57 protein-coding genes and 4 pseudogenes (2 of these 61 cut by a window edge) are annotated in these 57671 nt (G+C 42.0%); 12 read left to right on the top strand and 49 right to left on the bottom strand.

Annotated features, from left to right (window positions below; translation table 11 throughout):
- The 6 genes from QNO02_RS16460 to QNO02_RS30305 form a co-directional block, all read right to left on the bottom strand.
- Positions 1–936: the 5' portion of a glycine C-acetyltransferase gene (locus tag QNO02_RS16460; RefSeq protein ID WP_289389354.1), read on the bottom strand. The gene continues 255 nt to the left of window position 1, outside the view; only the first 936 of its 1191 coding nucleotides appear in the window; its start codon is at positions 934–936; its stop codon lies beyond the left edge, outside the window.
- A gap of 904 nt (positions 937–1840) precedes the next feature.
- Positions 1841–2518, bottom strand: coding sequence for a hypothetical protein (locus tag QNO02_RS16455; RefSeq protein ID WP_289389353.1), 678 nt, complete (start codon positions 2516–2518; stop codon positions 1841–1843).
- Between the two features lie 1250 nt (positions 2519–3768).
- Positions 3769–4506, bottom strand: coding sequence for an NADPH-dependent F420 reductase (locus QNO02_RS16450; RefSeq protein WP_289389352.1), 738 nt, complete (start codon positions 4504–4506; stop codon positions 3769–3771).
- Between the two features lie 353 nt (positions 4507–4859).
- A complete protein-coding gene (locus QNO02_RS16445) occupies positions 4860–5909 on the bottom strand; it encodes an LLM class flavin-dependent oxidoreductase (protein WP_289389351.1) in 1050 nt (349 codons plus the stop codon).
- Positions 5910–5916: 7 nt separating this feature from the next.
- Positions 5917–6177, bottom strand: coding sequence for a hypothetical protein (locus QNO02_RS30310; RefSeq protein ID WP_353959068.1), 261 nt, complete (start codon positions 6175–6177; stop codon positions 5917–5919).
- Positions 6174–6494 carry an NAD(P)H-dependent oxidoreductase gene (locus tag QNO02_RS30305; protein ID WP_353959067.1) on the bottom strand — a complete coding sequence of 107 codons (321 nt, stop codon included), beginning with the start codon at positions 6492–6494 and terminating at the stop codon, positions 6174–6176. The genes QNO02_RS30310 and QNO02_RS30305 overlap by 4 nt, the downstream gene beginning before the upstream one ends.
- A gap of 116 nt (positions 6495–6610) precedes the next feature.
- Here QNO02_RS30305 and QNO02_RS16435 point away from each other — a divergent pair, with 116 nt between their 5' ends.
- Positions 6611–7153 carry a TetR/AcrR family transcriptional regulator gene (locus tag QNO02_RS16435; protein WP_289389350.1) on the top strand — a complete coding sequence of 181 codons (543 nt, stop codon included), beginning with the start codon at positions 6611–6613 and terminating at the stop codon, positions 7151–7153.
- A 923-nt stretch (positions 7154–8076) separates the two neighbouring features.
- Here QNO02_RS16435 and QNO02_RS16430 read toward each other — a convergent pair.
- Both QNO02_RS16430 and QNO02_RS30300 read right to left on the bottom strand, forming a co-directional pair.
- Positions 8077–8679: a GNAT family protein gene (locus QNO02_RS16430; protein ID WP_289389349.1), complete on the bottom strand. Its 603-nt coding sequence runs from the start codon at positions 8677–8679 to the stop codon at positions 8077–8079.
- Between the two features lie 689 nt (positions 8680–9368).
- Complete coding sequence (locus QNO02_RS30300; RefSeq protein WP_353959125.1) at positions 9369–9524, bottom strand: 4-hydroxyphenylacetate 3-hydroxylase C-terminal domain-containing protein; 156 nt, start codon at positions 9522–9524, stop codon at positions 9369–9371.
- Between the two features lie 72 nt (positions 9525–9596).
- On the opposite strand from QNO02_RS30300, the gene QNO02_RS16425 reads away from it, so the two are divergent.
- Positions 9597–9896: an AbrB/MazE/SpoVT family DNA-binding domain-containing protein gene (locus tag QNO02_RS16425; RefSeq protein ID WP_353959124.1), complete on the top strand. Its 300-nt coding sequence runs from the start codon at positions 9597–9599 to the stop codon at positions 9894–9896.
- Positions 9897–9987: 91 nt separating this feature from the next.
- On the opposite strand, the gene QNO02_RS16420 is transcribed toward QNO02_RS16425, so the two are convergent.
- From QNO02_RS16420 to QNO02_RS16410, 3 genes are all read right to left on the bottom strand, one after another.
- Positions 9988–10941 carry a hypothetical protein gene (locus QNO02_RS16420; RefSeq protein ID WP_289389347.1) on the bottom strand — a complete coding sequence of 318 codons (954 nt, stop codon included), beginning with the start codon at positions 10939–10941 and terminating at the stop codon, positions 9988–9990.
- A gap of 89 nt (positions 10942–11030) precedes the next feature.
- On the bottom strand, positions 11031–11678 hold the full coding sequence (locus QNO02_RS16415; protein ID WP_289389346.1) for a M78 family metallopeptidase domain-containing protein: 648 nt from the start codon (positions 11676–11678) through the stop codon (positions 11031–11033).
- 552 nt (positions 11679–12230) lie between these two features.
- Positions 12231–12884, bottom strand: a complete 654-nt coding sequence (locus QNO02_RS16410; RefSeq protein WP_289389345.1) for a sugar O-acetyltransferase — start codon at positions 12882–12884, stop codon at positions 12231–12233.
- A gap of 826 nt (positions 12885–13710) precedes the next feature.
- On the opposite strand from QNO02_RS16410, the gene QNO02_RS16405 reads away from it, so the two are divergent.
- The gene (locus QNO02_RS16405; RefSeq protein ID WP_289389344.1) at positions 13711–14586 is read left to right on the top strand and encodes a trypsin-like serine peptidase; all 876 of its coding nucleotides are present in this window, start codon (positions 13711–13713) and stop codon (positions 14584–14586) included.
- A 58-nt stretch (positions 14587–14644) separates the two neighbouring features.
- Here the strand turns inward: QNO02_RS16405 and QNO02_RS16400 are convergent, their stop codons facing one another.
- From QNO02_RS16400 to QNO02_RS16320, 17 genes are all read right to left on the bottom strand, one after another.
- On the bottom strand, positions 14645–15313 hold the full coding sequence (locus tag QNO02_RS16400) for an SOS response-associated peptidase (RefSeq protein WP_289389343.1): 669 nt from the start codon (positions 15311–15313) through the stop codon (positions 14645–14647).
- A 74-nt stretch (positions 15314–15387) separates the two neighbouring features.
- A complete protein-coding gene (locus QNO02_RS16395; protein WP_289389342.1) occupies positions 15388–16275 on the bottom strand; it encodes an ATP-dependent DNA ligase in 888 nt (295 codons plus the stop codon).
- A gap of 130 nt (positions 16276–16405) precedes the next feature.
- Complete coding sequence (locus QNO02_RS16390) at positions 16406–16966, bottom strand: hypothetical protein (RefSeq protein ID WP_289389341.1); 561 nt, start codon at positions 16964–16966, stop codon at positions 16406–16408.
- Between the two features lie 452 nt (positions 16967–17418).
- On the bottom strand, positions 17419–17742 hold the full coding sequence (locus QNO02_RS16385; protein ID WP_289389340.1) for an AbrB/MazE/SpoVT family DNA-binding domain-containing protein: 324 nt from the start codon (positions 17740–17742) through the stop codon (positions 17419–17421).
- Between the two features lie 652 nt (positions 17743–18394).
- Positions 18395–18595 (bottom strand): hypothetical protein, encoded by a 201-nt coding sequence (locus QNO02_RS16380; RefSeq protein ID WP_105408717.1) that lies wholly within the window; start codon positions 18593–18595, stop codon positions 18395–18397.
- Between the two features lie 9 nt (positions 18596–18604).
- Entirely contained in the window at positions 18605–19309 is a 705-nt protein-coding gene (locus QNO02_RS16375; protein ID WP_289389339.1) for a hypothetical protein, read from the bottom strand.
- Positions 19310–19976: 667 nt separating this feature from the next.
- Positions 19977–20570, bottom strand: coding sequence for a hypothetical protein (locus QNO02_RS16370; RefSeq protein WP_289389337.1), 594 nt, complete (start codon positions 20568–20570; stop codon positions 19977–19979).
- Positions 20571–21213: 643 nt separating this feature from the next.
- Positions 21214–21507 (bottom strand): hypothetical protein, encoded by a 294-nt coding sequence (locus tag QNO02_RS16365; protein ID WP_289389336.1) that lies wholly within the window; start codon positions 21505–21507, stop codon positions 21214–21216.
- Positions 21508–21636: 129 nt separating this feature from the next.
- Positions 21637–21876, bottom strand: a complete 240-nt coding sequence (locus QNO02_RS16360; RefSeq protein ID WP_105410444.1) for a hypothetical protein — start codon at positions 21874–21876, stop codon at positions 21637–21639.
- Positions 21877–21948: 72 nt separating this feature from the next.
- Complete coding sequence (locus QNO02_RS16355) at positions 21949–22908, bottom strand: hypothetical protein (protein ID WP_289389335.1); 960 nt, start codon at positions 22906–22908, stop codon at positions 21949–21951.
- Between the two features lie 113 nt (positions 22909–23021).
- A complete protein-coding gene (locus QNO02_RS16350) occupies positions 23022–23363 on the bottom strand; it encodes a hypothetical protein (RefSeq protein WP_105410446.1) in 342 nt (113 codons plus the stop codon).
- Between the two features lie 101 nt (positions 23364–23464).
- Positions 23465–24463: a hypothetical protein gene (locus tag QNO02_RS16345; RefSeq protein WP_289389334.1), complete on the bottom strand. Its 999-nt coding sequence runs from the start codon at positions 24461–24463 to the stop codon at positions 23465–23467.
- A gap of 55 nt (positions 24464–24518) precedes the next feature.
- Positions 24519–25256 carry a hypothetical protein gene (locus QNO02_RS16340; RefSeq protein WP_289389333.1) on the bottom strand — a complete coding sequence of 246 codons (738 nt, stop codon included), beginning with the start codon at positions 25254–25256 and terminating at the stop codon, positions 24519–24521.
- Positions 25257–25278: 22 nt separating this feature from the next.
- On the bottom strand, positions 25279–25584 hold the full coding sequence (locus QNO02_RS16335) for a hypothetical protein (RefSeq protein ID WP_289389332.1): 306 nt from the start codon (positions 25582–25584) through the stop codon (positions 25279–25281).
- Entirely contained in the window at positions 25574–25993 is a 420-nt protein-coding gene (locus QNO02_RS16330) for a hypothetical protein (RefSeq protein WP_289389331.1), read from the bottom strand. Before QNO02_RS16330 ends, QNO02_RS16335 begins: the two co-directional genes overlap by 11 nt.
- A gap of 52 nt (positions 25994–26045) precedes the next feature.
- Positions 26046–26567 carry a hypothetical protein gene (locus QNO02_RS16325; RefSeq protein WP_289389330.1) on the bottom strand — a complete coding sequence of 174 codons (522 nt, stop codon included), beginning with the start codon at positions 26565–26567 and terminating at the stop codon, positions 26046–26048.
- Between the two features lie 806 nt (positions 26568–27373).
- Entirely contained in the window at positions 27374–27496 is a 123-nt protein-coding gene (locus QNO02_RS16320) for a maltose acetyltransferase domain-containing protein (protein ID WP_289389329.1), read from the bottom strand.
- 568 nt (positions 27497–28064) lie between these two features.
- Here QNO02_RS16320 and QNO02_RS16315 point away from each other — a divergent pair.
- The gene (locus QNO02_RS16315) at positions 28065–29117 is read left to right on the top strand and encodes a MerR family transcriptional regulator (RefSeq protein WP_289389328.1); all 1053 of its coding nucleotides are present in this window, start codon (positions 28065–28067) and stop codon (positions 29115–29117) included.
- A 117-nt stretch (positions 29118–29234) separates the two neighbouring features.
- On the opposite strand, the gene QNO02_RS16310 is transcribed toward QNO02_RS16315, so the two are convergent.
- From QNO02_RS16310 to QNO02_RS16285, 6 genes and pseudogenes are all read right to left on the bottom strand, one after another.
- Positions 29235–30668, bottom strand: coding sequence for an alpha/beta hydrolase family protein (locus tag QNO02_RS16310; RefSeq protein WP_289389327.1), 1434 nt, complete (start codon positions 30666–30668; stop codon positions 29235–29237).
- Between the two features lie 217 nt (positions 30669–30885).
- Positions 30886–31235, bottom strand: a pseudogene (locus QNO02_RS16305) (alpha-N-arabinofuranosidase); the annotation flags it as partial.
- Positions 31236–31271: 36 nt separating this feature from the next.
- Positions 31272–31712, bottom strand: a complete 441-nt coding sequence (locus QNO02_RS16300; protein WP_433581115.1) for an acetyltransferase — start codon at positions 31710–31712, stop codon at positions 31272–31274.
- Between the two features lie 25 nt (positions 31713–31737).
- A pseudogene (locus tag QNO02_RS16295) lies at positions 31738–32114 on the bottom strand (DUF4180 domain-containing protein).
- Positions 32115–32127: 13 nt separating this feature from the next.
- Positions 32128–32550, bottom strand: coding sequence for a GNAT family N-acetyltransferase (locus tag QNO02_RS16290; RefSeq protein ID WP_289389326.1), 423 nt, complete (start codon positions 32548–32550; stop codon positions 32128–32130).
- 40 nt (positions 32551–32590) lie between these two features.
- A complete protein-coding gene (locus tag QNO02_RS16285) occupies positions 32591–33172 on the bottom strand; it encodes a TetR/AcrR family transcriptional regulator (RefSeq protein ID WP_289389325.1) in 582 nt (193 codons plus the stop codon).
- Positions 33173–33367: 195 nt separating this feature from the next.
- On the opposite strand from QNO02_RS16285, the gene lpdA reads away from it, so the two are divergent.
- The 4 genes from lpdA to QNO02_RS16265 all read left to right on the top strand — a co-directional run bounded on the left by lpdA (position 33368) and on the right by QNO02_RS16265 (position 37075).
- A complete protein-coding gene (gene lpdA / locus QNO02_RS16280; RefSeq protein ID WP_289389324.1) occupies positions 33368–34768 on the top strand; it encodes a dihydrolipoyl dehydrogenase in 1401 nt (466 codons plus the stop codon).
- A gap of 70 nt (positions 34769–34838) precedes the next feature.
- Entirely contained in the window at positions 34839–35261 is a 423-nt protein-coding gene (locus tag QNO02_RS16275) for an HlyD family secretion protein (protein ID WP_289389323.1), read from the top strand.
- Positions 35245–36393, top strand: a complete 1149-nt coding sequence (locus tag QNO02_RS16270; protein WP_289389322.1) for an ABC transporter permease — start codon at positions 35245–35247, stop codon at positions 36391–36393. The genes QNO02_RS16275 and QNO02_RS16270 overlap by 17 nt, the downstream gene beginning before the upstream one ends.
- Before the next feature lie 97 nt (positions 36394–36490).
- On the top strand, positions 36491–37075 hold the full coding sequence (locus QNO02_RS16265) for a GNAT family N-acetyltransferase (RefSeq protein WP_289389321.1): 585 nt from the start codon (positions 36491–36493) through the stop codon (positions 37073–37075).
- 198 nt (positions 37076–37273) lie between these two features.
- Here the strand turns inward: QNO02_RS16265 and QNO02_RS16260 are convergent, their stop codons facing one another.
- Positions 37274–37714: a DUF2178 domain-containing protein gene (locus QNO02_RS16260; RefSeq protein WP_289389320.1), complete on the bottom strand. Its 441-nt coding sequence runs from the start codon at positions 37712–37714 to the stop codon at positions 37274–37276.
- Complete coding sequence (locus QNO02_RS16255) at positions 37715–37921, bottom strand: helix-turn-helix transcriptional regulator (RefSeq protein WP_036613900.1); 207 nt, start codon at positions 37919–37921, stop codon at positions 37715–37717. It abuts the gene before it with no gap.
- Positions 37922–38118: 197 nt separating this feature from the next.
- Between QNO02_RS16255 and QNO02_RS16250 the strand changes: the two genes are divergently transcribed.
- Positions 38119–38358 (top strand): PhzF family phenazine biosynthesis protein, encoded by a 240-nt coding sequence (locus QNO02_RS16250; RefSeq protein ID WP_502921886.1) that lies wholly within the window; start codon positions 38119–38121, stop codon positions 38356–38358.
- 103 nt (positions 38359–38461) lie between these two features.
- Here QNO02_RS16250 and QNO02_RS16245 read toward each other — a convergent pair whose 3' ends face one another.
- From QNO02_RS16245 to QNO02_RS16210, 8 genes and pseudogenes are all read right to left on the bottom strand, one after another.
- Positions 38462–38686 carry a hypothetical protein gene (locus QNO02_RS16245; RefSeq protein ID WP_289389319.1) on the bottom strand — a complete coding sequence of 75 codons (225 nt, stop codon included), beginning with the start codon at positions 38684–38686 and terminating at the stop codon, positions 38462–38464.
- Between the two features lie 10 nt (positions 38687–38696).
- Positions 38697–38914, bottom strand: a pseudogene (locus QNO02_RS16240) (DsbA family protein); the annotation flags it as partial.
- Between the two features lie 37 nt (positions 38915–38951).
- Positions 38952–40928, bottom strand: coding sequence for a sigma-70 family RNA polymerase sigma factor (locus QNO02_RS16235; protein ID WP_289389318.1), 1977 nt, complete (start codon positions 40926–40928; stop codon positions 38952–38954).
- A 114-nt stretch (positions 40929–41042) separates the two neighbouring features.
- Positions 41043–41204, bottom strand: a pseudogene (locus QNO02_RS30400) (IS110 family transposase); the annotation flags it as partial.
- Positions 41205–41242: 38 nt separating this feature from the next.
- Positions 41243–41707 (bottom strand): hypothetical protein, encoded by a 465-nt coding sequence (locus tag QNO02_RS16225; protein WP_289389316.1) that lies wholly within the window; start codon positions 41705–41707, stop codon positions 41243–41245.
- Positions 41708–42315: 608 nt separating this feature from the next.
- Entirely contained in the window at positions 42316–42762 is a 447-nt protein-coding gene (locus QNO02_RS16220; RefSeq protein ID WP_353959066.1) for a GNAT family N-acetyltransferase, read from the bottom strand.
- 89 nt (positions 42763–42851) lie between these two features.
- A complete protein-coding gene (locus tag QNO02_RS16215; protein WP_353959123.1) occupies positions 42852–43775 on the bottom strand; it encodes a helix-turn-helix transcriptional regulator in 924 nt (307 codons plus the stop codon).
- 2 nt (positions 43776–43777) lie between these two features.
- Positions 43778–44119, bottom strand: a complete 342-nt coding sequence (locus QNO02_RS16210; protein ID WP_249913607.1) for a Cif family virulence factor — start codon at positions 44117–44119, stop codon at positions 43778–43780.
- Between the two features lie 265 nt (positions 44120–44384).
- Between QNO02_RS16210 and QNO02_RS16205 the strand changes: the two genes are divergently transcribed.
- Together QNO02_RS16205 and QNO02_RS16200 are read left to right on the top strand one after the other, a co-directional pair.
- Positions 44385–44666 carry a hypothetical protein gene (locus QNO02_RS16205; protein WP_289389314.1) on the top strand — a complete coding sequence of 94 codons (282 nt, stop codon included), beginning with the start codon at positions 44385–44387 and terminating at the stop codon, positions 44664–44666.
- A gap of 300 nt (positions 44667–44966) precedes the next feature.
- Positions 44967–45281 carry a nucleoside triphosphate pyrophosphohydrolase family protein gene (locus QNO02_RS16200; RefSeq protein WP_249913605.1) on the top strand — a complete coding sequence of 105 codons (315 nt, stop codon included), beginning with the start codon at positions 44967–44969 and terminating at the stop codon, positions 45279–45281.
- 170 nt (positions 45282–45451) lie between these two features.
- Here QNO02_RS16200 and QNO02_RS16195 read toward each other — a convergent pair whose 3' ends face one another.
- The 4 genes from QNO02_RS16195 to QNO02_RS16180 form a co-directional block, all read right to left on the bottom strand.
- Positions 45452–46384, bottom strand: a complete 933-nt coding sequence (locus tag QNO02_RS16195; RefSeq protein ID WP_289389312.1) for a bifunctional helix-turn-helix transcriptional regulator/GNAT family N-acetyltransferase — start codon at positions 46382–46384, stop codon at positions 45452–45454.
- Positions 46385–46802: 418 nt separating this feature from the next.
- Complete coding sequence (locus QNO02_RS16190) at positions 46803–47375, bottom strand: histidine phosphatase family protein (RefSeq protein ID WP_289389311.1); 573 nt, start codon at positions 47373–47375, stop codon at positions 46803–46805.
- A 433-nt stretch (positions 47376–47808) separates the two neighbouring features.
- The gene (locus QNO02_RS16185) at positions 47809–48645 is read right to left on the bottom strand and encodes an alpha/beta fold hydrolase (protein WP_289389310.1); all 837 of its coding nucleotides are present in this window, start codon (positions 48643–48645) and stop codon (positions 47809–47811) included.
- A 424-nt stretch (positions 48646–49069) separates the two neighbouring features.
- Complete coding sequence (locus QNO02_RS16180) at positions 49070–50065, bottom strand: glycoside hydrolase family 43 protein (protein ID WP_289389309.1); 996 nt, start codon at positions 50063–50065, stop codon at positions 49070–49072.
- 838 nt (positions 50066–50903) lie between these two features.
- On the opposite strand from QNO02_RS16180, the gene QNO02_RS16175 reads away from it, so the two are divergent.
- Positions 50904–52112, top strand: coding sequence for a sugar efflux transporter (locus QNO02_RS16175; RefSeq protein WP_289389308.1), 1209 nt, complete (start codon positions 50904–50906; stop codon positions 52110–52112).
- A 149-nt stretch (positions 52113–52261) separates the two neighbouring features.
- Here QNO02_RS16175 and QNO02_RS16170 read toward each other — a convergent pair whose 3' ends face one another.
- A protein-coding gene (locus QNO02_RS16170; protein WP_289389307.1) for a DUF5695 domain-containing protein crosses the window boundary here: on the bottom strand, positions 52262–57671 show its 3' portion. 1907 nt of this gene lie beyond the right edge of the window; the window shows 5410 of its 7317 coding nt (coding positions 1908–7317); the start codon falls outside the window, past its right edge; it ends in the stop codon at positions 52262–52264.

Genomic DNA, 57671 nt, shown 5'->3' with positions numbered 1-57671 from the left:
CAAGCCATTTTTCAAATCATTGCCGTTCTCCCACAGCTTCTCGATCAGCTCTTTGTCATTCATCAAAATGTCGACAGAAGCGCTGCAAGAAGCGATTGCAGCCGGAGGTAGCGATGTCGAGAACAGAAACGGACGGCTTCTCAGCTTCAACCATTCGATCAGTTGTTTTTTACCCGCCACATAACCGCCGACAACGCCAATCGCCTTGGAAAGAGTACCAATTTGAAAGTCAATGCGGTCGGACAATCCAAAATGCTTCACGGTTCCTGCACCTGCTCCGAGAACGCCCGAACCGTGGGCATCATCCACATAAGTAATCAGATCGAATTCTTCTGCTATTTTCACGATTTCAGGCAGCTTTGCTATATCACCATCCATGGAGAAAACCCCGTCGGTGATGACCATAATTTTATGGTACTGACCGGATTCCTTGGCATCTTTCGCCTGCTGTCTTAAATCATTCATATCCGAATGCTTAAAGCGAATCACCTTGGCTCTCGACAGGCGGCAGCCATCAATAATCGAAGCGTGGTTCAGCTCATCTGATAAAATCGCATCATGCTGGTCCATTACCGCGGATATAGCAGCCATATTGCAGTTAAATCCCGATTGATACACGATAACGGCTTCCGTTTTTTTGAAACGGGCCAGTTTTTCTTCAAGCTCAATATGAAGATCCATCGTACCATTAATTGTTCTCACAGCCCCTGCGCCTGCCCCGTATGTCTGCGACGCCTTAACTGAAGCATCAATCAGGCGGTAATCTGTTGCCAGTCCCAAATAGTTATTGGAAGACAAATTGATTAGGGACTTTCCGTCGATACTAATAACAGGACCATTTGCACCCTGCAGCGTATCGATGACGTTATATAGACCTTTAGTCTTTAGATCTTCGATGTTCGAACTTAAAAATTGGTCCAATGCTTGACTTGACATTCCATTCCCTCCTCGATATACGTATGTCCTCGTACAGGAGACATAGTATTCTTCAAAAAAACCCTGTTATAAAAGGAAATAAACTAATTTCAATGTATCATCATTTTTGTTTTCTGTACACATGTGGCGGACAAAAAAATATCCGCAAAAAAAACATAGCGATTGCTTCCCCCATTCTCGGAAGCAATCGCTACTAATCTTTGCTTATATCTTTTGCTGCTCGGTAGTTTGCGATACCATGCCGATTAGATACACGACTAATCGGTAATAGGAACAGGTTCTTGTCCAATACGGTAATCGGTACAAGTTCTTGTCTTCGGCTCGGGACACGAACTTGTACCGATAAAATTAAAAAGCCGCTAAAATAGCGACTTCAATGGGAATGTTCTTGTCCCTCGACAAGTTCCCTACCAAAAAATAAAAAACTTATCAGCTGATATCCGGTCCCAATTACAGGTTCCACAGAAAAACTGATTCCTTGTTTTTTTATTAAGCTATCGTTCCCGTTAGCTTAATGACTTGTGACACCTTTCACCGTGATGAATTCATTCAAATGCTAAGTAAATACATCATTATACAAACAAAAAAACCACTCCCGACATGAACTGCACCCCAATTGTTAGACACAACTACCAATTGGAGGTGCAGTTTTTTATGACTGAATCAGTTCAGAATTTCTCCCTGAATCGCTAGGCTTCTAATCGCCTTAAATCGTTCTACCTCTATGGTTTTGCCGAAATAATCGGCTGGATCAACGTCTTCCATCAGTCCCCATTCGACCATATCTGGCGTACGGGTCAGCAATTTCCGATGCGACTATCGAGAATCCTCTCTATCGCTGGATATTCCTCGAATCTTCTTTCGATGAAATGTTGAATAACCGCCCCGTAAAGGGGCGGTTTTCTTAAGCTTGCATAAATGCTTCTAACGGTTCCAGAATCGCGAACGTCTTCTTTGCATCCTTCTTCCGTTGCTCATCATAGAGTTTGGTCAACTCTTCGAATGATTTAGCTTTAATCTTGGTATAACTCGATTTGGTGTATCTGATTATGTACGTCTTTACCCCTTCCTCTTCACTCCACTCGTAAACGACATCATATTTGTCTCTCAAATTCTTTAAATGAAGTGACCGGCGCAACACTGCAAAGTGTTCTTCAATGGCTTCATCGCATTCCTCCATAATCTTCTCGTATGTGCAGCCAACTCGCATCAGAATCTCCGATGCCCGTTCATCGCCGTATCTCGCGAGAAATTCCTTCAACGAAACCAGCGCATATAGCAATATTTGTTCCTTGTCATTCGGATTCCTGTATTCATAACAGCCTACAACCAAATTGCGGTCGGTCATCTCCTCCTTACTGAATTGCATATTAAACAAATACTCGAGTATCTTTTGCTTCATAACGGTTTCCAACATCTGTTCTTTATCAATCCTGATGCCCGTTGTCACCCACGGAAACGGTAGTTGGCCGTTACCTTCACGCGGTATGCTACCCCTAAGATTCAAAATCGGCATATCCGTAGCAATTGCGTACGACCTGTTATATCCTTCGCCCGCGAATATTTCCTGTTCTTCTAGCATGTGTCCTGCCTCCTTTTAATACCAAGTTCCATTCGGCGACTATTGCATATCCATAAAACTACCACTTTTTTGTGCTGGTCTCTTATTAGTTCATCTGCGCTTTTCATTAACCCACGAAGATATTTCTGGGACATATTGTATCATATGAGAACAATAAGTCCATCTATTGGTTCCGTTATCCTGCCCGTTGGCTAATGCCGGCTGCCAGTCTACAACTTTATTTACACGGTCTAATACTTTATTTTTCAGTCTAACAATTTATTTTCACAGAACAGCTGAAGCCCAGGCGACCGGCACGCCGCTGCTCTCTTCAATCCGGACGAGATCCGCGCAACTTCATACATAGTGCCCAACGGTGCAGCTCACACACCCAGGACGTTCCTATTAAGCTAACCTGCCCGTTAGCTTAATGAAATAGTTGTAAACTTTAGTTAGATATTTACCTAATCGGTAATTGGACTATGTTCTTGTCCATTTCGGCAATCGGTACAAGTTCTTGTCCTTGGCTCGGGACACGAACTTGTACCGATAACAAAAAAAGTCGCTAAATTAGCGACTCCAATAGGACTATGTTCTTGTCCCCCGACATCAATCAATCGCGACTGCTTGCTAAGAGAACTTGTACCGATAAAATAAAAATCCGCTTAAATAGAGACTTTCAAAGTTCCTCAACAGCTCCTCCAGGAAGTGTCCAACGGCCTCTATCTCTATTTTGAACTATTATAGTGTTTGTTTGATCAGTTTTGATCAGTGATTACCGCATATGCTACATCGATTCTTTTCAAAATACTGATCTCCTTTCAAATAAATAAAAACGCTGTAACTGCAGGATCAAGTACAGCGCACGTCAACATGACAAATAAGCGTAAAAATGTGCTTCCCTACCATGGCATGTTTACTACAACTCGATAATGATGATCAACCAATACCACACTAACCCGCCTGTTAGCTAAATAGAAGCAGTAGATCATTGATCTAGCTGCTTCTTTGTATATTAAGCTATCGTTTTTCGTTAGCTAATGCATTAATGCTAAGAAATTATAGAAGATATCCCTCACGTTTTTTTGGTTAATAACGTTCTGCACCCTGCACCTAGTCCAGAACGTTATTAACATTTGAGCAGGTCTATATCAATAATTAAGTTCGAGTGATGAACCTGTTTACACAGTGGCAGAAATCCACTCTCTCACTCACTATTTCAATTAAATGCTATCTCAACAAGAAGCACGACTCCTGTTTCTGTATTCGTTTTATGCTTTTCGGGACAAAGCCATCGCATCAGCCTTCTGCTGCGCTTCCCTTTTATGTTTCTCAAAGATAGGCATTGCTTCTTCGAGGCTTTTTATTATCACTTGTGGTGGGATAGGTACTTCAGCTTCAGCAAGTAATTGTTTTAATTCTGGTAGCTTTGAAAAAATACAGTAGGCAGGCTGGAAGCTCTGTTGTCTCCAGCTTTCAGCAATTGAGCCTGCATCATAAGCGTCATAACCAAATTCCTCAACCAAGTTCATAATTAAAACCTTCGCTTCATGATCGTCACTACACACCGGAAGTGCAAACCGTTTTTCAGCACCTTTTGGACGAGCGTATTCGTCAAATTCACTCATCATAATGTTGTTGAATGCCTTTACTGTACGCGCTCCTGGAAAATGTTCAGACACCCACTGCGTGGTTGGTTTCCCGTCTAAAATTTCTTGAATATCCCCATCCCGTATGAGAGCATAATTGTTGGTGTCAATGAGAATCTTGCCTTTCAGTTTATCCGTAGCAAATGAAGGGACAACATTCATTGGGGTTGCGAGGATAATAATGTCCCCCCAAGCCATAACATCATTTACATGCATAGCCTGTGCACCTATTTGCGTGGCTGTCTCTGCCAAGGCTTCAGGACTGCGGGAACTCGAAACAGCAACTTCGTGACCAAGTTTGTTGAATAGTGGGCCTAATGTCTGCCCCACTTGACCTACGCCAATAAATCCAATTTTCATAATATTTTAATCCTCCGAATCTTTGTATTGTTTTTGTATTGCTAAACTAATGCTTTCTCACCTTTACCAAATAGAGACTGAAGTATGGCGCTCCGTTAACAAGTAATTGGTATGCAAAGGTGTGTCTAAAGCGATGCGGATAGACGTTAGCCTCAACCTCCCCGCGTCCTGCAAGCTGCGTTAAAGCCCACCTTAACGTTGGGATGGCCATTCTCTTTACTGGGTTTGTTTCGGTGGCGAATAGCGCCTTACAGGACCTTTTATTGGAATCCAGGGAAATCAGACAAATTGGTATTTAAATTTCTTATCTAATGAATTAGTAAGAATTGACTGAACTCATCTCATTCTTACTTCTAAAATTGTTCTTTTATCACATCAGCTAATAGCTTAAAAGAATGCATTTGTGCCTCTTGATAGTATATAAAACTATTTACCATAATTTCATCAATTTTTACTCGTTCTCTTAACTCTTTTAATTGTCTAGATACAGTGTCTTGACTACCAATTAATGACAATCCCGTCATTCTCTCTACAGCTTCACGTTCTCTGTTTACAATACCTTCTATTTCAAAAGCAATTGGTCCAAAATGAGGCACTTTAGTAGCCGTAATATAGTCTTTCCATACGTCTTCTTCATTTTTAGGTGGTAAAATCCCCTTTTGCTCATTTGTAACTAGACCTAAAACAGCTTGTGTTTGAGAAGTTGCTAATCGCTTCGCTTCTTCGTCCGTGTCAGCTACTATCGCATTCAGTGCTAAAATGACATAAGGTTCTTTTAATTCGCTGGATGGTTTAAATTCCTCACGATAAATACGAATCGACGCCTCCATTGCAGCTGGCGCAAAATGAGCCGCAAAGGCATATGGTAATCCTAATTTAGCTGCTAGATGGGCACTATCCGTACTTGAACCTAAAATATATTTTGGAACTTGTAATCCTGAAGCAGGATATGCTTGAACAACTGATGTCCCTTTAAAATAGCTATCTAATTCAGCGATCTCTTTTTCAAAATCAGGATTCAAATCTGTTGTCCGTCTTAATGCCCTAGCCGTATGAATATCAGTCCCTGGAGCTCTTCCAAGTCCTAAATCTAATCTTCCAGGATAAAGCGTTTCAATTGTCCCATATTGTTCCGCAACTAAATAGGGACTATGGTTAGGAAGCATAACGCCACCTGATCCAACTCGAATTTTCTCTGTTTGTGCTAGAGTGTGTTGAATCAACAGTTGTGTCGCACTACTTCCTATTGCTTTGCTATTATGATGTTCTGCAATCCAATATCGCTCATATCCATAACTCTCTGCTTTTTTTGCTAAGTTAATTAAATCTTGATAAGCTTCTCTATAAGTTTGACCTTCTCTAAGATAAGCTAAATCTAAAACAGAAAATTTAATTATATTCATGTCCTTTTTATCTATTTTGTTCATTATTATTCGCTAAAGTTTTTACCAACTCTACTACCTTTCTTGCTGTTTCACGAGCTTTTTCAGCATATTCACGAGAAATGTCTTCGTTGATACGAGTACCATAACTCACGCCGTAAAGAATTTCATACCCTGATAATTCCATACCAGTTGCTTCTACTATCCCTTTAATCGGTAATAATAAATCTGATTCAGAAACAGCGTTCTCCCCTTTATAGTAAGATTCAGGAGCTCCCGCAGTCATCAATAGTACCAGTTTTTCCCAACTAATGCTTTTCCTTTCGGTCCATGTGAGAAACCATTTAAAAAGACATCTTCAATCCATTTTTGTAATAATGCTGGCATGCCGTACCAAAAAATTGGATATTGAAACACTATAACGTCTGCTTCTACTAATTTAGCTTGTTCTTTTTCTACATCAAAAATGTAATTTGGAGACAGTACATCTAATCGATTGACTTCTGCTTCTGGCAACAATTTTATTAATGTCTCAAATGCGGCTCTATTTGCTACTGATTCTTTCTCAAAATCTGGATGCCCAGATACTAATAATATTTTATTCATTTATTTTTCCTCCTATGACACCTTGATAATGTCGATGTTATAGGGGATACTTTAATTATGAACCTTTACATTGTCAATGTTATAGTATTAACTTAGACATAAAGGAGGCTTTGTCAATGTATCAAGGAAATAACCCAACTGCTCTACAATCTCAACAGTTATTATTAGATACGTTCATTCAATTGTTAGAACAAAAAAAATTTAAAGATATTTCTATTAGTGAAATTTGTTGTAAGTCTGGCGTTTCAAGACAAACATTTTATAGTTTATTTAAAACAAAAGAAAATTTATTACTTCATCAACTTCAACTAACTTCTCGTGAGAAAAAGCCGAATAAACATGCATCAAAGATAACATTAATGGAAAGTTGTCAGTTATTTAGCGAATTTATCATTGAACGAGAAAAAGAAGTTTCACTGCTTATAGATAATGATTTAATGGATATATTAAAAATATTAATATTCCAAGAGACAGAAACGTGTAAGGATAGTTTTATAATATTATCTGATCAAGAAGCTGGTTTGGCATTAGATTTTATGGCTGCGGGATTAGCCCAATTAGCGAAATCTTATTTAACATATAGAAAAAAGCCAGTTCAAGATGAACTGACTCAATTAGCTTATAAAATTCTATCGGGTAGTATTTATAGAAATATTTAATCAATAAAAAAATCCTATCTAAGCAAAAAAGATTTCATGCTTAAATAGGCGATCCACCATCATTCAGGTGCACCCGTGTTTTAGCTCATATGTAGTTATAATATCCAGATGTGCCGTACATGCCTGTCCAGTGAATTCCATAAAGTGTTCAACCACCTTCGCTAGAAAGCCCACCAATTTCACTTTGCGCGGTGCTATGTCCGTCAAGTTTCGATGACCTTGCTGAATTCTGTACTTCAGCGCCGCCTGCACCGGAAACTCATGCAACCTCCGCAAAAATTTCGCCAGCGTCTCTGCCAATAAAGCCCGGCGTATGCGTGAGTTTTATGTATAAAGGAGTTGTTCTGTTAAACTGCCCTTTAGCTTAATGAATAAGTGGGCAGAGAGCTATTATTAGAAACATATCTAATCGGTAATCGGGCTATGTTCTTGTCCATTTCGGCAATCGGTAGAAGTTCTTGTCCTCAACGGCTAGTTCTAGTACCAATATTTCGCTTTTTTAATCCGATATCAGCCTCTGTTTATCTCATTATCGAGCGTTTGATCCATTAGAAATGTGAAAACTGTCCTGCATTAGGCTGCTTATCGAGGTATTAAATACATCGATTGTTACTTAGGTATTTATCTAATCGGCAATCGGATCAAGTTCTTGTGCATTCCGGCAATCGGTACAAGTTCTTGTCCTTGGCTCGGGACAAGAACTTGTACCGATAAAATAAAAAAGCCGCTAAAATAGCGACTTCAATGGGTATATGTTCTTGTCCCTCAACATTTAGCCTAGCTAGGTGATAGCTTTATGAATTGTTCTGTTAGATTATATTAGTGTGACACATTATTGATTAATTATACATCATCCCCAAAAAAAATTTAAGGCACATGTCCTTCCTTATATCCGAATTAAGTACATCGTGATCTTAGACTAATTAATTATCATCACATTTTGTGGGATCATTTAAATCAGTTGTTTCCAACTTCTGATCCTCACCAATGAACTCATCAATTGAAGTTACATTTTTAACTACCTTTTCTCCAAAAATATCGGATAATATTGAGTTCAAATCCTTATCTATAGTTCCACTATCAGTTTCGTTACGCGTTAACATTTCGTGATCAGGCGTCGTATCTAAATCGAGCTGACTGTCATAATATTCAGAATCACTCTCTTCATCATCGGAATGTATATTGTTTAATCTTATGATTCCTGCGGAAGAGGCAGCATTTAAAAAAGCAGCACCCTCTATAGTAGGATAATTTTCCGTGTTATCCTCGGGATATTGTATTTTTTCAAATAGTTTTACTCCAAGCTTTAACATTTCAGTACCTATACCGGCCCTCTGATAATCTGACTTAATATTCATACTATTTAATTTATAAAATTCATAACTAGTGTAATCATCATCAAAACTGATATGTTCATAATCAAATTCTCCGATGACTTCCTCATCATGTATTGCGATTAATCCTTTATCATTATCTTTAATTTCAATCTGCCTTCCCTTTTTGTCATTAAAAGTAATATGACTCACGGAAACTCCTCCTTTTATTATGTAGCTCTTCCTATTTAAATTAACTCAGTTATATACAGTATGATGCAGACTTTGGGCTAATCTTGTGTGTTAAAGATTAGTCATACTACCTTGGTCTGATCGATCCATAATATACAATAAAGCTGGTAACATCATGAAAAGCATCAAGACTCTCCATTGAAGTATTAGGCCTAACATTTCAAAATTCATAATTTCATGCTTACTGTACGCCAAAAAGAAGATCACTAAGATCAAAAGAATACAACCTGCTAGTAAAAAGAAACTAAGAGTGAAGACCAAACTACCTAGCAAAGAGTAATTTGTGAAAAAGTAGCCCAATCGGTTATGAAAAATTTTCGCCCTCTTACGATTAATCTTATTTACCCACCTCCCACTCACTGGTCAAATTATCAACTAAAATTGAGTAGATTGTACTTCATGGTTAACCCAAACTATGGTACCTCGTTTGTTCTCGTGATCAAGTTGACAGTCGAAACCGTGTTTTCTGTTGAAATATTCATTCCGAACTGTCAATGTGATCCCAGTCTACAGCTAACACAATTATATCATAAAAATCTGTTCATCTAATTTTCACGGACCCTAAAATAATAAACTTGCATCTCTTTTAAAGATTCAGGTGGACACTATAATATGATTAAGTTAGAAATTTCACGAATGGATCATGCTGGTTATTCTGTCTCGGAAGAAAGCATCACAAGGCTGCTGAAACTGATCTTATGGAGTATTCCCAACATCTCATGATAAAAAGAGGAGTAATGCATCGTAGCAGCAATCAGCGGCTTTGGGGCCGGAACATAATAGCCCTGTGAATCCGGTTCCGCCATCATTTCCGAGTCTAGGCAAAGAGATTTCAAACTCTCAAGCATGGTTAGAATAACATTTGTTCTTGTGTATAGATTACGTCTAACAAGAGTTATACGTTCCGGAGTCTTGATGAGATAGGGAGATTTGTTCTTCCGAAGCAGCTTCGTAAAGAGCTGCATTTAGGGGAGAAACAGATGCTTGAAGTATTCAGTGATGGTGAGAGGATCATCATTGAAAAATACGACAATCTGGAACCCTGTTTAGTTACTGTTCCATTACCAAAAGCTAATCACACCTTTGCATTTGGTAATGGAACAGTAACGTTAAGCCCTGAAGGACTGGAAAAACTAATTAAAGAATTAAGTGACTATAAAGAATCACACAAGGATTGAAGGAAGGCAGCCCCTTTCGTATGCCTATACCGATAAAGGAGGGATAACTCAAAAGAAGCGATCGTTGAATCAGCGATCGCTTCTTTTTGAATCAAAGTTGCAAACGGCAATCAACCGTCGTATTGCTCAGGTCGATGATGATGTTTTCCAGTTCGTTGTCGAACCAGATAACCTCTACGCGGATCTGAGCCCCGCCCTTTACTTTTAGAGAAGGAATCGACAGCTTGTATTCGGTCAGACTGGTATCGCTATAGGTGAAATCTTGTTCTGCCAGCGGGGTAGCGGGGTTTGCCATATCTCGAAGTGCAATCTTGCCCGGTCTTGCGCCGGAGCTGATGCTTTCGGTACAAAGTCTCGTCTTGAAGTAAATCTCCGTTTTTTCAGGAAAACGCGGCAAATTAAGGGCGAGGTAGGGATAGTTTGTCGTAGACGCCGTACGCCCCGCTTTTGGTTCATGAGCAAAGAGCAGGATAGGGTTATTTTCAGCACCTGACGGGGCGACCAACACGTGGAATAAGCAATGATAAATCAAGGAATTCTGTCGGCCCAAAAAACTGTACTTTCTCGATTGGGGATACCGATGCAGCCAAGTCCAGAGGTCTGACATAATGGTCTCGGCCTGGCCGACGTACATGAATCGAATCGTGGCTTTGGCCGTGATGTTCGAGCCTGAACCGAACCCGCCCGTCATACACGAACAGTCGATACGGTATTTGTTCACCCAATTGAGCTTGCGTAAGGCATCGCGCATGATATTAAACACCCAGGCATAGCTTTTTTGGACATCCTCCGAAAATCCGCCCATAAAGACGTCTAAGGCATGCATGAACTGTTCATAACGGATCACTCGCGAATCGTCTAGGTTGGTATACTGATAGGCATGGGTGCCTACCCCATGATGACTTTTTTCGTATTCAATCCCAATAATGATGTACCCTGGCGGTGCATCAAAATATTCTGAAGTATGTTGCACATCGCCATTCGCATTGCAGCTCACGTGTGCCTCGATTTTTTCCTCAAATATATCGCTAATGAATCCGCCCATAGGGAACCTCCAAAAATCGTTTTTTATGATAATCTCTTCCGTTACTAAGCAGACATTTTCCCTGACGATACCGCATAAAGCATCAAACATTATTGTATAATTGTACTGTTGAAAAATTGATCACATTGTTGAGGTGTTATATTGGTACCGCCTACATTTGGAAACATTAGATTATCAGGATTGGCATTATGTTCAGGCTGGTTAGGAAACGGATCGGGATCATCAGCAGAACCACCCCTATTACTAAAATTAAGTACATGTCCTAACTCATGTGCCAAGGTTGGAGGTTCGGCCAATCCACTTATTAGAATAATGTAATTGGAATCATCAAGTTGGCGTGTATGACCGATAACTTCAGTAGGTTCACCATTTCTTATAAAATTGTCTCCTTCTACGAAACAAACCAACACATTTATTTCTGGAAAATACCTTTTCATTGTGTCATAAACATCTATGGCATCTTGAGATAAATCAGGGCCTATATCTATATCTTCTGCTATTAGGCGAGTGTCAAGTGATGCATACGAATCTTCCCCATCCGAAAATGCCCAAACATTTCTAATCGTAAAACTTCTATTACAAGATAAAAATAGGGCTTCAGCATCTCTCATATGTTGAGTTATTCTTGTGTGACCAGTCCCACCAGTATCTGCATTTCTTGAGTACCACATTTGTGCATTAATATAATTGCCACTAGGTATTCTAGTTCTTGGGTGTCGATCATGTAAGTTATCCATTTTATATTCTCCTTGAATTTAATTACAGTATTTATATCTTGTTACAAAAAGCCATGAGTTATGCGTAAATAGCCCGTTCGCGCTCCTGGTGCATGCCTGGCTGCTCGATGCTTTCAGAGACGAATAAAAGAACGGCCGTGGCCGTCCTGGGTGTGAGCTGCGCCGGTGGGCGCTATGGTTGTTCAGAGAAAATAAAGTGTTAGACTGAAAAATAAAGAATTAGACTGGGAAAATAAAGTTGTAGACTGATTGACCGTATTCCGGAAGCGCCGGTTCGGCGCGATCGGCACGCCGGTGGCGCCAGCTGCGCGGCGAAGCTGCAGCTCACGCTCCTGGTTGTTCTTCTGGAAACGCCGGTTCGGCACGCTGGCAGCGGCCAGCTGCAAGTTACCTTACCAGTCTAATTCTTTTTTTCTAATAATGTTCGCTCTTATGACTCTTTGCAAGGCTTAGTCTAAAACTTATTTTTCAATATCTGACGATTTTCTAAGCCCTTAACCGCGTCAAATTAACTACCTTGGTCTAATACTTTATTTTCTCTGAACAATGGTGCTACGCTGTCCGGATGGGAGGGAGCGCTGCGGGGTGTAAGACTAACTCCTTTAGCTTGGCCGTTTCTTTGTTCTCGATCATTTTCATTACCACTGTATCGGCCTGGCTTGGATCAAGCTGCATAAGCTTTTCATAAAGCCCTTCTTTTTCGTATAAAAGTATCATTTGTTTCTTTTCGGCTTCAGCCAGATTTTCAGCCACAATGGAATTATTACCTATTGAAACACCTGGAAGAACTGCACAGTGCCCTCCAATCCAAACATTATTTCCTATCGTTATAGGAATACCGTAACCAGATTTATTTCGGTCCTTGGGGTTGACATTATGACCTGCCGTGTAAATGCCGACATTAGGTGCGATCATGCAATCATCACCGATATGAACCTCCGCCATATCCAATATGGTGCAATTGTACCCGGCATAGAAGTTACGACCAACATGAATGTTATAACCCAAATCACAATGAAAATTATGATCAATGCTAAAACCTTCACATACGCTGCCAAATAGTTCTCGAATCAATCGTTCTTTCTCTTGTCCATCTTCCGGATCGCAGTCATTATAAGCCTTCACAAGCTTTTGGGCCCGTATGCTTTTCTCTCGTAGTTCAACCGTTCCTCGTTCATAATAGACCTTTTCTTTATCTTCTTTCATTTTTTCCTCCAGGCAACATGGTTTTACTAATTATATACTAGCCAGTACCTAAGTTGAAACTAACCTGCCCGTTAGCTTTATGAAACCGATAAAGAATTTTATCAATATTGGTACCATATTCTTAACCTTTTCAACAATGAACTAGTTCTTTGCCTTTGGTCGAAAAAACCTAGTTCCTGAAACAAAAAAATCGTTATTCAAGTGAAGTCTTATATTCATATGCTTTTATCCCGCCACAATAGTTCCACTTAGAACTTTTTAGATAACTAGCTAATCCGAAATGACACAATGTTCTTGTCCTCATTTCGGGACAAGAACTTGGTTCCTTAAAACAAAAAAAACCGCTAAAATAGCGACTTTGGATGGAACAATGTTCTTGTCCCTCGACATCTCACTCACTCAGAGTTCGGCGCTTTTTGTTTGTATAATGTATATGGCCAGTCCAAGATGGCCTATTTGTCAATCATCCTTCGGCATTGGAACAATGTTCCTGTCCCTCGACAATATACGTGCTAAGATAATGAGCTTCGCTAGCAAAGTTGTAAATCTCGAATAATCCCGATCAAATGATCAGTTTGCTTGTAGGACCAAAAAAGAGCATAGCGGCAATTTGCCGCTATGCTCTTTTTTCACTCCCCCATTCCAGGAGTCGCCAGCCTCTCCCAGTGGGAGAACAACAATTCTTGTTACGGCCACACTCCTGAGCTTACATACTGGACAGAAGGCAGCTGGACATAAATCGACTTTCGCAGTCATTATTCAAATGCATGGATTTCTATATTGTGGGAACACTTACACTAAATTCGATTATGAAGGATGAAAACATGTGATTAGCTTATCAGAAGAGGAATATGTAAAAGTTTTAGCTTACTGGACACCAGAAAGAAAATTAAAAGCGATACCAATATCTCCACCTGCTTATAACAGCAGTGATTTCCAAGTTGAGGACAAGAACAGAGAAAATGATGACTGTTCAATTATCCCAAGCAATAATTCTAACATGAATTTTAATTTACAGATGCTTGGCACAGCATTTCCGGCTGATGTAGCGCAATTCCCATATCATGTTGGAGGAAAGTTTTTTTTTACAGCTACTTTACCAGATGGAACCAAAGAAGATCGTACTGGCTCGGCTCAATTTGTTGGACACTGTAGCATTATTTTAACTGCTGGTCATTGTGTAAGAAATTCTGAAGATGGTCAGTATTACACAAACCTCTTATTTAGCCGAGGATACGATAATGCTAGTGGAGATGATTACTCTATTACCAGGGTAGAAACCCCAGACAATTTCGTCGGGAGCACAGGTACTAGACGCCGATCATTTGATTATGCCTTTGCTTTTACACATAAACCGTTTAATGATTGGATTGGCCTACAGATTAATAATCCATCCAACAGTTTTCGTTCAATTGGCTATCCCTTTAATTATGAAGAGGGAAAAAAAATGTACGCCGTTGATGGAACGAAGGGAGATGTTCGAGGCAACGTTGTTGAAATGAAAGGAAATCCATTTGGACCTGGTGCTAGTGGTGGAGCATGGATAGCTAATTATTCAACTGAGCGAAACGGTTTAAGTAATTTAGTTGTTGGGTTGAATGGTGGGTATGCGCTGGATGGGTCAGATAACTGGTATAGTCCATTGTTTGTACGTGAAACAATAGATCTGTTTAATAAAATACAAAACAATGCACGTTGCTGAGTCATGCTCTTTTGTTTGGAACAAATTCGAGCCCGTTGGACTCTAGATAAGCATTTGCCTAAGAAACTTCTTGTATCAGAGCTATATTGTTGTTCCTCACATTACCAACTGAAGAATCAACTTTGTATGCGCGCATCTCTGACGCTGAGAAGGGTCTGAGAAGGCTTGTAACACTCTTATTGTCCGTTTCTCTATTTAACCACTCGGATTCATCCTGTGGCCTTATAATGGCCGGCATTCGATTGTGGATTTCGGCCATTAGGCTGTTTGGTTCCGTGGTGATAATGGTACACGTTGATAACTTGTTTCCGTCCGGATCCAACCAAGTGTCATACAGACCGGCGAGCGAGAAAATGGAGCCATCTCTCATTAGGATTCGCATTGGCTGCTTTCCGGATTCATCCTTCTTCCACTCATAAAAACCTGAACAGGGAATGATACATCTCTTGGTACTGACCAGCCGCCTAAATGCAGGTTTCTCGGTTAGCGTCTCAGCTCGTGCATTTATCATCTTAGATCCGATTTTGTCATCTTTAGCCCATGAAGGTACCAAGCCCCACCGGAGTGAGCCTAAGCGATTACCATCACTGGTTGCAATGATTGACGGAATAAACTGCATAGGGGCAGCGTTATAATTTGGACGATAGTCAAAACCTTTAGTGTCTGAAGCCAGGTATCGTTCCATTATGCTATCAATAGGATCAATAATTGTAAATCTGCCGCACATACGAATACACCTCACTATAAAATTCGTTATAGGTCCAGGTGGGGAATTGTTATTCTCCCAGACTCCGCACCTCGTTATGCTACAGTCAAATCAACTAGTTTCTCTATTATTGGTGATCTTAGTTTACCATCTTTGGTAAAGCACTGAAATCGAACTTGGCAACTTACAACTGGCTCAAGATAAATCCAATCCTTATTCTCATTTCTTACAAGCCTCTTGGCTTGAGAATGAAACTTAGACAGTATGTCTTTATGTGGTGGGAATTCAAGTATCCCTACGTGTTTGCCATTCAATTGTAGCCCCCAGCCAAATGCTCCTTTTCGAGTTGCTGATATCTGGCAAGTTACATATTGATATGCCTTTATTTTTGTAATTACATCTTTTGGTCTTGCATTTAAAAAATATGGTGCATCACTGTTGTATTGAACTATGCCCTCTAACCCCTGTTGTTTTACTCCTAAGAAGAGCTGGAGGCCGTCATCATATAAAGGTGTTATGGATATTGTCTCAGATGGGTTTAACACCGTCTGAAGAAGTTCACGCCTCTTATCAAATGTCATCGTCGTTACCGACTGGCCATCGACCCACAAAACGTCCCATATCGGAAAGTGAGCTTTTAATGTTTTACAGATTGATTTGACGGCGGTAGACTTTTTCGTGTGAAAACGGGTCATTGCATCGTCCCACCAGATCTTTGGTGGCTGATCTGTAGGCTGAGTAACATCAAAAGCGATGCATTCTCCATCCAGGATAGCTGTTTTAACTGATAATTTTATTTCTTGAAGCTCCGGGAAACGTTCAGTTACTTCAGTTCCATGTCTTGTATATGCACGTACAGTACCATTATCGTAATGAATTAATATCCTAAATCCGTCCCACTTCATGCTGGACTTCCAATCTTTTTTTATGTCACCAGGTACTAATGGCTGTAATAACATTAGTTTTAATGGTTTATTTAGCATAAGCAAAAACCTCCGCCCTAACCTTAGCATGCGGAGTATAAGTCTATCTATATGAGATTGTTGGGATGAATGAGAATTATGTACAGTCATATGTCATAATCTATTCCGGGAATATTTTTGGTTGATCAAATTACGTTAGCCGGTTTAATCGTTGATCGAATTCTTGTCGAAGGTGTGGTCGGGTATATTCCAAATAGGCACGCGCAGTTTGAATCACAAAGCTATGATATTTTGAATCAATTGCTGATCTGAGCCAATAGTCGAGAATCGCTTGATCATCTTTCTGGCCACTCCACCATTCGATCTTGATTTGCCCGGCTTTGTCCATCTCACGCAATTTATTCCGGACATCGGTATAGACTATGGGTGGTTCAATTGGGGTGACGGCGGTATCCGTGATAACTTCCTCAATCCAACGATTAGGTTCTGTGAAAAATGGACCGGCATCTAACTTATATATTGCTCCTGGTACATCACGATACCGGAATTCAAACGCTCCAAAGACTCTTTCAGTAAAAATGGGAATGCCATTCTTCCTATGTTGCCCCATAGTCCACCGTCGCCCTTCGCGACCTAAAAAGGCGTGAGCCATGTCAAAATCGACCGCTGCAAATACTCTGCCTTCATTGTTGTACCCGGGCTTAATAACCTTCAGATCCGTTTGCGGTGATGCATGATAGACGATTTTCATGTAATAATCATCCTCTCGTTATCTTGTTGTTACATGCTCCTGAGATGGGAATTTAAAGTCATCACGATGATAGGCTTCTTGGCAAAGTTATTCCACACATGTTAGACTTTGACTATCTTTGATCTATTAAATATGATGACATACCACATTTTGGTTGTCAAGGAAGATGTTTTAACCCATAAGTTTAAATAGATGCATATAAAACACAGCCTAAAAAACCTACTCTATATCTTCTTCAATAGCTCCTTTTACTTTGTTACGGCCTTCCTGATGTGGACATTTCCAATTAGGATCACACCAATAAAATAAAAAGCCCTACTCCTTCGTTTAGTTAGGAATGGAATACCACCGGTCTTTGCCCTTCTTGGCTCGGCTCCATGACATTTTCCAGCCGGAGGAGTTTTAGTGTTTCCTTGCTCAGCGTCCGTTTTGGTTTAATACTTATTTCTATTTCAGTGTTTACTTATTTTTTCCAACGTAGCGTCCACTTCAGGATTGGATGCCGCTCCCCCTTCAGTCGTTTCCGGAACCTGATCCAAACATGAACCGCAGATGAAATATTCTTTGAAATAGGACAGCCCTTCCTTGGAAGAGCAAAACATACATTCCTGGGTTCGAGATTTCCTCAATATCAGACGTTCATCATCTTCTTCTACAAAGTATTTAAAAGGATTGCCAAAATCAATCCCAAGTGTACGCCGCAATTCCATCGGTAATACAATACGCCCCAAGGCATCCACGTTACGTACCATTCCGGTATTTCTATCTTTCCTCATAACAACTCTCTCTTCCTTTTTCCTTATTACCCCATATGGATATTCCCCCTTTATTCGGCTCAGAGTCGTTTTTTCAATTGGCCACACTTTAAACATTCGGGTTTTGAAGAAAAAAAGGCAAGATGCAGGAGCTGGCCATGAGTCTAAAGTGTCTTAAAAACCGAACATTACAGTTCCCATCCTAAATGTCTATGTAATTCGCTTGGATCAAAAAGATTCCGATCTCGTCTTAACAGTTCTACAATAGCTGCTGCTTCCCCGGCTAACAGGGACTTATACTCGTCAAACGTCTCGCCGCCGCTCTCCCAAACCCTTGTCACAAAAACGGCTGGTCCACAAACACTTACAGGAGTAGATCCGAAAGCAAGGGTAAAGTTAACCGGCTTGCCGGTGAGGGCTGCTGAAAATTTGAGGTTAGGGCTGGACACAGCTCAATAGAAATAAACTCTATATATTATAAAACAGAAGATTCTATTTTCTGGCATGGGTGTTTGTAGGGAGAATGCATGTTGGAGGAGATATATTTCATTATTTTCTGAAGATAAGCAGAAAAAAACATCTCCTGGAGGAGATGCTTTTTTTCTTGAGTAGAAACATTTGTTAGGATTGCTACTGGGAATCATTCGTCCTAAAGTGAGGAAGTATAAATATATTACTCTCTTTTTTCAGCATCTAATCGCCGACGAAATACCAAAGCCGAGACAGCAAATACAATAAACGATGCTGCTGAAGCAGCGGTAACCATCTTCAACACATTGCCTATTGGAGAGTTAAACAACAGAGCAACTGAGATGATTAAAACAGCACCAGTTAAACCCATCCCCAAAACCGAGATCGCTAAAATCTTGTTCATCAAATCACCTCACAGGTAATTGAAACAAGCTACTGCCCCAGCGATAGCACCACCACCAAGAACTGCATATGCACCAATACATGCAGCACATATCGGAGCAGTCACTGGTGTCGGTACTGCACACGAACCCCCACACGCGACCGCAATAATATAAGCCGCCGTACCACCAATTCCAAGTACTGCTCCAAGACAACCTGCCACTGCGCCTACACTATTTGGTTGCACTCCAGAGTTAACTGGCTCTTCTGCAAGCATTTCTTCATCTGTGATATAAGGTCTGTCAGTGTCCACGGATTTAACAACTGATCCATTCAAATACGTCTCAACTCGGAAGTTTCCTGCCTCATTCTGGGTCACCAGCATTTCATTTGTCTGCAATACGGTATTATCCTCATCGAAGAATACTGTTACGTTACTAGGAAGGCTGTAATCCCCATTCAAAGGAACTGTAACAACCGTAACTCCACCGCCAACCGTGTACACACTCGATTTTTCCAAATCAAAAGCAGAGACAGGGGCGATATTCTCAATTTCACCTGCTTCTACTCCATGTAGCGTTGCATCGATCAATTCCTTGGCTTCATTACCTATAACTACAGCAAAATCTTGGCTGTTATCCGCTTGTGCTGTAACACTCAAATTTGGAGATAAACTTAAACAGAAAATAGACAAAATCATTAATACTGGCAAAAAGACCTTTTTCGCCTTTAACATAATAAAAAACCTCCTATTTTTTAATATTACGTCATAACATTTCCTCTTCAAGATTGATACCATCTGTATGCAATTGCTTAGATAGCAGTTCGATAGCATCTGCATGTTCAATGAGGGCTTTTTCTTTCTCGTTGTCCGACGTACCTGGGAGTGTATTGTAGAACTGAATGCTGCTAGGCCTAGATTTGGATTTCTTTTCCTGCCCCGAGTTGGTCTCCTGACACGTTGCCCATTAAGCTGAAGCTTAGGCCAAACGTACCCGCAATTAACCAAGTCTTCTTATATTTCAATAACATTCACGCTCCTTATAACCAGTTTTGAGGATTTCCCTCACATATATAGACACCCAAAAAGGAAAATAGTTTCCTTTTATTTGATTATTTTGTCACAGAATCCAAAAAAAAGTTAGAATAGGCACCTATATGGTACAGTAAGTGGAAGCATTGAAGTACGTGCGTCTGACGTGCCATTCGGCTAAAGTTCCTTTAATAATCCATTTAGTAAGGGTTACGTCTCAAAAAAGCAGACTTCCAAGATAATTATTGGGAGTCTGCTTGATGAGAATTAACCCTTATTTTTCCATGTGGATAAATTGTGCTTCCAAATTCGACATAACCGGCTGCCCTATGGTTTGGCCAGCCGGTTGCATTATAAGAGAAACATGAGTTTAATCAACCAACATACTATTTTTGAATTGCAACTGCACCTCGAATTTATTTTCCGGAGCTAATAAGAAGAGAGTCCTTATTTTCTTGTATTTCTTTTTCCATATTCTTGAATATGATACCATCACAACTTTTTCATAAATTATTCCGGTTCCGGTCTGTTCAAAATTTACTGAGACTATCTCTTGAAACTTATCATCTAATAGCTGATCTAAGATTCGTTGGTGAGTCTTCATTCGGTACGTTTTTTTTGTTTTTCGAGATCCCTTTTCGAGTGCTTCTATAAGTTCTAAAACAATTGATTTAAGTTCGTGACGATCTACTGTACCTTCTGGGAGATTCATGTGAAGAGTTTTCATAAATCGGTTCATTATCACATAGGTGGTGATTTTCTTATAGACAAGTCGATCGGCTACGCTTACAACGAATAATAAGAATGAAAGTATCACTAGATCAGCAGCAGCATTAACATTAAATCGCAGAAGAACAATAAAGCTACATAAACATAATGTGATCCATAAAGCCCAGACATACTTTGCTTTAATAGCAAATCTAATAGTATCGCTACATAACTTAAATAAAACTAATTTGATCATAATAACTTCTCCTCTTCTATAATATATAGATTCATTATAGAATTTTAAAAATTGAGATGTGCCAAAAATGGTTCTATACTGTTTGAGTCAACATCTGGATTCGTTGAAAGAATAAAAGATAAGGAATACATGGTCTGATTTTGAGACTGTTTGCTCTGTCTCCCTGTTTTCAAGGGATTACGTCATATGGCTGCTGTCATAACATAATTCATAACTTGAAATTCCTAGGCCGTTGTGGACCTTCGCTACTAGAATAAAAAAGCCGCTAAAATTAAGCGACTCCAGATGTTGCTATTTTCTAAATACAAAAACACCTAGATTAACTAGCTACCCCAACCGTGACCACACATTAATAAGCTTCTTTATGGTAACTCTACGTTCCTGTAGCTGTTTATGTACTTCAACGCATAACTTTACCTAAACCGTCCATGATTAGCTTTTGGCTGCTGCGAAGCATGCGGACACGATCACCAATTGTGTCCAAACTGGAAGCCCTCCTTGATTATCACGTAATTAACTTTCAATGTAATAGCGTTCGGATTGTAAGTCAACAAAAAAGAGACTGATTAATTCAGTCTCCTCTGGAGAGTCTCTGGGCTAGCAGGTAAACTCACTAATGAAACCATACGAAAGATTTTTTAGATCAAGTGATCTGCCGCAGCTTATTATTATCTAATTTGGGAGTAGAATCATAATTTTCTTCTTTCCATTCATACACCCACTTGTCCATTTCAACTATATGTGACTTCTTCTCCACCCTTGCCAGGTGAATCCCCTCGACCGTGGTATCAATAAATATCCCCTGATCCAATGCTCCGACAAAGTCTTTTGCTTCAATTACATACCTTTTGTATTCAGCATTACATAAATCGTAATCTCCAATACAAATTAAACCCATTTCGTTGTCGTAAACTAACCAAAGTCCTTCTTTGTCCATCCAACTATCCCCCCCAGTAAGTAAATATAGGCGATCATTTGACATGTTTACTCAGGTATTTATAAGAACGTTTCTATCTCAAGTGATAGGTAATAAAATCTAACCTCCAATGATTGCAACACAATACGATTAAGAAATAAGGATGAATAAAGTAATCAAGCCCAGCACACAACAGCCTAGAAAAGCTTTTTGTCGATTAAGGCTTTCTTTAAACTTCAGAATTCTGAAAAACGCAACACAACCAGCAAATATAAGAATCAAATGTTCAGTTCTTTCTGGAAATAAAATAAGACCTGCAATGCCCCATAAAGATAGAACTAAGTAATACAAAGCAAATGCTAGAAAAGGAATTTTATTGATAAGGTACATTTGAAAATTTCTCCCGTCATCATGTTCTACATAAGTTGTTGAATCCTTTGGTATCTATGAAGTTGGAACTGATTACTCCTTGAGTTTGGTATCATTCGCGAGTACGATATTTCGTAGGACGGATTGAAGTTCATCTTGTTTGAAAAGTTCCATATCCATAATCTCTTTATCATATCCACACCATGTTTCCCAATTGATAAAAATATCGATTTCACATATATCTGGATCATATTCAGTAATCTCTTCGGGGTTGTCATACAACATGAGAACTATGTCCATAACCTCGTCTTCCGACATTCCATAATGCGGGTCAATGTCAGAAGCTTGCAACTGAATGTAAGCAATTAAAATTTCCATGACCTGTGGTTCAATAGATGAATTCATTATGCATAAGGTGTCATCAATGCCGTAGGTGTGTGTCAATATATATGCATATAGGGTGTGTGAGTTAAGTTTCTTCTTCTGCAACACCTCTTGTAATCTATTTTCTCTGGTATCTATACGTCGCTCATCTCGTTCTGACTGATCCGAATGTTGAGAGGGTTCATTTAGTGCCGCCACTGCTTTCCAATCTTCAAGAGTGAAATTTCGTCCTATTACCACTCGTTCAAGTGAGAAAATACCTTCTCTTTTCAAGATATTATCTTGGAGAGATATATTATCGTCGTGCTTAAACGAGGCAAGGGTGTTTCTATTTAGCTCAATCTTTCCTTCAACTAAAGCTGCAAAAGGAACGCCGCTTTGCAAAGTAGGATAAAATTGAATGTCCACCATTTGTAGTTGGATACAGTATGGACCCTGAAGATAGACCAATCTCTCTCCGATAATTTGTTGGAAAATGGATTGAATACTTACTAATTCACCGGATAAAGTAATTCCAGACTGTGGTTTATATAAACCGAAAACGATGTGAAACTCATCTTTGTTGTGAGGAGCGATCTCAATCAAACTATTGGAACGTTGAAGGTATTCAATTTCGGAAACATGCACCAAGTGCTTGCTGCCATCGCGATCAATTACTGCGTATTCCATGCGAACTCTCCTTTGATATATACAACAATTAAGTTTGACCTTCATAGTCATACCTGGTAACTGCACCATACATGCCTGAATGCAAATGTTAATTACCACCGATGAAGATTTAATTATTTCTCAGGTACTACAATAAAGGGCCGAGCATTGAGGATTATTTCTGAATTCGTATTTACTGGTTTTTGGCCATCCCCTGGATCTTTACGTGCTCTGAGTTGTTCTTGTACGTTTCTAATAGCCCGCTGAAGCTGGCGTATTTCTTCTTGCAGTTCCACAGGTACATCCGTATATTCCAGGACTGTTAATCCCCATGATACGTGATGAGAAGCATTTCCAAGATGCACTAACGATTGAAAAATATAGTCATCCTGCTTACCGAGTTGCTGGAAATCTTCATAGTTTGGTTGATGAGCTGCGTAGCTACCAAATGGCTTGTCTGAATTTAAATCATTCATTTATTATTCTCCTTGATGAGCCTGTCAAACAAATGACGGGCTTCATATTGTTTAAATATTGCAGGGCAATAGTGTCCAGATACTGATAAGATAACGGCTAATCAGTCCTCTGTGTACCATTCATCATCTTTTCGTAACTCTCTAACCGATTCATGTTGAGATTCACCGCCACACTCCGGACAGTTCTCCCAGCAGATGAGGAGGCTGTCTACCCACTTATTGTTACAATTAATGCATATCCAGGGCATAATTTTAGTTATGTCCTTTCCCTCTGTTGTACAATTGTTTTCTCCACCTACATCCAATTCACCGTCTGCAGTCATCGATTTGACCTTCAGCAAAATTTGCTCAGTTTTTTCATGCAGTTCCTTCACTAATCCATCAAAATACTTAAAATTGATAACCCATCGACCATCTTGATCTGGTTGACGTGGGAATTTGAACATTGTTCTCTCTTCAATCTTCATGTGCTGCTGACTTATCCCAACATCTGGTGATTTTTTTCGCTCATACTCGTTCCAAACAATCACATGGTGCGAATTCTCGGGCTCGTTCTCGGTACTCACAAAAGATTGCTTTTCAATTCTGGCAAGTACTATGCGTCCCTCTCCTTCAGATCCATGAGAAGAAAACTCGTTCTTCACTGCCTCAACTTTCCCCTCATACTCTTCAGAAGCCTTGTTGTATTCCGCCACACACATTAGGCCTTCCTGGTTGTCCCACACCATCCATAAATCAAATGTATTCTTAGTCAACTCTACTGGCTTAAATTCGTTCTCCCAATCTTGAGGGTGTGATTCCTCCATTAGTGTCATATAAGCAGCCGTTGCCCGCTGTAAAGGTGTAGCGTCTAACAACCAAGCGATACCTTCCGGCGCCATATGACCTTCCACACTGTAGAATATGTTCGCCTCCATCAGGTTGGATAAATTTGTTACATAACTCTCAGCGTTTACTTGAAGGGCCTTACTTTGAATTTTCAGTGAAGCGGAACATTCATAGGTGTAGCAGGGTTCATCATATTCATCCATACCTTCAAATGAAGTCAAATCGGCAAGCGCTGCGTTTAGCTGTTTATCCGTCATGGCGTTTATATTCATGTTAATTCTTCCTCTCCTAAACCTTGAAATTTTGAGCTGTGATGCGTAGGTCCAATTAACTCTTCGATCGTTTTGACAACAAATCTGGCTTAAGTCTGTAGTGCCTCTTCCCGCTGATTAACATACATTCGCACCATTCCGATTCATAATTTGATAGCGCAGCAGCAAGACTGTTTTTTGGCGATGAATAATGCGTACTGCACCTCTCCAGTAGATCCGGCAGTGACACCCATCCATCCTGGCATCTTAAGTTAGCACGTTCATGATCATAGCGGTCATGCATCCGTTCAAGAAATTCCCTGACCCTGAGCATGGTAGTGCGATATGCGGTAACGTGACCGCCTTTGTTGCTTCCTGCATCCGGTGAGTGGGTCAAGTGATACTCCGTTAGAGCTTCGCGTAGAATTGGCTTTATTTTGCGGTTTAGCTTTGCTCTAATGACGTTGTGTACCTTTTCCTCTGACACATATAAAAGACCTATCCCATACATTTTCATAATCTCAAGCGCAAGCTCTGGCACAAAGTTACTTATGAGCTGACCGTGCACGTATCTTACTGGAGCAGGGACAGCAGCGTAAACAAGGTTGGCGTGCTCCCTCCAACCTACACACTGGTCCAGTAAGACGAGAGAAAGTGATGTTTTAAGTTCAACTACCGTATCAACTGGACCATGTAGCCCAAGCAAGTCGGCCCTGCGGAGTGTTCCCCTCTTAGGCTGAACCTCTGAGAAAACAGAATTCCCTCCATATTCAAGCCAGGTTTTCACTGGCAAGAACAGTTCAGTCTCTTTCATTCTCCACCACTCCTTCCTGTTATTAGGACTGTGTTTTCATTGAAGGAATTAATTCTCTCGCGGCCAAGAGTTCATCTACCCTCATCTTGAAGTCTTCTGCAGCAGCATCGTGATGATTAGCGGTATCTTCAACTTCAGGGAATAACTGATATGTAAGGTCATTAATAAGGTCAAATCTTGTAAGTCCTTCTCGCCGGTAGGCCTTTATATTATTTTTGTATTTGTAGATTTCCTCAATACCTGCCGCTAACCAGATCTCCAGAAGCGTCCGTTCTAGCTCTATCGTTGATTTTCGTAAAAGAGCTTTCTTTGCTTCTTCAAGTTCCAATCTGAGTCGATTTAGCTTCTGCTTGTGCGTCAAGCATTTCGCATAGATTTTCACCACGTTTAGATTTATAATCTCTCAGTTCTTGAATAGCTTTGTCCCTATCCATTTCTGCATTGGTCAGATCCGTATGTCCATGAATTGAAACTTGGGAGTTTGATACATCCTCAGTTAATTTCTTATTCTTAACAATGACATGTTCCAAGGTTAGGAGTATTTTCTCTAATCCGCTATTTGGACGAACTAGCATATTCTCAATACCGCTACCTGGACAGATTGTAATTGCAGTACTCGTGTCTTCAGATCGCCCTGGATAGTTGAACAGTAATTGATCGCCTGCCGTCCAGAGTATCTGCCCATCATCGATTAAGTCGAATACTTTATAACTCTGGTTATCTAAATTCACACTCATCTTCAAAACCCTCTTCATGGAATTTTTATTGTTGTAATTAAGTCGTACTAAATTACAATTTGTTTACGGTTAACCTGTCAGATACATCAATGTCCCAGTGATGCAATTCTCCAAGAATGAGTCGCTGCTGTACGTCTGTCATTCGATCCAGTTTAGTAAGTAGCCATGTCACTTGTTCATTTGTTGGTTTATTCTGACCGAGCACATGACAACCAGAATTCCCCTGTTTGTCCACCCATGGTAGGCATCCAAACTTTATGAAATTTGGTACCTTGTTAGTGTCACCTTCAAAAAGCTCTACTTTGTATTGCTCCACAAGTCTCACAGCCAGGTCTTTATGCTCCTGATAAGCACACTCATGAAATACACCATCTGGTGCGAGAAATCCGGAAAGCCCGTTATAGTCTCTTGGGCCACGTCTGACTCTATTGGCTTTCACTGCTACTGAATTGGCTTTCTCTCGAATTTTCGTTAAAACTAACTTGTCATCATTACTGACAGGTGCGTCATGATAGTCTAATAAACTGATGATCCAACTTGCTTCTTTTGACGATAGATATACTTGTTGTCCCATATGAGCGTCACTCCTTTATAAATTATTGACTCATTGTAAGTTACAGTTGCGTCCCCATGGTCTTTGCTGTTTGCCGGATCTAGAGTCAATTCTGCATCCGGTCTAATTCATGAGCCCCTATTCCAACGTGTTTCCCAGTTTATTAGGATCATCGTAGAGGTACACCGGCCCTTCCCAGTAATACTCGCACCGTTCACATTCCCGTTCCACGTACCAACAGCCTAATGACTGATCAAAAGTCCACTCCTGCTGTTTGTCACTGCACCAACAATCTGTGACCATTTTACGGGGAGGGGGAGGCTTACTATAAACCTTAGGAGTTTTGAGTGCTTCGATAATAGGTGCCTTTTCCGACATAGCTTTTCTGCGCTTCTTTTTCCAAAACCACATTTCTTCACCTCATAAATTTTGATAATGGTGCAGCTGACGCAACTAACCAGAGTAAGAAGATGCTATACAGGGCTTTGATGCTTCTTCATAGGGGTTGCGTACAACGCCTCCGGCTGCAAAACAGGAGATATTCGGAGTGAATCCTTTACAAATAAATTTGGAATCTCCCGGTGTAGAATGTAATAACTAGAATGATGACTGTAAGACCGATACATGCTCCTTCCACAACCCCTCCCCAGCGTGAACCGGTACTCATGAGGTTAAACTTTAAACGATACTTTGTATAAGCCCCGCTTATTCTTTGCTAGTACACATAATAAAGATCTTCCCCCGAAAAAATGTACAATTCCCGCCCATCTCATAATTCTTATATTCTACAATGAAGTGATCTTTTTTGCGTTGTCTTGTCGCACATATTATTTCTTCTCCTCTGGATCGCAACTATTATATGTCTTCACAAGTTTTTGAGCTCGTAAGCTTTTTTCTCGAAGTTCCACCGTCTCACGTTCGTAATACACTTTTCCTTTGTGTTCTTTCATTATTATTTTCCAGGAAAAATGATCAACTGCCCGTTAGCTTAATGAATTAACAGGCAAAATAACAATTAGATATTAGCCTAATCGGCAATGGGACTATGTTCTTGTCCATTTCGGTAATCGGTACAAGTTCTTGTCCTTGGCTCGGGACAAGAACTTATACCGATAAAACAAAAAAGCCGCTAAAATAGCGACTTTAATGGGACCATATTCTTGTCCCTCGACAATTCTTTCCCCCTTGTTTATATAGAATGCACACATTATTTCAATTATAGGTTGCTTTCCCTCCCTAGCAGAAAGATTACAAACCCGGGGTTAAAATTCAATGTAACCTGCCATTCTGTTCATAGAGGCAGGCAACTAAGAGATATAAAAACAGCGGCATCGCAGGATACGGATATCCTGCGATGCCGATGCTTAATTCATGCGATAAATGCTGTTCCGTCAGTGTATCAATGCATCTCCCTCGTATAATTCAATATTTCACTCTATCCCTTATTATAGTGTGCTGCGATCTGAGCCCGGAAAGTAGTCATATTGAGTCTCCCCTAACAGGAGATGATATACTACAATGACAGAGGTGAAAGTTATGCAGCATAAACAAAATGAGCTATCTAATATGCAAACATTTAAACAAGAAACAGCAGACACCGTTTTATTCTCCATTGGAGAGACTGCGCAAATGATAGATTCTAGCGTAAAAACGGTTCGGTATTATGATGACATACAATTAGTAAAAGCATCCTTTGTGAATAACCGCGGGTACCGCTTTTACACAACAGAGGCCATATGGCGTCTACAGCTTGTTAAAACACTTCGTGAACTAAGATTCGGAATTGATGATATCAAGAAACTGCTTTCCGGGGAAATATCGATGGAGACCTCTCTGGATTGGCAAATAGAAACGTTACAAACGGAGGTTCAAGCATTGAATGGCATGATTGCGATATTGAATAATGCCAGAAGTATAACTAATGATCACAGCAAGGATTTCCAGAAGAACCCCTCCCCTTTTCTTTCACACATTCATGAATTAGTTCATATCCAAAAGCAAAATCAACAAAACAGACAGCAATTTGTTTTAGCCAAAATAGAAGAGATCGGTTTTATGTCAGATATTCCAGCAGAATGGCAAGATGCTTTTTTCCATTACTTCAACAAGTACATTCTTGCTCCGGAAAATTTGTCTGCTAAGCAACTCATGGCATGGAAGGAGTTAAAAGAGCTGATTAGCTCCCCTGAATTTATTGCTGATCTCCAACGTGTGGAGTTTCTGTTCGTTAACATCGCTCAGCATCCAATTTACGAGACTAAGGAATGGGTCCGTCTCATGCAGAGTATTCAGAAACGATTAAGTACTGCCTTGAGAAACAACTACGAACCTCATAGCAGCTATGTTCAAGCTATTGCTAATGATGCAATAAAGCTATATTCCCATTCTGACACTATGAATCACAGCAAGGAGTTCCTTCACACGATAAAAGCCCATATAAACAAACTCGAAACCAAAAATTTTAAACGATCTGTTAGGCTTTGTTCCATACTTAGTCCAAAATTTGAACAATTGTCCCGAAGAGACGACTTGTTATTTCGGGGCTTGAGATGGAAGCTTCAGCAGATTTAACCTGTAAGATACCATAGAGAAGCCAGACACCGTCAACTTAAAACCATTGGTCAGAACAACATCTGACAACTCGGTTGCAGTTTAGAATGACTGGCTTTTTACTTCCAGCTTTTCAGCTTATTTCTCGCCTTTTTCTAACGTAAACAGCTTATGCTCGCCTATATTTTGATCAAGCAGTTTCAATGGCTCCTGCTTCAAAAAATGATTAAAGAAATCCAGCGTGTATGCATTGATCATCGGATACGAGTCCTTTAAGCTTATACCTCCCATCCATTCAAATAATGGCGAGGTCAGATACAGATCGGAGAAACCCATATGCGACATATTACGCAGTGTTAGCCAGTAATTTCCGCCATCTGTAATATGATCATATCGTTTGAACAAATCTGTCAAAGAGGCAGTTAGTGCGGGATCTTGAATATATTGCTCAAAATATCTGGATTGATCTGCACTCATCATAAGAAACGGTTTATTCAAGCCCCCCTCAGGCACTCGCAGCTTACCATAAAGCACACCATCCATATTCAAAGCTGCCTTGATTCGAGGGTCGGACATTAACAATTGTGTACTTGTTGCCCCGCCAAAGGAATGTCCAAACATTCCGATACGCTCCAAATCCATTCGGCCTGTAAAACGATGATCTGGATCATGAGCAGCCAGTATTTCGACCTGATCTAAAACAAATTTGGCGTCCGCTAACCATATTTCATTGGTTTGATCCATCATCTCGACCGTCTCATCCTGTCCTGGAGTAAAGTAAGCAACCGTACCGTCGGAAAATTGAGAAACCGTACTGTTATAGGTATGGTCAATACCTACGACTATATAGCCGTGACTAGCAATTTCCTCGATTTGAAATGTATTTTGATTTTTATGACCATTCAAGCCATGTGAAAAAATCAAGACAGGGTAAGCTGCTTCCTCATCTGAGATGTCCACATTCTCAAGTGAATGTGTTTTTACATAGCCTATACTGTTAAACAACTGCTTTGGCATATCTAAAAGTCGGTGATAGCCTTCTGCCAATAATGCCCCGTCTTGTACGTATGGACTTAAATCTGCCTTTGAATCCTTATTAGCAGGGTACCAAATTTGTATCTTAAGTTTACGCTTATCACCATCACTTGGAGTAAACGTTTCCTCTCTTGTTGCGTCTGTCCACTCATAAGATGTGGTTCCTACCTTATAAACTCCTGTTGGCTCTGAAAAAGTAAAAACCGGCAGTAATAGTGGCAGCGCTACAGCTACAAAAGCATAAATGACAGCTGCTATCATTCCAATGCTCCTTTTCATTACGCTTGATTTGGAGCTTCTTAGCAGTGTAGACCATGGGAGTCTAGCTCGGACAAGCATATAGAGAGGTACAACAGCCAGGGCGTAAGCAGGAAAGAGCTGCCAACGCATGCCTTCCAGTATTCCTTGCAGAAGAGTTACAATAACCGATATGCCAAGGCTAATAATCAAGCCTCGCTCCCTTTTCTCTTGTCCAACCAAAATCCATCCCATAACCGCAATATTCCATAGGATGACGATAGCCTCCAGATTTCTCATATACCCAGCTCCTTTATCGTGTTGCGACTAATTACTTAAGAGCAAGTATATAGTCTCCTGTAAAGGGAGACTCAACCCCTGTTTTGAGCGATCATCCGGGCTATCTTACGTTTGAGTGACACAATTGATCCTCCTATCAAAAAAAGCAGCCCCGTCAGGAGCTGCCTCATGTTATGCCTAATCTTGTAATTGTATCTGTTTCCGCTAACCTGCCAGCTTACTCAGCATCCGGATAAGGATTGATCTTCTGAATCGTTCCGTCTTCGTTGTATTTTAGCTCGGAATATTTAACGCACCGCTTGTGGTTGACGCCTTCCGAGGGAGCTGTCAGATACCATTTGTCTTCAACTTGCACAATGGAGTGGTGGGTTGTCCAGCCGATAGCCGGAGAGAGAATCTCGCCCTTGAACGTGAATGGTCCCATCGGATTCCCGTCTTCATCGACAATCGATATCTCGTCTTGCCCTGGAAGGACAGCATGTCGTCGCTAAGCAGTGCAACTTGGGGTTCAAGCGCCGGCTGGTCAGGAGCCGGTCCTTTTGCAGCTGGCACGAAGCTGCCAGTCTGCTAAATTAGCGACTTCAACGGGAATATTCTTATCCTTTATGAGATTTCCAGATGCAACAGCGGGAACGGATTACCAGATCCATCGAATTCGGAGCGTCCGATTTGAACAAACCCCATTTTGCTATAGAATTGTGCAGCTCCAGGGTTCTGTTCGTTGACATCCACCTTTAGGTGGTGTCCTTTGATCTTGATGGTATGTTCAATCAGCCGACGCCCAACTCCCTGTCCATGCTGACTTGGATCGACGAATAACATCTCAATAAAGTTATCTTGCAACCCGATAAAACCGACAGGCTGATGTTCTTTATCTAGAGTTTCCCACACCTCGACTTGCCGTTCCTGTAATACTTTGCTTACCACATCCCGATAGAATTGAATGTGTTGCTCCTCCAAAAATGTATGTGTTGCTCGAACAGCTCTCTCCCAAATCTGAACCAGTCGTTCCTGATCTTGTTCTCGATATGACACAATATTCATCTTAATCTCTCCAGTCTCTCTTTAGTTAACTTAGATCACTGTTCTTGCTTAGCTTTTCAATAGCCAGTTCTTCCTTTGTTACGAAGAATATATCGTTCCCATTGTTGCTTTCATAGATAAAATCTCGAAGACTTTTGCTGGTATACCCGGAAAAATCACAATGATCGCAATTTTGGTCTGGTAATTGATGAACTTTTGCAACACTTCACCTGCCAGCCGTGTTTTCAGATCAAAAAATACTTCACTGACAGCAGATTTGTTAACTATAATACGGTGACAATCGGCCTCATATCGAACCGTAGCCATAAGATCGATAGCGGATTGAACATCGGTAATTAATTGTTCATCACTCGTAACGTAAGCAATAGATACTCCATTTTCGTTTATTTTTCTGATATTCATGTCTTCTTTTCCCTCAATCCTTATATTGTAGAACCCAATATCTTGATCCAGGCTCACCTTCTTCTACGACAGCCTTCCAGCCTTGCTTTTTATAAAATGTGAGTGCTTTATCATTATCAGAGACACACTTTAATGTGACTGGCGTTCCCAATACGGCCACGGATTGCCGGAGTAACTGCTTTCCCACCCCTTTGCCGGCAGCACTCGGGTGCACAAACAGATTATGAATAAAGCGGTCAGGTACATATAGTGATGCAAATCCAAGCACTTGATCGTTTTCCTCTGCCAAAAGAATCTGTTCTTCCGATGTATCCCGGTCAAAATCGTCTAGTCTCATCTCATCGGCATTAGCCCAGTGAAAGCTCTCCCGCCGGGAATCCAAATAAATATGTCTCAATTGTGGATAGTCTGCAATACGGGCTTCTCTAATGATCATCCGATCAATCCCCCATTCCTCTGTTTCATCAATGTCGTTGTTACCTGGAACCGACCTTTACCATTTGTTTGGCCTGCTCACGACCTGCCTGTAACAAGTCATCACTGAACTTCGCATCACTAACTGCCCGTGCAAGTGCAACGGTACCCACCATACTGCTTACCAACGCATAACCATCAGCGGTATTCATGCCAGCCATAGTTGTAATAAACGCGATAAAGCGTTGCAACTCCTGTGTGTAAGCTTGCCGAATATCCTCCGATAATTGGGATACCTCTCCCGATAAAGCTGGTAAGATACAACCGACTTCCGTCTGATCTCGATGCAGGGAACTTAAATAAAAATCAATGACAGCCTCAATCGAGGTCTGATCTTCCTCTTTGTTTTTGTCTGCGATTCTCTGCAGCATTTCAATGGTGTCACTAATGGCGAAATGACAGGTCTCCATCACAAGCTGATCCTTATTTTCAAAATGGGAGTAAAATCCCCCATGTGTCAGTCCAGCACCTTTCATAATATGTGGAAGACTAATATTCCGCACGCCGTGGGTTCGAAATGCTTTGGCTGCGCTGGTAATAATATGGTTCCGAACTTTGAGTTTGTGCCCTTTCGGATAAGGCATCAGGCTTCCTCCCTTTGTAAAGGTCTATATTTAATGTTTTTTTAAAATATTATAGTTATCATATTATCTAATGTCAATTCACATATCAGCATCTTCAGCAAAGGGAGAGCGACTACAAATGGAGTATTGACTCCTTTAAAATATGATGGATATAATATATTATGATCATCATATTTTAATTTGGAGGTACCAATCATGAATTCATTAGAAGTCGTAGATACTCTGGTCATTGGATCAGGGCCTGGCGGTTATGTGGCCGCATTACGTTCGTCACAACTGGGGATGAAAACAGCCATTGTAGAGCGCCAACAGATTGGAGGTGTATGTACGCATGTAGGCTGTATTCCTTCCAAAGCGCTGATTGCTGAAGCGGAGCGTCTTCATTTACGCAGACAATGGGGCGCTGTTGACGGAGTTTCTTCTTTTCAGGAGGCTCAGGTGTTTAAGCAAACTGTGGTGGATAAGCAGTCTGGAGGGGTTCGGTTTTTACTTAAAACGGCGGGTGTGACTGTTATCGAAGGAGAAGCAAGTTTAATTGATGCGAACACCGCTGAAATATATCATGCTGAACAGCATACGCGTCGAATAGTCTTTAAACATCTCATCCTGGCAACGGGTTCCCGTCCGATTGAAATAAGCTCTCTTCCTTACGGCGGACGGATTCTCTCATCCACTGAGGCGCTATCGCTGCCCGACATTCCAAAGAGTCTAGTTGTGGTTGGCGGCGGTTATATTGGCGTGGAACTGGGTCAGATGTTTGCGAGATTTGGAACTAACGTTACGATGCTCGAGGGCGGTAAACAGATTTTGCCCGGATTCGAAGCAGAACTTGTTGCACCTGTCGTTCGTCAACTAAAAAAGGATGGGATAACGATCTTGACCGAAGCTAAGGTTACAGGAGCAGATCAAAATACGAGTCATATCGATCTTCACTATATGCGTCAGAATGAACACCATGTTGTTCAAGCTGAATATGCGTTAATTACGGTGGGCAGGAAACCGAACACAGATGGTACCTTGGGACTTGAAAATATAGGTCTGTCCCCTACTCCACAAGGCTTGATCGAGATTGACAAACAGTGCAGAACATTCATCCCGCATATTTATGCCATTGGAGATATTGTTCAAGGCCCTGCTTTGGCTCATAAAGCTTCCTATGAAGCAAAAATTGCAGCAGAAGCTATCGCAGGTAAACCCTCTGTCATCGACTACAAAGCTATTCCGCTCGTTGTGTTTTCTCACCCGGAGGTTACGAGCGTTGGTCTTAGCGAAACGGCATGTAAGGAAAAATCAATTCCTGTTGTCGTTGGCAAATCTGTTTTTTCTATTAATGGCCGCGCACTGGCTCTGAAAGAAACTGAAGGATTTGTCAAAATCCTTGCTCATGCTGCGTCTGGCCTTGTATTAGGTGCACAGATTGTAGGCGCTGAAGCATCTACTCTTATATCTGAGCTTTCCCTTGCGATTGAGATGGGAGCCACGGTAGAAGATATAGCCATGACCATTCATCCGCATCCAACGCTAGGCGAAATCATCATGGAGGCTGCAGAACAAGCCCATCAGAGAATGGAACAAAGGAAACTGGAGATCGTTTGATTACGCTTGGAAAGTTGTGTATGGACCAACTCATATCATAATAGAGAGTAATAGGATAGGAGAGATCATCTTGAAGTCTAATTGGAAATTGTATATCGTTATAACTTTGATCATTATTTTGGCAGGCGGTTTGTTGATCGCAAAAGGTACAGACGCCGTGAGTCAGGCTGAAAGTAAAAAGCAGGGAATATTAAATACTGAACCTAAGACTGAAGGTTTTTATGTTGATCTATATATTCCGGAATCGCAGATTAACCAGTTTCGAGCAGATCAAAAGGTAAATGTTCGTTTTCCATATCTGGAGAATCTTCTTGTAAAGGAAGGTGTGGTTACGTCGATATCCCCCTCTCCTCAATTCGCCAATCTGCGCATGACGCGGGAAAAAGGCCAAGCTGATCTAAGTATGTTTCTGATCCGGATTTCAATTCCAACAAGTAAAGATTTGCTTCCAGGGATGACTGCGGAGGTGCAGCTTGATGAAATCACTGGCTGATGAATGGAAGCACATACGCGGCAGTAAATGGATTATTATTATTTTTGCTGCTCCTCTAATTGCAGCTGTATTTTTCGGGCTCATGTTCTCCCAAAATCAATTGAGTGAAACACCGGTTGTGGTTGTGGATGAGGATCACTCTTCGTATTCAAGGCAACTCATTGAAGAAATCAATGCTTCTCAATATATGAAAGTCACGAATGTATTTCCCAATCGCCTCTCTCCGGATACGCTGCTGGCAAACGAGAAGGCAGTGGCAGTCATTTTCTTGCCGGACGGATTAGAGCAACGTAAAGACAAGGGACTGTCCTCAAAAATCGGGATTTGGATGGACAATACGATGCCTTCTAGCTTGAGTGGTATCCGGCCTGCAATTCAAGAAATAATAACAACTGAAAATATGACGCTTGCTGTATCACGTCTTTCTCAAACCGGCATGGACATCGAATCAGCAAAAGCTCTGGTGTCCCCGCTGTCTCAAGTGCAGCGCATGTTATATAATCCAAATTCAAGTTATATGGGTACCATGGTGATTGGATTTGTAAATATCATTATACTGATGCTCACGACGGGTGCGGCTGGCGCGATCGCTCCCCGCCTTCGGCAAGAGGGTAAGCTTTTGTCTGCGGGGACTTCCCCCTTCCAGCTATGGATTCGGGTCTTGCCTTATGTGATATTAAGCACCTGCTCTGCCCTACTCAGTTATGGGATGTTAAAACAAGTGGGACATATGCGATTCGAAGCGGCACCGTATGTCTTTATCGTTCCTTTATTGCTGTATTCGATGGCATTATGTTTGCTCGCGATGTTACTTGGTTATTCTGTTCAAAACGTGTCTAGAGTTGGTGCCAGAATGAGCTTGATCCTATATCCATCATTTCTAGTAACAGGTATTCAACTGACGCCGCTTGCATTTCCAACATTTTTTCAGGTTACAGCATGGGCTCTGCCTATGAATTGGCTCAATCGCATGATTCGTGGAATGGCCTTTAGACACGGTGAGTTGACTTTTTATGGTGTAGAGCTAGGAGCCTGTATACTGATTATCGGTTTGGCTTCATTAGGTATAGGATTATTCCTGCGAAGAGAATCACAGGTGACAACGTCAACACTTGAAGCAAAAGCAGTTTAGGAATGGACAATCGCCGCATGCCCGTGAGAATGATAGGCTGCGGCGATTTATGTTAGAATCAAAACCAGAGAAATACAGAAAAAGTGAGGTTTATGATATGAAGAAATCAAACGAAGTATATTGCGTGTCCGATCGTCTTGTTATTCGAAAGTTTGGTTTGCAGGATGTACATGCATTCTATCAATACCGGGCTAATCCAGATGTTTCCCGTTTTCAATCCTGGGAGAATTATACGCTCCAAGATGCTGAAGCGTTTATCCGCAAACAAATAGTACATTCCCCTAACCAGCCCGGGACCTGGTTTCAATACGCAATTGCCCTAACGGAGTCGGATCAACTAATTGGCGATTGTGCCATTCATACACGTGCAGATGAACCTCAGATTGTCGAGCTCGGATTCACTCTTGCACCTGAATTTCAAGGAAAAGGATACATGAATGAGGCAATTTGTGCCCTGATGGACTATGTATTTGGCGCCCTAAATAAACATAAGCTGATCGCTTTTGCCGATGTAAGGAACACAAAGTCGATTCAAGTGTTAGAACGATTGGGCATGAGACGTGAAGGACACCTGCTCGAAAACTACAAGTCTAAAGGCATCTGGATAGATGAGTATCAATATGCAATGCTGCGATCGGAGTGGTTGAACAAACATGGGGTCATCCATGCTATGAATAATTAATGCTGGAACATTTTGTTATAGAAAACTCTTTTTTTAAAATTCGAGTAGCTGGGTTATAGCGGGATTGCGGGATTGTACATGAGTATATTTTCCCCGTGATGATTAAGTCTGTTCCGTTGATCGCCATTCTATTGATGAGCTGTTACCTAGCCTCTCATGGAATGGAATTTACCTCTCTCCTCTGCTTTGATCTAAACCTTAAATTTTTCTCGCATAATACATCCACAGTGCAAAAAATACGATTAAAACAAATAATAAGCAAGTTAGTAAGGTGTAGAATATCAAGGGATTAAAGAAACCGGCGATCACGGAGGCAATGCCCAGACCAATGAGAATGATTGCTGCGCTGAGTGTGCCGGCACTCTGGAGTATCATTACACTCCGCTCGTCATTCTCCTCAATATACTGCTTCTTCAGCTCGGCTTCATTATTGCTGGCTTTTATATACCTGACGAGGAAAAAAGCGATGGCCACTTCAACCCCGATAAAAGCCCCTGTGTGAAATCCCTTTATAAAACTAGGTAAATCGGGTAGTCCACCTTGGTAAAATATAAGTCCTACATAGATCAATAGGGTAGCAGCGGCTACCAGTGACAGTACGTTTTTGCGAGTTTTTACTTTAATCTTGTACTTGTCCATTTACATTTCCTCCACTTCGCTGAAATCAAAAACATCTTCAATGGCGAGTCCAAAAAAATTGGCAATTTTGTAAGCAAGAATAAGGGAAGCCGTATACTTTCCCCTTTCAAGAGAGGTGATGGTTTGCCGGGTAACACCAACAATTCGTCCCAGCTCTTCCTGTGACAGCTTATGCTGCTTACGCAGTTCTGCAATTCTTGTCTTCAAATGATCACGTCCTTGCAATGTTTACTTTGCACTTTTAGCATAGTTCACTTTGCATTATGTGTCAAGTTAACTTTGCATTCTATTAGGTTGAACCTGTTTTTTTTCAATGTCCACCCTAAAGGGTGCATTTCTCCTCAAAATGTTTGCACACTCAGTTGGTTTTTTCTTAAGAGTTACCAGACGGTCTTGTTGTCTCGATTACAGCGAAAAGCGACAAATTCGATTTTGTATCTAGAAGCTTTTTTCCAAAGTTAAACGTAAATGAATATCCAGTATGGGGTTCCGCGTACTGTAACTTCATTCCCTACTGGGCAAAAAGGTTAACGGTAAGACAGCTTTCTAAACGTGGTGAAATTTTATACTGCTATGTACTTGTCCATTCCGGCAATCGGTACAAGTTCATGTCCCAAGCCAAGGACACGAACTTGTACCGATAAAACAAAAAAAGCCGCTAAAATAGCGACTTTCGATGGGACAATGTTCTTGTCCCTCGACATTTGCGTCCTACAGGTGCTGCAATAAACGTCTCTATGCGTTTCCTTAGTGTGTGCGGTTTTTGTTATTGCTGCGTGCTCTGGTTAGGCTGCGATACGTTTCTCCATGCTGAACCATACCAATGAGAATACGAGCTAGCTTTCCAATAAGTTTAACATCGATTGCATCTTGCGAATCCCCCTTTTTCACATTCTGCTTATGCCAGCGCTTGAAGTTCGGTTGGTGACGCGCAAGCTGGAGCACCGCCAGAAACAAATACTTTCTCAGCATGCTGTCCCCGCGCAATATTACGGTTGAACACAAAGACCACTTCTCTGGCTTTCTCAAAAACTCCATCGCTCTTCCTGCATGATCTCGCTCGATGACCTTGTATACACGGGACGGTGGATAGGAAGAAAGGATGGGATCGTCCTTCCATAAGGAACCATCGATGGGCATTCTGAAATGGACACCAACCTCCTTCCAATGCTGTTCTACGTCCGCAGGCTTTTGAATGCCTTCCAGCCCTTAGTTTCGGGCTAGATTTTTTTGTTTGTCAGTAAAAAGTATTTTCGTATAACTTCCCCGTATGCGCATCAAGCACTTCGGGTGTCCGCTCGTGCTGGCTACCAATCATTCGATACACTAGTTCGTACGGGGCCTCTTCCGCCCTAGCATTGTGCATCCGTTCCCATTGCAGACGCAGCTTGGCCTGTGCCGTCCATCGGAGGATGGCTGTCTGGGAATCAAATGAAGGCACGGTCTCCAGCTTCATTAACTGTTCTGGCCTTATGGAGGGGGACATCAAACTTTTGACCCTCCCATTAGAGCGGTCAACAGCTATTTGATAGCATTCATACCTGACAGATACGTCTTGAACATATACACCAAAGCGAATGATTTCCAAACGATCTTCGTCGTCAGTCTCTTCAGTTAGAAGCTTGAGATACGGCAACATTTCGGCTGCTAGTCCTCGGACATAGTCCATAGCTACTTCTACACATGCGTCTCGATCCCAGGTTAATGGAGCTAGTTGATCTGGCTTACCATGCGAAACAAAGTCAATCAGTTGTCCGGTTTGGCTGTCTACTCGCGCCTTGACCGCTCCCTCCATCTGATCAGCCCAATAGGCCTTCCAAGACTGGTCATTCTTGTCCGGACGCTCTTCATTCTGTTGCTTCCACACCATCAACTTGGTGTTCAAGCCAATATTGTCGTCTTGTACTAACTGAAATTGGTCGTTGTCTACGCCAATCCACTCTTCTATGCTTCGTGCGTGCGGGAACTCACCTGGCCACTCGTCCAGAGTTCTTGGGTCAGAGGGTACAGCTTCTGCCCTATAGGCTGTCGGAACTTCCTCCTGTGATGATGCAGTATAGATTAGTCCTCTATTTCGGGGGGCGTAAACAAGATGGACCTGATCGTCACCATCCGTGTACACGGCTTTGTCCAATACGCAATATTCCACATGTAGCAAAAAATTCGCCTTCATACACGCCATCTGTTCCTCTTCTGGTGTGATCATGGTTGGGAGTGCTGGCCCTGGAACGGTTCCGTAGTACCTAAATCCGACCACGCGACCGCTGGGGTGAACCATAATCAGGCACCCCGTCTCAGGAAGCGGCAGCCCCATCGCCTTCTGCTGTCGTGTGTACCCAAACATCCCTTCCATCCACTCCATCTCACAATACGGAAAATTACGCAGTGCGCCGGGATAATGATCTTCCAGGAATTGCTCTGCCTGCTGTTTGAGCTCCTCCTCAGATAGCCATGTCTCGTTGTCCAATGCGGCCCAGGAAATGGCATAGTCTAGCAAGTTTCCGTCCCTGGAAATCGTGGCAGAAACGGCGTCATCACTCCCCGTTTTAACCCATAAGAATCCCGCTTCTCCCTTCCATGTTCCCCTCATGGTGTTCTCTTGATAGTCATTGACGATCAGATCATAATCCGATGAAACGGCAAACTGGTGCTCTGCCTGTTGTCTTAACTGCAGACGTAATGTATCCATGTCTCGTTCGAGAAAATCTTGAACCATTTCGTTGCGCAAATGTTCCAGCCCCTTCCGTAATTGTGTTTTTACAGTACCTAATGGCATATCCAGGAGATGGGCGATTTGCTGCTGGGTCAGGTCCTTCTTATATTTTAAGAACAGGAGTTGACGCAGCTTCGGATTCAGACTGGCCAATGCACGCTCCAGATCCAGGGTTTGATCGATATCATTAACGACCAATGGCTCTTGCGCCTGCGGGTCTTCGCTCAGGTGAACACGCTTGGATTTCTCCAAATGATTGAGCGCCCGGTTCACCACAATTCTGGTAAGCCAGCTCTCAAACGCTTCGGCTTGCTGCAGCGTTTGCAGTGACTCATAAGCCTTAACCAGGGCATCCTGAACGATATCCTCCGCATCTTTGGACTCCCGTACATAATGGCGAGCCACTCGGTGCAGCTTATCCGTTCGATCCTTTATAAGAGAAACGAAGGCATCGTGATCTCCGTTTTGTGCGGCGTTGATTTGTTGCTGTGCATCGATCATTGTCGTTCACCTCCTGTTGTATAGACAGCTAACTCGGGGGTTTGGATTTAATTAATGTAACATTATTCTGGAACTGACCGATCAAGTGACCACCCGCATGCGGCAAGCACGGGTGCCAAAGAGTACGTCACTCTTGGCGTGTTCCTGCTGAAGCTCCTTCATCCACTGAAGCAGTTCTTCCAGCCCGGTACGGGTATTGGAGAACACACAGTTCTTTCCCCGTTCGATCCCCCGGTAGTCGATGGCGCGAGCGACATGGATTTCTTTCGCAATATCCTCATGGGTTCCACGCCCTTGAACGTACACCCAAATCATCAATCTTCCATTGTCCATCCACTAATTTGGCCTTCCTGATCGGTATTCTCTACCTCGATATCTGCATTCCACCATTGTTCCTTGAGTCCTTCCTTCTGCGGCTCCAGCTCTACATTGGTCATTTTGGTTTTGACGATCGTTAGCGTTCCGCGGTGCTGTTCTTGCTCTAATGCTTTATAAAGGTTTTCAGTCAGATACGGCTTTGAATTCTTCAAAAAATCATCTTTAGCATTGAACGCTACGTACACCTTCAGAAACTCCGGAATCACTTTCTGAATCTCCGTCTGCATTTCTTCCGTTGGCACTTCTACCTCTTCGGCCTGCTTCTCTTCTGCTGCTTGTCCATTCGGGGTGTACTGCCGAACAGGCCGTTTCTCCGGATTGACAGGCTGCTGCTTCGCCGCAGCCTGTTCTTGTTCAATGCGATTCCCTTCAAAGATCGATCCAATAAGTAGTGCAATCATGCCTAATGCAATATTTGTTATTTAATGATGTTACCCAATGTGCACGAATTGCCGATAGAGCCCCAAGTTGGCGGGGACGTAAGCCAATCTCACCCTCGCTTCGAGAAACTCTCTCCTGATAAGGCAATCTCCAACTATCAATAATCTTTACTTGGCTTAATTTATTACCTTTGCTGTCCGTACAACGACTCAACTTATTACCACGTCCTATGGTTGACACTACTGTTTTATACCGCATTCTATGTAAAAAATTTTCAGATCTCTTGAAGTAATTATATAATAATTACTTCAGAATACGGTTAACAAAATTTTATTCAATTATTTTTATCGGGTATTCTGAATACTTTTTTTTAACGGATTAGGCTCAATACTGTTAGTTGGTTGTCCGCCCGAATATATCTCTTGTTTATAGTTGTTCCCAAATAAGTGCATATGCTGATTATTTAGATATACACCTAATCGGCAATCGGTCTATGTTCTTGTCCATTTCGGTAATCGGTACAAGTTCTTGTCCTTGGCTCGGGATAAGAACTTGTACCGATAAAATAAAAAAGCCGCTAAAATAGCGACTTTAATGGGAACATATAGATAGAAATATGCTTCAATTTTCATTGGCCCAAAAACTTAATAAAATTTTTCTGATCCTTCGTAAATTGGTAACCCCTTTTCTGGTAAAGTCTGTGTGCTTGCTCGCGACTCGGATGAGACAACAACTTGATGCCGGAATAACCCTCATCCCGCGCCCAGTACTCTAAATAATCCATTAACTTGCTACCAATACCCTGATTTCTGTAGCCTTCTTTTACTACAAAGCCTAAAACATTGATCAAAGGATCGGCAAATAGCAACTCATAGCCACTTCCATGGATATATCCAACAATCTCGCCATGTAGTTCGAAAACAAAAATCTTATCTTTTGTCTCTCGTGTAATGATTTCAATTTTTTCTTTGACTTTCTCTTCAGTAAAGTATGAAAGATTGGAGTTGAAATCTGTATTCAACAAGTAAATGTCTTGATAATCGGTTATGTGGATTTCCCTCACTAGGTATTCCATAATCAACTCCTTATACTTATTTTTTATATGGGTAATTATATTATTTGATTCAGCTCGTTGTGGTTTCACAGCTTCTTTTGTCCAACTGTCTATTCCAGCCTGTTTTTTAAGATAGACAACTGCGATAACAACCGATTTCGCAGGCTTTCCGGACTGATTTCTTCCAGGAGGGTCCCGAATGAGAGTAAATAACTATCAAGCCACAATCCGATGGGAAATTCTCCTCGTACGGTATAGGAGCCATCGCTATTAGCTGTAATCATCGAATCAGGAAATTCATCATAGACTCGGTAAGCACCTTTGGCCGAAATTCGTAGCTTCACCTCGACAAGGTCTTGACCTTCAAGTTTTTCTGCCTCTTTAATTGCCTGGGCTTCCATTCTGGGCTCGTAATGCTCATCGGTAACCTCGATATCTCTCATTCGATTGATCTTGAAAATTCGGGAGTCCTTGCTGGACAAACAGTAACCGGCCAAATACCAGGCTTTGGCTTTAAAGATCAATTGCACGGGTTCCACACTCCGCCGGCTCGCTTGTCCTGCAGAGTTGTAATACCAAAAATGGATGATATGATGATTAACAATTGCTTCACGCAGCTTCTGAAAAACAAATCGGCTGGATTCCCCGCTGCCCCATGGCGAAAAATCCACTTCCAGCCAGTTATTACGCTCTTTTTTGAACAAGCTTACAAATTTTAATAGAACAGCCTCTATCCCTGGGTATGCTGTAGCTTCCAACATCTGGAGCGCCATTAGAACATCTTCTTTCTCCTTGCCCGACAACAGTGAAGCGTTAAAGGAATAACCCGGGAGCAGTGATATCCCGCCCCCTTTTCCTTTGCTGCTGTATACGGGAATGCCTGCCGCGCTGAGGGTATCGATATCCCGATAGATCGTTCTCGTGGAAACCTCAAAATGCTGTGCCAATTCACCTGCTGTGATCGTTTTCCTGTGCAATAGCATATACACAATTTCGAAATGTCTGCTGATTGGCATGGCGTTCTCCCTTACAATGCTTATTCCAAATCCGCCCTCAATTGCTCAATATGATTATCTTTCAAGTGAAACTGATAAAGTCCGATAATTTCTCCTTCAGGAAAATGGCCTTTAAATAATACTCGCATGTCTATCACACTATTGTCTATGGTGAAATCAATAATTTCAGTATGGGTATCGTACTCTATAAAGTAAGTGGTGAAGTAATGTTCAATTTCTCCGCGCCCGATAAGATCCCTTCCAATAGATTGCTCAATAATCACACTATTATCCGTGAAGGTGTTTAAATAGGCCCCTACATCGTGTGCATTAGAGGCATTAATATATTCTAAAACAACCTTAGGCAAACTTGAATCTCTCATATTTTTCGCTCCTCGTTTATTTTTAACTGCCCCCTAACTATACCTCCGATAATATGACTGCATTATGTCATATTATGAATTTGTAATCCCCTATTTCTTCAGTCGTTTTTATAATATGACACGCTGTTGTCCAATTAAGGGTCGTATAGTGAGAGAGTGGTCCTATCTTATTCCAGACGACGCAATTAATCGTGAATATCCAAACTATAGGAGGAAACGTAATGTTAACAGAGAAATTCTACGAAATATTAGAGCACGAAGGGTGGTGACAGAGGATGAAAGAATATTAATCCCTGCTGGCATCATGCACAAAACCGAGGAAAATGTAAATTTTAACAATAAAATAAAGATGGCATTAGGCACTAGAAATGTCGTTGGCTATAATGAATATCAAGGAACGGCTTTTGTTGTGGAAGGAATAGCAAAACTTGTATACTCCGGTGCTGAATTCGATATGATGAAATCAAAATTTTCGTTTGTAACTAGGGTATTAGAAATAACGGTTACTTCCGTTAAACAGATGCTTTTAGTAGACAAGTTTAATTAATGGATATTATGTAATAAGTAGACTGCTTACTGCGGGGTGTCAGATCAACTAAGCAGTTATAGGATAATTTATTGCAAGCACTCGATGTTACCTTGACGGCGGAAGAAATATCCAAACTCAATTCGTTGTCACAACCGAACAAAAGCTTTATCGCAAATTTTATTAATACAGATTCTTTTTAATGCAACGCTTCAAAGCGGCACAAACTGTTAATGGTGTTACGAGCAGTACCTTTTTTTATTCACAACTAACAACTCGTATTTAAAAACACTAAAAAGAAAAAGGAGATTTCTAAATATTATGGACTTTAACGAAGTGGTTGAACGTTCTGTTCGGCTTAGAGAGCAGTATCACAATCTGGAAAGGCAATTTCATCAGACGGAATGGACTGTAGAAGAGGACGCGTTAGCCTTCTTGACGGACGCCGGTTTGGTCGGCCGTCTGACCATGTCTCAGCAGGGGCGTTGGCCGGCGAACAAAAGCAATTCCGAACTGGAACACAAGCTGGGAGAATGCATTTGGTGGCTGATCGTTCTGGCAGAACGAATGAATATTGATACCCGTGAAGCGCTTGAAAGATTTTTATTAACAACTGAAAAACAACTAAGGAACTAAGAATGAAAAAGCAGGATCCTGAAGACCCAATGACCTCATCATCGGGTCTTCGCGTTGCTCTTCGATTATTGATCCCCCTATACAAGGTAGCTGAAGAAATAAGGAACATCTTGATTTCTTTCCATAGCCTCTTTTCCAAGACCGGTAAAAGCCCTCTGGATCCGTTGGGGTTATTTTGCACTTAAATCATTTTGTAACTTTAGTTCCCAATATTCATCCACAAGGTCTTGCCCCCACATGAATTGCTCAATCGCTTCAGTTAGCTTAAATCCGAATTTACTATATAATCTTCGAGCTGTTTTCAGTTGGCTTACCGTTTCTAAAGATATTTTTTCATATTGAGTTTTTTGGCAATAATTAATTAATGTTTGTATTAATTTCGTTCCTACACCTTTTCCGCGAAAAGACGTATCAATAATGAACCATCTTAGTAGAGCTGTTTTATCATCTTTTTTGACTAAACCTATGCATCCAGCGAATTCCCCATCTATTTCTGCAATCCATATCTTTTCGATTTCTGCTTCAAAAGTACTTCGAAGATAACCTGAAAATTCTTCATCAAATCCACAGTTGTCTGTATAGAATACTCTTTGTTTCTCAATCATTATTTCCTTATCATCGTCTGTATATTGATCTCGTATAGTAACAACCGATTCATCTTCATCATATTGTTTGGTTAATATATTTTCAATTTTCACCATTGAATCCAAAAGTTTTTGTTGATCTCTCAAACTAATATGTTCAAAAAGCTTTACTATTTGTTGGTTGGCTTTATTTTCTAGACTCTGATAAACATCTTTTCCTTCTGGGGTCAAATGGAGGAAGAAAACACGACTATCATGTTCGCATTTTTCCTTATAGATAATATTTTTATTTTCAAAACTTTTTAATACTCTACTGACATATCCCTTATCTAATTTTAATTCTTCTTGTAATACTCTTGCTGTACAAGCATTTATTTTATTTATTTCATATAAAATTCTAATCTCTGGTAAAGATAAAGAGTTATCATACACATGTTGATTAAAGAAAGATTGGTAGTTAAGATAAAAACGATTGAATTTTCTGATTCCGCTGACTAAAGAAAGATTAGGTTGTGGCATAATAAAAAACTCCTACAAATTAAATTAGTTGACAAAATCAACTTGTTGAAAATTATAAGTAATTTAGTTGATTAAATCAACTATGTTCCGAAGTTTTTTAAGCCTTCTAGCTTAAGCTACAAAAGACCATCTTGAATCATTAATTGCAACATTTTTTTCATGGTAAAAAAGACAAGATTTCCGACGTTATTCCTTAGAATTAAAATTGGAAGCGGCCCGTCTGGTCGACGAAGAACATATGAGCATTTGTGTTCCTCGGAGTTGTAAGCGCGGCGGCATCCTTACGTTTTTCGAATACGGGTGCTCTCCGATAATTGTTATGTTGCGTTAACCTGCCAGAATTAACAGCCGATCACAATGATCGGCTGCTTTTTTGTTTTATTGAGCTAACGTTTCCCGTTAGCTTAGTCCACAATAGCTAAAGGTGTTTGGTACAGTTATATAATTGGCATGCCCACTTGTTGTTAGTGTGTGTAAGAATGGTTATAGAAGTATTATCTATATACGTTTTTTGGAAATGTTGCGGCAAAAGATGTTGTAATGACAACCCAATCAATGCTCCATGACTTATAACTAATATTCTTTTATCAACATATCCTTTAATCAGTTTTTCGAGAAAAGTTAGACCTCGCTTAGCGACCATTTTGAAATCTTCCATACCAAGATTTTGCTCACGCCAATTTGCTCCCCAACGAGTAATACGCTCTTCCTCGGTGGTGCCCTCAATTAGCCCGCAATTAATCTCTCTAATACGTTCATCAGTGAATACGGGTACTCCTAAACATTGCTGAATGATTTCGGCAGTTTGCCTAGCTCTCGTTAGATTACTGGAGAATATAACATCCCATTCTTCGCTTGAAAGTCTTTTTGCCAGTGCAGCTGCTTGCTCTATCCCTTCTTCGTTTAGCGGTATTTCAGATACTCCTTGAGCCTTGCTAAGATTATTCCATTCAGTAACACCATGTCTAATAAGGCCTATTGTGGTCGCCATACCTGCCCCCTTAATGACTACAATTTCCCCATCATTGCCCAAACAAATAGTACCACATATTGCGACTTCTACTTTTACAAACTTAGGGTTAAGGTGGTCTTCTTCTATCTTCGAACGAAGCCCTCTTCATTAAAATATACAGGTTAGTTGGCGTATACAAAGTACTATTAATTTCAGACAGTGTTTCAGTAAGGAAAGTCGTTGATAATAACTCATTGAGTTTGGTTTTTGGTTCGGGTGTACTTTTTTCATGACGGCTTCCAGGCTCGGTCGCTTCCTTGCGCAACATGGTTGATACAACCAGGATTGTCCGGGAACAACATGATACAGTCGAATTTCTGTAATCGTTGAAAGAGCAGGACACCCCTACTCCAAAAGGGTGTCCTGCTCTTTTTTTATTTCGTATGTTTTTCTAACCAGTTTTAATCAAAGCTTAGCTCTTCAGAAATTCGATCAACGCTGCATTAAATGCTTCAGGATGTGTCGCATTAAAGCCATGTGGTCCACCTTCTACAACAACAAGCCGGCTGCCAGGGATAGATTCATGTGTACGTTGTCCACTGACTTCAAGCGGCACAATGGCATCGGAATCGCCATGAATAACCAGGGTCGGAATATTGAATTTCTCCAGGTCCTGACGGAAATCGGTAAGAGCAAAGGCAGCAATGCAATCTAGGGTACCCTTAGGGGATGCCAGAGCAGCGATATCCCGGTTATATAGACGGAACGGTTCGCTCACAAGGTCTGTACGATCTCCTGCAGCAAAAAAGTTATTTGTAAATCCATCCAAGAAGGCTAGACGATCACCCTTAACCCCATTTTGGAATTCAGCAATCGTTGCATCGTCCAATCCTCCCTGTGGATTGTCCTCGGACTTGTACAGGTAAGGAGGAACAGCGCCTGCAAATACAGCTTTGGAAACCCGTTCCGTTCCATATGTTCCGATATAGCGAGCTACTTCGCCGCCTCCCATGGAGAACCCAACCAGTGTAGCATCGCGCAGATCGAGGTGCAAAATCAATTTATGTAAATCAGATGCAAAAGTATCGTAGTCATAACCATCCCAAGGTTGGGAAGACTGACCAAAACCACGACGATCATACGTGATAACACGGTAGCCCGCTTCAATCAGGATAGGTACTTGTTTCTCCCAGGATCTTCCACTCAAAGGCCAGCCATGAATAAGGATGATGGGTTTCCCCTCGCCATGATCTTCGAAATACAGTTCAATTGGTTGTGCATTCTCTTCGCCTACGTTTACTTTAGCCATGGAAAATCCCTCCGTTTAGTTATGATCGTTTAATTGTTACTATTCAAATGCTACATATGCAATCTACTATTGTCAATCGTACCCAAGAATTAAATAGAATCGTTCATTGTAAATTGGAAACTTCTACATTCCTTTCTCCTGCAACTCTCAACCAATCAATAAAAAAGATTTGATGACTAACGATTTGGTCTGCAAAATCTTCTAAGTGATCTCTTATGATTAATGGTAATGGTCCTCAATAGAAAGAATCATTTTCTCCTGTTCTACACATAGTCTCACAGTAAAAATATTCTTTGTTCAGCAGAGATTTTCTCCAAGTTTGAGTAACACAACTCATCCTCCTATCAATAAAGCAGCCCCGTCAGGAGCTGCCTCATGTTATGCCTTATTTTGTAATCCTATCTGTTTCCGCTAACTCGCCAGCTTACTCGCCACCCGGATAAGGATTGATCTTCTGGATTGTTCCGTCTTCGTTGTATTTCAGTTCGGAATATTTAACGCAGCGCTTGTGGTTGACGCCTTCCGACAGGGAGCTGTCGTGATAGAACAGATACCACTTGTCTTCAACTTGCACAATGGAGTGGTGTGTTGTCCAGCCGATAACCGGAGAGAGAATCTCGCCCTTGAACGTGAATGGTCCCATCGGGTTCTTACCGATCGCATATACGAGCTTATGCGTGGTTCCTGTAGAGTAGGACAGGTAGTAATAGTCGTTATATTTATGCATCCATGGGCCTTCAAAATATCTCCGTTCCTCATCCCCGGCCAGAATCGGATTCCCGTCTTCATCGACAATCGATATCTCGGCAGGCTTGCCCTGGAAGGACAGCATATCGTCACTAAGCAGTGCAACTTGCGGTCCAAGCGCTGGCTGGTCAGGAGCCGGTCCTTCTGCATCTGGCACGAAGCTGCCGGTCTGCCATTTCTCTAGCTGGCCGCCCCAGAGTCCGCCAAAATAGATGTATGACTGATTGTCGTCATCCACCAGTACGGCCGGATCGATACTGAAGCTGCCTTCCATATAATTTGGTTGCGGCGTGAACGGGCCTGCCGGAGACTCTGATGTTGCCACACCCAGACGGAAGATGCCGTCATGATCCCGTGCCGGGAAGAACAGGTAATAGGTATTGTCATTATAAGCGGCATCCGGTGCCCAGAGCTGCTTGGAGGCCCACGGAATATCTCTCAGATGCAACGCTTCGCCGTGATCGACCACCGGGGAATCGAAGTTGTTCATCGAGAGGACATGATAGTCTTCCATTTTATACTGGTCGCCGTTATCGTTGCTCGGCTCGTCATGATCGAGGTCATGGGAAGGATAGATGTAGATTTTGCCCTCGTAGACATGGGCGGACGGGTCCGCAGTGAAGATGTGGGTTACGAGCGGCTGGTGGGGCTTAGGTAGTTGTTGTTGATTCATAAGGCATCTCCTTTGGTATTGGAATAATAGAATCCTTCATAATTTAGGGCTGGTGTTCTCTGTACCGTTGCCCAAGGCGCGCAACCCTAGGTAGACGCCGGTGAAGCAGCTGGCTGAGGCAAGCGAACAAGGGAGGCGCTTCATCGTCCAGCATGTATGCATGCCTGCGGTCCAGGAATAGCGCTCAAATATCCGGCGATTTACGGTAATTCTTTGATTGCATCCTCAGAATTCGAAGCAAGCGTTTACAATCTCTAATGTTATTGTATAAGCACCGCTTATTCTTTCCTATACACATAATAAAGATCTTTCCCCGAAAAAATGTACAATTCCCGCCCATCTCATAATTCTTATATTCTAAATAAGACTACTTTAATGAAGTGATCTTTTTTGCGTTGTCTTGTCACACATATTACTTCTTCTCCTCTGGATCGCAACCATTCTACGAATTAATTTTTTTGGTGGCATTTTCACTTTAAGAAAACAGCGTTCGGCTCCTTTAAACTATCCTGCCCGTTAGCTTAATCTTTACAGTAGGTTATATTGAACACCACCTAGTTCAGCAACCTCGCGCAGGCGGTGAAAAGATTTACTGTATACTCACACGAGTCTATGGTAGGTTTAGGCAAGCATTTGGCACGAATGTTATATTGTTTGTGTTGTCATCTAGTACATAATAAAGATGTACGATTGATTCTATTCAGCCATGAATGTGAGCGTTTATTAGCTTCCCAAAGTGGATGTGAAGCATTCACCAGTAAAATGCAATTAGACGAGATAAAGTAAGGTCATGTATGGTGATTACACAACAACAAATTCTGAGGAGTAATTTTACACTATGATCAATCGATTCATCAGCTTATTTTCCATTCCTTCGTATGCTTTACTCTTTATGTGTATGGCATTACAGGGAATGGGCATTTCACTCAGTACCCCCTTTTTATCTATTTATTTCACGGAACAGCTTGGCGTATCTATTGGTATGTTTGGTCTTTATCTAGCCGTTACACTAATTGCAGGAATATGGATCAGTACACTAATCGGAAGACGTTCTGACCTCGGCTTGAATCGGAAGAGCGTTTATCTTTTCTCTACTCTCTCCAATGTTCTGGCCTTTAGTGGATACTTGTTTATTCAAGATTTTCCGATATTGTTCATTTACATGACTGTGTTTACTGCCCTTGGTGCACCAGGAATGCCCCAGTTGTTCGCTATTTCTAGAGAAGCAGTGATAAAGAGTCATTTTACGGAGCGTGCGTTTGCTAATTCTACCTTGCGTTCTGCTTTCTCTCTGGGCTTTATTACAGGTCCTTTAATCGGCACTTTATTACTCGCTGCTATTGGATTTAAGGGGATTTTTTGGGGAACGATCGGAGCTTTCCTACTCGTTGCTCTGCTTGTTTTCCTGTTTCTCAAATCAAACACAGAAATGAAGGGCAGTAATGCTGAAGCGAATATAAAAAGTTTCCGACTGGCTCAAAACCGGGATATTCTAATTCCTTTTCTCATTATGATACTCATGTATACGGCTCATTGGATGAGCAGTATAAACACGGCTCTCTTTATTACAAACAATCTTGGCGGAACGACAAGTCATGTCGGTTTAGTCAGTAGTATATGTGCTGCGCTGGAAATTCCCTTTATGATTGTACTCGGTCTACTTAGTGCAAAGTATAGTAACCGAATCTTGGTGTTTTGCGGGGCTATTTTTGGAGGAGCTTATTATTTCGTTATCCTTATCTCGAACGAGATGTGGCAAATGCTTGCAGCACAAATTTTGCTCGCTGTTTTTGTCGCCGTCATTTCTGCGATTGGAATTAGCTACATTCAGGACCTGCTGCCTAGTATGCCGGGATATGCTTCCACACTCTATTCGAATTCATCCACAATCGGCAGGCTGATTGGTAGTCTTGTTGGTGGTGGAGTAGCCAGCATTGTGGGTTACCGATACTCATTTATCTTCTGCTTTATACTTATTATTGTTGCTGTAATTATGCTTGTGGTAAGTGGAAGACAGCCTGTAGATGAACCGCAAATTTCAACCTAACTACGCCGATTCAATGGGATAATGTAGATTTTTAAACTTTTCCAGGTATGGGGTAATTAACATTGGGCACGGCATCATGCTTGATGCACTCCCTAAAAAAGAAACCGACCTTGGTCCTGCAGAAACAGGACCAAGGTCGGTTTCTTTAATTATAGCTGCGAGAAAATCTTATACAGAACTTGAGCAGCTTCTGCTCTGGTTGTCGTTCCGCCAGGACTCAGGGTGACATTGCTTCGCCCGTTTATGAAACCCATTCTAACCATTCCAGCCATGTCATCAATTGCGTACTTTGCTACATTTGCCGCATCTGTAAATCTCTTGAGATCCTCAGCTGTACGGGTCTGCTCGGTTTTCCCAACTGCCCGCAAAGCCCGCATGGTCAGCACAGCCAAATCTTGTCTAGCAATTTCCATTTCCGGATAGAAGCTGCCGTTTGAACCCATGGCGATCCCGAGTGCTTTGGCGATTCCGATTTCCTCATAATAGAGGTCTGTTCGCTTCATATCACTGAAGGTGGTGTTTAACTCTGCTTTGAGATCCAGTGTCCTTACCAACCAAGCTAGATACTCACCTCTTGTGACCTTTTGCTCGGGACTAAAGCTTGTTGCTGATGTCCCGTCGATGAATCCTTTGGACGCCATTGTTTCAACCGCTGGTGCGTACCACGAATCCTTGATGACATCATTGAAGAACTTCTTCGTATAAACAACTGCATATTGACCTGTATTTGCCGCTGGAAAAACCATGGCTTGTAGAGCACTGTCGTATTTGCCATTCAGTAGCTGAACAAATGTACTATTTGCAGCCACGTACGAAACTGTAAGGTATTTGGAATTGGCCAATTCTTCAACATCAGGAGTATAAGGCAGTCTGATTTCAACCGGTGCATTCAAGGTTGCCATTTCTTCTCCATCTAATTGCACAGCGAATGCAATAATAGGTCTGCTGGCTATCACTGATTTTACATCTGAATGAAGCTTTACAGTATCTAGCCGGCTCAGTGACAGTTCCACATTTTTGGCACCTGATACATACTTCAGCAAATTAGAAGATACTGCAACGGTTCCAAATTCCGTATTAATCTCGATCTTGATGTTGGCATGCGCTGCGGTTAGTGCAGCTGCAGGAAGCTCAACCGCATAGGAATGGGCTCCCTCTGCTTTCGGAATGTCCACCATGATTGTTTTAATTTTACTGCTATTCGCCTTTACATGCTCCAGAGCCTTATTAAGGTCTTCCTGACGGATGGGTGCTCCTTTAGCTTTACCGGTTTTGGTATCCGTCTTTGGTGCCACAATCTTAATCCAATTCCCTTCGACTTTGATGTTTTCAGGAACCGGTGAAGGTGTGGTGACTGACACAGGTGCATCCGTTGACGAGGGTGTTTCCGTAGGCTTCGGATTGATGACTGGATTGCTGATAACGACAGTAAGGGATTGGCTTGCATAATGAGTTGCCGTCTCTTTATATCTTACTTCATAGATTCCGTTGCCAAGACCTGCAACCTCTGTGCCTGTGATCGCATTCCAGCTGCCAGCGTCCATTCCTACTAGCCGATATTCCATTGCAGGACTTACACCTGAGATCTTACCATCCTTGGCCCCAGCTGCACTGACATTTACAGCCTTGACCTCTGCACTGGACGGCGGACTTTGCTCCTGCTTGGTTCCGTCAGGCACAACGATCAGGATAGCAGGACTTGGATTGCTCATATCCGTCCCGGCGTACCGGAGCTCATATCTGCCGGCCTCGAGGCCTTCAATGCTGGATCCACTAACCGGCATGTAACCACCTTGATCCGCCTTTCGGTACTCCATATCGACAGTCACATTTTCAATTCTGCCATCATTCCCGCCTGCCGCTGTAGGCGGTGTAATGACGAGTCCTTCCGCTGTTGGTGCCTCTCTGTCTACCTTGGTTTCATTGCGAATGTCCACAGTTACCGGAGTACTTGCCTTTAGGCTGTCTGTGGCTGCATACCGGATCTGATAGCTGCCAGGCTCCAGATCGTTGATACTTGAACCTGAAACAGGTGTGTAGTCCTCTTCGCCCAGTTTCCGGTATTCCATCGTATCATTCAAACCCTCAATTATGCCTTTTATGCCGGTATCCGAATTGGCGTGTGAGATCACCCACCCACTCGCATCGGGTGCAGCCTGCTCCTGTGTCTGCCCTTCCGGAATAACGACTTCCTTATCCAGGCTGGCGCTCAGCGAACCGGTCTTCATATACCGGACATAATATTTACCGGCGGTGAGACCTGTGACCTCAATTCCTGCAATTGCAATATATTCTTCTTCGCCTTCCTTCTTATACTCCATTTCTGTTGTTACACCGATCAGTTTGCCGTCATCTCCATCAGGAATGGACGGTGCCACACCGGCCGGTGTTACTGGAGCCTCACGATTAGGAATGGGTATGGCCTGGTGAACTTCCCATTCCCATAGGCCTACACCGTTATCGCCTGCCCGCGATTGTTTGGTCAGGGTAACCCGCAGTGCTTTTACATTCAGCACCGAGTCAAACGTGTACGGATTGGAGGATTCCGCTGGAGTATGTTCAACCACTTTGATTCCCTCCGTAACCGTTCCCGCTGTTATCCATTCATCAGTTCCGCTATCCGCCGGGATGTAGGAATATACAATTTGGGTAGGCGGCTTGATTCCGCCGCCATCTGACCACAGCACCAGATTCGAACTCCGGATAGATGCACCCTGCGGCCATTCATATTGCACCCACTCCTCTGCGCCTTCATGACCCCAGGTTCCCCAATGCGAAATGTTGTTGCCATCTTTCTTTCCGTCGTTTACTGCCGCCAAACTCTCCCAAGGTGAGGTGTAGCTGGAAGAAGCATTCGCGAGGAAAGCCATATTGCCGTCATTCGGACTCAGCAGACGCAAATCCGTCAGCAACTTCTTGAGCGCTAGGGCAATTTCCTCGTCTGTGGCATTCATATTCTTGATCACAGCAGATGCTTCTGTCTTCGCTGCTTCGATTGGCGCAAGACCAGGATCTGCAAGGTTCGAAGCATTTAATGTATTTACATAGTTATAGACCTTGATCAGTTCTGACTTATCTACCGCTCCGGTATAGCCGTATACCTTCCATTCCAGAATACCGCTGCCATTAACGGAAGGCTTCATGTCCATACGAACACCTGTAATATAGGTGGGCTCAAAGGTCGTTGTATTGTATTTATTAAGTTCATTGCCCAATCCCTTTATGGCCCACGGGGTGTACCATTTCCCGTCTTCGCCGCGAAGCATTAGCTGCATATCCTTCGGGCGGAAGTTCCCGCCGCCGTCCTGGAAGACATATACATCCATAGAAGAGGCCAGGAATGGCTGATCCCATTCATACATCACCCATGCTGGATCTCCTTCTCTACCCCAGTTATGCCATGCACTGTTGGGGGCACCGCGGTTCGGCGAGAAATCTGCCGAGCTTTTAGGTTCAATGCCGTTATTCATCGCTTCCGGATATCCGTCGCCACCAGAGAAGCTAGCGGAAGCCTTGGCTGTCAGCGCCGCATTTTGTAGCTCAGTATTCACGACATGTACGGTAGCCCAAACCTCCAAAGCACTTCCATTGACCTTTCCTCTGGCTTCAAATTGGCCTACACTAGCATAGCTGCTTGGATCTATAGCATCCCAAGTGATTTCCTGCTCTAGATACCCTTCCTCTGACAGAATAAAGATTTGTCTAGGAAGTTCTGGTTCAATATCCTTTTTGGTGACAACGCTGAGTGCCCGGTAAACGTCAACGGTATCTTCCTTAATCTCTATCGTTATATCCTTGCTAGCCTTCTTGTCTCCGTCTGCCGCACTGAAGTTAAACGTGTAGGTGCCTGCCGTGCTTACACGCGCATAGGCTGCTGCTTTGTCACCATCCACAAATGAAATGTCCGCTGAACCTTCAGGCTTTTGCTTGACGGCCCAAGTGTACTTCAACTGGGGTTCTTCTGCCTCGCTATGCACAGGGTCAGGAATGGCCTCCCCGGACAATAATACGATACTGTTATTGGCAACATCCTGAACCGCTGTTACTTGGCCAATTGCTGGAGGCTGTTTATCCGGCGGTGAAGCCAGTTCGAAGATTACCTGGCCGGAGCCAGTCAGTTGTCCATCACTTGCGCTAAGCTTAACTGTATATGAGCCTGCTTTGGTACCCGTAGCCTGTGTAATACTTGCTTTTGGATGAGTAAAGGTTAGCTTGGCGCCTTCCGGGGCACTGACCACTTCCCATTGATAAGACAGAGTCCCTTTCGGCGCGCCATCATCGGTTACAATCCCATTCAGCATAAATGGAATCAACGCCTGTGAATGTTGTGTCGCCAGCTCTACAGTAATTTTCGGAGCTTCATTTTCGCCGCCGGCTGACTTTTCAATGATCAATTCAGCACGCTGCACGCTACCCATCTGAAACATAGCAACGCCTTCATTGTTCTGAACATAGAACTGTCCGGCAGCTGCACCATTCAGCTTCATGGTATAGTAGCCATTCTCGATCCCCACTCCATCAAACAAAATCCGTGAAGTATGCTCTTTTCCTGATGGATTCAGGAGCTGAAGTGTAAAACCCTTACCATCTTTTTGAATTTGAGCGCTTTCTACTTTATCACTTTCCAGCTCCAAATAGATTTTCTCATCGATCAGATTGATCCGTTTGCCGAAACCGTCTTTCGGCGTAATGTTGTAGCTGTCTCCTTCGTCACTCACCAGCGCTCCATAACCGAACAACCCGAATATCGGATCTGTAACAATATCAGAGCTGATGCTGAGAAGGGAACCATAGAGGCCTTCTTCCGATTCGCCCGAAAAATCATTCCAGCCGTTACTCATGACGCGAGAGCCGCCATCGTATACGTCCTTCGTACCTGTGCCTCCCTTATACATCGAATATCTCCAAGAGGTACTGCCAACTGAATTAGCCGAAATCTGTCCCATATTGACGGCATTGAAGTTCGAAATCTTCGCGGCATAATTTCGCTGCTGTGCAATGGCCTTCTGCTCCACCGATCTGCCATCATTCTCATACCTTAACCAGTCATCCATAATGTATCCTGCCAAAGACGCAGTATATTGGAAATTCCACCAGCCTTCACCGCCGCGGAAAACGGGCACGGAATAATGGAACCAGGTAGGCTGAATCCCGCGCATGGCACGTGTTTTCCAATCGGCCATTTCCATACTTTTCTCAGCTGCACCTGTAAGTGCGTCTGCTGGATAGTACGTGCGCAGTGCTTTCGCTGCTGCATAAGCCCCTTCTTCGCCAGTATTGTCATATTCAAATTCCGACCCGTAAGGATAAGTGGCTCTAGTCATATTCCGTCCCTTGTCGAGGGCGAACTTTTTCTGCAGATTGGCTGACTCGGTCTGCATCCCCTCTTCCTTCAGTGCTTCAATCATATGCGGGATTTGCTGCTCGCCATAGAATCCGATGGCCCCGGTGGAAACACGCTTATAGTAGATGTTATAAGCTTTCTCCAGATAAAACTGAGGCGATTCCCGGTACTCGATCAGATTAGGATAAGCCTTCTGAATCCGGTACATGTTGAAA

Source organism: Paenibacillus sp. PK1-4R, assembly GCF_030369595.1.
Classification (GTDB): Bacteria; Bacillota; Bacilli; order Paenibacillales; family Paenibacillaceae; genus Paenibacillus.
The sequence above is the reverse complement of the archived record's forward strand: the minus strand, read 5'-3'. Positions and strand labels throughout refer to the sequence as shown.

Excerpts from the sequence above, each read along its gene's own strand:
- QNO02_RS16455 (WP_289389353.1), bottom strand. The coding sequence starts at position 2,518 with ATGCTAGAAGAACAGGAAATATTCGCGGGCGAAGGATATAACAGGTCG.
- QNO02_RS16450 (WP_289389352.1), bottom strand. The coding sequence starts at position 4,506 with ATGAAAATTGGATTTATTGGCGTAGGTCAAGTGGGGCAGACATTAGGC.
- QNO02_RS16445 (WP_289389351.1), bottom strand. The coding sequence starts at position 5,909 with ATGAATATAATTAAATTTTCTGTTTTAGATTTAGCTTATCTTAGAGAA.
- QNO02_RS30305 (WP_353959067.1), bottom strand. The coding sequence starts at position 6,494 with ATGAATAAAATATTATTAGTATCTGGGCATCCAGATTTTGAGAAAGAA.
- QNO02_RS16435 (WP_289389350.1), top strand. The coding sequence starts at position 6,611 with ATGTATCAAGGAAATAACCCAACTGCTCTACAATCTCAACAGTTATTA.
- QNO02_RS30300 (WP_353959125.1), bottom strand. The coding sequence starts at position 9,524 with ATGGCGGAACCGGATTCACAGGGCTATTATGTTCCGGCCCCAAAGCCG.
- QNO02_RS16420 (WP_289389347.1), bottom strand. The coding sequence starts at position 10,941 with ATGGGCGGATTCATTAGCGATATATTTGAGGAAAAAATCGAGGCACAC.
- QNO02_RS16415 (WP_289389346.1), bottom strand. The coding sequence starts at position 11,678 with ATGGATAACTTACATGATCGACACCCAAGAACTAGAATACCTAGTGGC.
- QNO02_RS16410 (WP_289389345.1), bottom strand. The coding sequence starts at position 12,884 with ATGAAAGAAGATAAAGAAAAGGTCTATTATGAACGAGGAACGGTTGAA.
- QNO02_RS16400 (WP_289389343.1), bottom strand. The coding sequence starts at position 15,313 with ATGTGCGGCAGATTTACAATTATTGATCCTATTGATAGCATAATGGAA.
- QNO02_RS16395 (WP_289389342.1), bottom strand. The coding sequence starts at position 16,275 with ATGCTAAATAAACCATTAAAACTAATGTTATTACAGCCATTAGTACCT.
- QNO02_RS16390 (WP_289389341.1), bottom strand. The coding sequence starts at position 16,966 with ATGAAAATCGTCTATCATGCATCACCGCAAACGGATCTGAAGGTTATT.
- QNO02_RS16385 (WP_289389340.1), bottom strand. The coding sequence starts at position 17,742 with ATGAGGAAAGATAGAAATACCGGAATGGTACGTAACGTGGATGCCTTG.
- QNO02_RS16380 (WP_105408717.1), bottom strand. The coding sequence starts at position 18,595 with ATGAACAAGATTTTAGCGATCTCGGTTTTGGGGATGGGTTTAACTGGT.
- QNO02_RS16375 (WP_289389339.1), bottom strand. The coding sequence starts at position 19,309 with ATGTTAAAGGCGAAAAAGGTCTTTTTGCCAGTATTAATGATTTTGTCT.
- QNO02_RS16370 (WP_289389337.1), bottom strand. The coding sequence starts at position 20,570 with ATGATCAAATTAGTTTTATTTAAGTTATGTAGCGATACTATTAGATTT.
- QNO02_RS16365 (WP_289389336.1), bottom strand. The coding sequence starts at position 21,507 with ATGGACAAAGAAGGACTTTGGTTAGTTTACGACAACGAAATGGGTTTA.
- QNO02_RS16360 (WP_105410444.1), bottom strand. The coding sequence starts at position 21,876 with ATGTACCTTATCAATAAAATTCCTTTTCTAGCATTTGCTTTGTATTAC.
- QNO02_RS16355 (WP_289389335.1), bottom strand. The coding sequence starts at position 22,908 with ATGGAATACGCAGTAATTGATCGCGATGGCAGCAAGCACTTGGTGCAT.
- QNO02_RS16350 (WP_105410446.1), bottom strand. The coding sequence starts at position 23,363 with ATGAATGATTTAAATTCAGACAAGCCATTTGGTAGCTACGCAGCTCAT.
- QNO02_RS16345 (WP_289389334.1), bottom strand. The coding sequence starts at position 24,463 with ATGAATATAAACGCCATGACGGATAAACAGCTAAACGCAGCGCTTGCC.
- QNO02_RS16340 (WP_289389333.1), bottom strand. The coding sequence starts at position 25,256 with ATGAAAGAGACTGAACTGTTCTTGCCAGTGAAAACCTGGCTTGAATAT.
- QNO02_RS16330 (WP_289389331.1), bottom strand. The coding sequence starts at position 25,993 with ATGAGTGTGAATTTAGATAACCAGAGTTATAAAGTATTCGACTTAATC.
- QNO02_RS16325 (WP_289389330.1), bottom strand. The coding sequence starts at position 26,567 with ATGGGACAACAAGTATATCTATCGTCAAAAGAAGCAAGTTGGATCATC.
- QNO02_RS16320 (WP_289389329.1), bottom strand. The coding sequence starts at position 27,496 with ATGAAAGAACACAAAGGAAAAGTGTATTACGAACGTGAGACGGTGGAA.
- QNO02_RS16315 (WP_289389328.1), top strand. The coding sequence starts at position 28,065 with ATGACAGAGGTGAAAGTTATGCAGCATAAACAAAATGAGCTATCTAAT.
- QNO02_RS16310 (WP_289389327.1), bottom strand. The coding sequence starts at position 30,668 with ATGAGAAATCTGGAGGCTATCGTCATCCTATGGAATATTGCGGTTATG.
- QNO02_RS16300 (WP_433581115.1), bottom strand. The coding sequence starts at position 31,712 with ATGAATATTGTGTCATATCGAGAACAAGATCAGGAACGACTGGTTCAG.
- QNO02_RS16290 (WP_289389326.1), bottom strand. The coding sequence starts at position 32,550 with ATGATCATTAGAGAAGCCCGTATTGCAGACTATCCACAATTGAGACAT.
- QNO02_RS16285 (WP_289389325.1), bottom strand. The coding sequence starts at position 33,172 with ATGCCTTATCCGAAAGGGCACAAACTCAAAGTTCGGAACCATATTATT.
- lpdA (WP_289389324.1), top strand. The coding sequence starts at position 33,368 with ATGAATTCATTAGAAGTCGTAGATACTCTGGTCATTGGATCAGGGCCT.
- QNO02_RS16270 (WP_289389322.1), top strand. The coding sequence starts at position 35,245 with ATGAAATCACTGGCTGATGAATGGAAGCACATACGCGGCAGTAAATGG.
- QNO02_RS16265 (WP_289389321.1), top strand. The coding sequence starts at position 36,491 with ATGAAGAAATCAAACGAAGTATATTGCGTGTCCGATCGTCTTGTTATT.
- QNO02_RS16260 (WP_289389320.1), bottom strand. The coding sequence starts at position 37,714 with ATGGACAAGTACAAGATTAAAGTAAAAACTCGCAAAAACGTACTGTCA.
- QNO02_RS16245 (WP_289389319.1), bottom strand. The coding sequence starts at position 38,686 with ATGCTGAGAAAGTATTTGTTTCTGGCGGTGCTCCAGCTTGCGCGTCAC.
- QNO02_RS16235 (WP_289389318.1), bottom strand. The coding sequence starts at position 40,928 with ATGATCGATGCACAGCAACAAATCAACGCCGCACAAAACGGAGATCAC.
- QNO02_RS16225 (WP_289389316.1), bottom strand. The coding sequence starts at position 41,707 with ATGATTGCACTACTTATTGGATCGATCTTTGAAGGGAATCGCATTGAA.
- QNO02_RS16220 (WP_353959066.1), bottom strand. The coding sequence starts at position 42,762 with ATGGAATACCTAGTGAGGGAAATCCACATAACCGATTATCAAGACATT.
- QNO02_RS16210 (WP_249913607.1), bottom strand. The coding sequence starts at position 44,119 with ATGAGAGATTCAAGTTTGCCTAAGGTTGTTTTAGAATATATTAATGCC.
- QNO02_RS16200 (WP_249913605.1), top strand. The coding sequence starts at position 44,967 with ATGGACTTTAACGAAGTGGTTGAACGTTCTGTTCGGCTTAGAGAGCAG.
- QNO02_RS16195 (WP_289389312.1), bottom strand. The coding sequence starts at position 46,384 with ATGCCACAACCTAATCTTTCTTTAGTCAGCGGAATCAGAAAATTCAAT.
- QNO02_RS16190 (WP_289389311.1), bottom strand. The coding sequence starts at position 47,375 with ATGGCGACCACAATAGGCCTTATTAGACATGGTGTTACTGAATGGAAT.
- QNO02_RS16185 (WP_289389310.1), bottom strand. The coding sequence starts at position 48,645 with ATGGCTAAAGTAAACGTAGGCGAAGAGAATGCACAACCAATTGAACTG.
- QNO02_RS16180 (WP_289389309.1), bottom strand. The coding sequence starts at position 50,065 with ATGAATCAACAACAACTACCTAAGCCCCACCAGCCGCTCGTAACCCAC.
- QNO02_RS16175 (WP_289389308.1), top strand. The coding sequence starts at position 50,904 with ATGATCAATCGATTCATCAGCTTATTTTCCATTCCTTCGTATGCTTTA.